This is a genomic window from Croceitalea sp. W27, from assembly GCF_055693185.1.
The window spans coordinates 2,284,727-2,342,397 of the sequence record NZ_CM146327.1 but is presented as its reverse complement, the minus strand read 5'-3'; the positions used below and the strand labels follow the sequence as shown (position 1 = coordinate 2,342,397).

At 36.2% G+C, this 57,671-nt stretch carries 54 protein-coding genes and 1 pseudogene (2 of these 55 running past the window's edge); 19 read left to right on the top strand and 36 right to left on the bottom strand.

Annotated elements, in window-relative coordinates; translation table 11 throughout:
- Window positions 1-84: the end of a hypothetical protein gene (locus ACZ1GR_RS10525; protein WP_472608939.1), read on the top strand. 1,455 nt of this gene lie to the left of the window's left edge; 84 of the gene's 1,539 nt are visible here — the last part of the coding sequence; its start codon lies off the left edge, out of view; the stop codon is at window positions 82-84.
- Between the two features lie 94 nt (window positions 85-178).
- Here ACZ1GR_RS10525 and ACZ1GR_RS10520 read toward each other — a convergent pair whose 3' ends face one another.
- Entirely contained in the window at window positions 179-919 is a 741-nt protein-coding gene (locus ACZ1GR_RS10520; RefSeq protein WP_472608938.1) for a lysophospholipid acyltransferase family protein, read from the bottom strand.
- 56 nt (window positions 920-975) lie between these two features.
- On the opposite strand from ACZ1GR_RS10520, the gene ACZ1GR_RS10515 reads away from it, so the two are divergent.
- Window positions 976-1,218 carry a GlsB/YeaQ/YmgE family stress response membrane protein gene (locus tag ACZ1GR_RS10515; protein ID WP_472608937.1) on the top strand — a complete coding sequence of 81 codons (243 nt, stop codon included), beginning with the start codon at window positions 976-978 and terminating at the stop codon, window positions 1,216-1,218.
- Window positions 1,219-1,305: 87 nt separating this feature from the next.
- Window positions 1,306-2,274: a tryptophan--tRNA ligase gene (gene trpS / locus ACZ1GR_RS10510; protein WP_472608936.1), complete on the top strand. Its 969-nt coding sequence runs from the start codon at window positions 1,306-1,308 to the stop codon at window positions 2,272-2,274.
- Between the two features lie 37 nt (window positions 2,275-2,311).
- Here the strand turns inward: trpS and ACZ1GR_RS10505 are convergent, their stop codons facing one another.
- The 3 genes from ACZ1GR_RS10505 to dprA all read right to left on the bottom strand — a co-directional run bounded on the left by ACZ1GR_RS10505 (window position 2,312) and on the right by dprA (window position 4,959).
- Window positions 2,312-3,073, bottom strand: a complete 762-nt coding sequence (locus ACZ1GR_RS10505) for an FKBP-type peptidyl-prolyl cis-trans isomerase (RefSeq protein ID WP_472608935.1) — start codon at window positions 3,071-3,073, stop codon at window positions 2,312-2,314.
- Between the two features lie 66 nt (window positions 3,074-3,139).
- Window positions 3,140-3,478 carry a GIY-YIG nuclease family protein gene (locus ACZ1GR_RS10500; protein ID WP_472608934.1) on the bottom strand — a complete coding sequence of 113 codons (339 nt, stop codon included), beginning with the start codon at window positions 3,476-3,478 and terminating at the stop codon, window positions 3,140-3,142.
- A gap of 377 nt (window positions 3,479-3,855) precedes the next feature.
- Entirely contained in the window at window positions 3,856-4,959 is a 1,104-nt protein-coding gene (gene dprA, locus ACZ1GR_RS10495) for a DNA-processing protein DprA (protein ID WP_472608933.1), read from the bottom strand.
- 104 nt (window positions 4,960-5,063) lie between these two features.
- Here dprA and ACZ1GR_RS10490 point away from each other — a divergent pair, with 104 nt between their 5' ends.
- Together ACZ1GR_RS10490 and ACZ1GR_RS10485 are read left to right on the top strand one after the other, a co-directional pair.
- A complete protein-coding gene (locus ACZ1GR_RS10490; protein WP_472608932.1) occupies window positions 5,064-6,017 on the top strand; it encodes an HU domain-containing protein in 954 nt (317 codons plus the stop codon).
- 57 nt (window positions 6,018-6,074) lie between these two features.
- Window positions 6,075-6,587: an acyl-CoA thioesterase gene (locus ACZ1GR_RS10485; protein ID WP_472608931.1), complete on the top strand. Its 513-nt coding sequence runs from the start codon at window positions 6,075-6,077 to the stop codon at window positions 6,585-6,587.
- Here ACZ1GR_RS10485 and ACZ1GR_RS10480 read toward each other — a convergent pair.
- From ACZ1GR_RS10480 to ACZ1GR_RS10445, 8 genes are all read right to left on the bottom strand, one after another.
- Window positions 6,584-7,807: a murein hydrolase activator EnvC family protein gene (locus ACZ1GR_RS10480; RefSeq protein WP_472608930.1), complete on the bottom strand. Its 1,224-nt coding sequence runs from the start codon at window positions 7,805-7,807 to the stop codon at window positions 6,584-6,586. The genes ACZ1GR_RS10485 and ACZ1GR_RS10480 overlap by 4 nt on opposite strands.
- Window position 7,808: 1 nt before the next feature.
- Window positions 7,809-8,591 carry a lipoprotein insertase outer membrane protein LolB1 gene (gene lolB1, locus ACZ1GR_RS10475; protein WP_472608929.1) on the bottom strand — a complete coding sequence of 261 codons (783 nt, stop codon included), beginning with the start codon at window positions 8,589-8,591 and terminating at the stop codon, window positions 7,809-7,811.
- A gap of 1 nt (window position 8,592) precedes the next feature.
- A complete protein-coding gene (locus ACZ1GR_RS10470; RefSeq protein ID WP_472608928.1) occupies window positions 8,593-9,534 on the bottom strand; it encodes a tetratricopeptide repeat protein in 942 nt (313 codons plus the stop codon).
- Between the two features lie 258 nt (window positions 9,535-9,792).
- Entirely contained in the window at window positions 9,793-10,809 is a 1,017-nt protein-coding gene (locus ACZ1GR_RS10465) for a sugar nucleotidyltransferase (protein ID WP_472608927.1), read from the bottom strand.
- Between the two features lie 101 nt (window positions 10,810-10,910).
- Window positions 10,911-11,345, bottom strand: coding sequence for a dUTP diphosphatase (gene dut / locus ACZ1GR_RS10460; RefSeq protein WP_472611813.1), 435 nt, complete (start codon window positions 11,343-11,345; stop codon window positions 10,911-10,913).
- A 93-nt stretch (window positions 11,346-11,438) separates the two neighbouring features.
- Window positions 11,439-12,131 (bottom strand): DUF6090 family protein, encoded by a 693-nt coding sequence (locus ACZ1GR_RS10455; protein ID WP_472608926.1) that lies wholly within the window; start codon window positions 12,129-12,131, stop codon window positions 11,439-11,441.
- A gap of 145 nt (window positions 12,132-12,276) precedes the next feature.
- The gene (locus ACZ1GR_RS10450) at window positions 12,277-13,743 is read right to left on the bottom strand and encodes a lipopolysaccharide biosynthesis protein (RefSeq protein WP_472608925.1); all 1,467 of its coding nucleotides are present in this window, start codon (window positions 13,741-13,743) and stop codon (window positions 12,277-12,279) included.
- A 103-nt stretch (window positions 13,744-13,846) separates the two neighbouring features.
- Window positions 13,847-14,332 (bottom strand): hypothetical protein, encoded by a 486-nt coding sequence (locus tag ACZ1GR_RS10445; RefSeq protein ID WP_472608924.1) that lies wholly within the window; start codon window positions 14,330-14,332, stop codon window positions 13,847-13,849.
- Between the two features lie 130 nt (window positions 14,333-14,462).
- On the opposite strand from ACZ1GR_RS10445, the gene ACZ1GR_RS10440 reads away from it, so the two are divergent.
- On the top strand, window positions 14,463-16,109 hold the full coding sequence (locus tag ACZ1GR_RS10440; protein WP_472608923.1) for a sulfatase family protein: 1,647 nt from the start codon (window positions 14,463-14,465) through the stop codon (window positions 16,107-16,109).
- A gap of 21 nt (window positions 16,110-16,130) precedes the next feature.
- Here ACZ1GR_RS10440 and ACZ1GR_RS10435 read toward each other — a convergent pair whose 3' ends face one another.
- From ACZ1GR_RS10435 to porW, 13 genes are all read right to left on the bottom strand, one after another.
- Window positions 16,131-16,691, bottom strand: coding sequence for a hypothetical protein (locus ACZ1GR_RS10435; RefSeq protein WP_472608922.1), 561 nt, complete (start codon window positions 16,689-16,691; stop codon window positions 16,131-16,133).
- Complete coding sequence (locus tag ACZ1GR_RS10430; RefSeq protein WP_472608921.1) at window positions 16,684-17,178, bottom strand: RNA polymerase sigma factor; 495 nt, start codon at window positions 17,176-17,178, stop codon at window positions 16,684-16,686. The genes ACZ1GR_RS10435 and ACZ1GR_RS10430 overlap by 8 nt, the downstream gene beginning before the upstream one ends.
- Window positions 17,179-17,197: 19 nt before the next feature.
- The gene (locus tag ACZ1GR_RS10425) at window positions 17,198-18,022 is read right to left on the bottom strand and encodes an alpha/beta fold hydrolase (RefSeq protein ID WP_472608920.1); all 825 of its coding nucleotides are present in this window, start codon (window positions 18,020-18,022) and stop codon (window positions 17,198-17,200) included.
- A 118-nt stretch (window positions 18,023-18,140) separates the two neighbouring features.
- Window positions 18,141-18,998 (bottom strand): ATP synthase F1 subunit gamma, encoded by an 858-nt coding sequence (gene atpG, locus ACZ1GR_RS10420; RefSeq protein ID WP_472608919.1) that lies wholly within the window; start codon window positions 18,996-18,998, stop codon window positions 18,141-18,143.
- A gap of 64 nt (window positions 18,999-19,062) precedes the next feature.
- Entirely contained in the window at window positions 19,063-20,643 is a 1,581-nt protein-coding gene (atpA, locus tag ACZ1GR_RS10415) for a F0F1 ATP synthase subunit alpha (RefSeq protein ID WP_472608918.1), read from the bottom strand.
- 2 nt (window positions 20,644-20,645) lie between these two features.
- A complete protein-coding gene (gene atpH, locus ACZ1GR_RS10410) occupies window positions 20,646-21,185 on the bottom strand; it encodes an ATP synthase F1 subunit delta (RefSeq protein WP_377767533.1) in 540 nt (179 codons plus the stop codon).
- 90 nt (window positions 21,186-21,275) lie between these two features.
- A complete protein-coding gene (locus ACZ1GR_RS10405; RefSeq protein WP_472608917.1) occupies window positions 21,276-21,770 on the bottom strand; it encodes a F0F1 ATP synthase subunit B in 495 nt (164 codons plus the stop codon).
- A gap of 81 nt (window positions 21,771-21,851) precedes the next feature.
- The gene (atpE, locus tag ACZ1GR_RS10400; protein WP_377767535.1) at window positions 21,852-22,061 is read right to left on the bottom strand and encodes an ATP synthase F0 subunit C; all 210 of its coding nucleotides are present in this window, start codon (window positions 22,059-22,061) and stop codon (window positions 21,852-21,854) included.
- A gap of 21 nt (window positions 22,062-22,082) precedes the next feature.
- The gene (atpB, locus tag ACZ1GR_RS10395) at window positions 22,083-23,174 is read right to left on the bottom strand and encodes a F0F1 ATP synthase subunit A (RefSeq protein WP_472608916.1); all 1,092 of its coding nucleotides are present in this window, start codon (window positions 23,172-23,174) and stop codon (window positions 22,083-22,085) included.
- 85 nt (window positions 23,175-23,259) lie between these two features.
- A complete protein-coding gene (locus ACZ1GR_RS10390) occupies window positions 23,260-23,658 on the bottom strand; it encodes a hypothetical protein (protein ID WP_472608915.1) in 399 nt (132 codons plus the stop codon).
- Between the two features lie 4 nt (window positions 23,659-23,662).
- Entirely contained in the window at window positions 23,663-23,899 is a 237-nt protein-coding gene (locus tag ACZ1GR_RS10385) for an AtpZ/AtpI family protein (protein ID WP_472608914.1), read from the bottom strand.
- Window positions 23,877-24,308: a bactofilin family protein gene (locus ACZ1GR_RS10380; protein WP_472608913.1), complete on the bottom strand. Its 432-nt coding sequence runs from the start codon at window positions 24,306-24,308 to the stop codon at window positions 23,877-23,879. The genes ACZ1GR_RS10385 and ACZ1GR_RS10380 overlap by 23 nt, the downstream gene beginning before the upstream one ends.
- A 5-nt stretch (window positions 24,309-24,313) precedes the next feature.
- Window positions 24,314-26,830 carry a type IX secretion system periplasmic lipoprotein PorW/SprE gene (porW, locus tag ACZ1GR_RS10375; protein ID WP_472611812.1) on the bottom strand — a complete coding sequence of 839 codons (2,517 nt, stop codon included), beginning with the start codon at window positions 26,828-26,830 and terminating at the stop codon, window positions 24,314-24,316.
- Between the two features lie 272 nt (window positions 26,831-27,102).
- On the opposite strand from porW, the gene ACZ1GR_RS10370 reads away from it, so the two are divergent.
- From ACZ1GR_RS10370 to ACZ1GR_RS10355, 4 genes are all read left to right on the top strand, one after another.
- Window positions 27,103-29,448 carry a TonB-dependent receptor gene (locus tag ACZ1GR_RS10370; protein ID WP_472608912.1) on the top strand — a complete coding sequence of 782 codons (2,346 nt, stop codon included), beginning with the start codon at window positions 27,103-27,105 and terminating at the stop codon, window positions 29,446-29,448.
- Window positions 29,449-29,821: 373 nt separating this feature from the next.
- Window positions 29,822-31,243, top strand: coding sequence for a hypothetical protein (locus ACZ1GR_RS10365; RefSeq protein WP_472608911.1), 1,422 nt, complete (start codon window positions 29,822-29,824; stop codon window positions 31,241-31,243).
- Window positions 31,244-31,393: 150 nt separating this feature from the next.
- Window positions 31,394-32,158 carry a Plug domain-containing protein gene (locus ACZ1GR_RS10360; protein WP_472608910.1) on the top strand — a complete coding sequence of 255 codons (765 nt, stop codon included), beginning with the start codon at window positions 31,394-31,396 and terminating at the stop codon, window positions 32,156-32,158.
- 112 nt (window positions 32,159-32,270) lie between these two features.
- The gene (locus tag ACZ1GR_RS10355) at window positions 32,271-34,361 is read left to right on the top strand and encodes a TonB-dependent receptor (RefSeq protein ID WP_472608909.1); all 2,091 of its coding nucleotides are present in this window, start codon (window positions 32,271-32,273) and stop codon (window positions 34,359-34,361) included.
- A 113-nt stretch (window positions 34,362-34,474) separates the two neighbouring features.
- Here ACZ1GR_RS10355 and ACZ1GR_RS10350 read toward each other — a convergent pair whose 3' ends face one another.
- Window positions 34,475-35,170, bottom strand: coding sequence for an ABC transporter ATP-binding protein (locus ACZ1GR_RS10350; protein ID WP_472608908.1), 696 nt, complete (start codon window positions 35,168-35,170; stop codon window positions 34,475-34,477).
- A 6-nt stretch (window positions 35,171-35,176) separates the two neighbouring features.
- Window positions 35,177-36,649, bottom strand: a complete 1,473-nt coding sequence (locus ACZ1GR_RS10345; protein ID WP_472608907.1) for a DUF5687 family protein — start codon at window positions 36,647-36,649, stop codon at window positions 35,177-35,179.
- 126 nt (window positions 36,650-36,775) lie between these two features.
- On the opposite strand from ACZ1GR_RS10345, the gene ACZ1GR_RS10340 reads away from it, so the two are divergent.
- The gene (locus tag ACZ1GR_RS10340; RefSeq protein WP_472608906.1) at window positions 36,776-37,825 is read left to right on the top strand and encodes a 2Fe-2S iron-sulfur cluster-binding protein; all 1,050 of its coding nucleotides are present in this window, start codon (window positions 36,776-36,778) and stop codon (window positions 37,823-37,825) included.
- Window positions 37,826-38,002: 177 nt separating this feature from the next.
- On the opposite strand, the gene ACZ1GR_RS10335 is transcribed toward ACZ1GR_RS10340, so the two are convergent.
- Window positions 38,003-39,880, bottom strand: coding sequence for an ATP-binding protein (locus ACZ1GR_RS10335; RefSeq protein WP_472608905.1), 1,878 nt, complete (start codon window positions 39,878-39,880; stop codon window positions 38,003-38,005).
- Between the two features lie 125 nt (window positions 39,881-40,005).
- On the bottom strand, window positions 40,006-40,785 hold the full coding sequence (locus ACZ1GR_RS10330; RefSeq protein ID WP_472608904.1) for a patatin-like phospholipase family protein: 780 nt from the start codon (window positions 40,783-40,785) through the stop codon (window positions 40,006-40,008).
- Window positions 40,786-40,918: 133 nt separating this feature from the next.
- Here ACZ1GR_RS10330 and ACZ1GR_RS10325 point away from each other — a divergent pair, with 133 nt between their 5' ends.
- The 7 genes and pseudogenes from ACZ1GR_RS10325 (at window position 40,919) to arsS (ending at window position 50,337) form a co-directional block, all read left to right on the top strand.
- Entirely contained in the window at window positions 40,919-41,617 is a 699-nt protein-coding gene (locus ACZ1GR_RS10325; RefSeq protein ID WP_472608903.1) for a TIGR04282 family arsenosugar biosynthesis glycosyltransferase, read from the top strand.
- Between the two features lie 48 nt (window positions 41,618-41,665).
- On the top strand, window positions 41,666-44,869 hold the full coding sequence (locus tag ACZ1GR_RS10320; RefSeq protein ID WP_472608902.1) for a SusC/RagA family TonB-linked outer membrane protein: 3,204 nt from the start codon (window positions 41,666-41,668) through the stop codon (window positions 44,867-44,869).
- Window positions 44,870-45,029: 160 nt separating this feature from the next.
- A complete protein-coding gene (locus ACZ1GR_RS10315; RefSeq protein WP_472608901.1) occupies window positions 45,030-46,460 on the top strand; it encodes a SusD/RagB family nutrient-binding outer membrane lipoprotein in 1,431 nt (476 codons plus the stop codon).
- Between the two features lie 137 nt (window positions 46,461-46,597).
- Window positions 46,598-47,977: a sodium:solute symporter gene (locus tag ACZ1GR_RS10310; protein ID WP_472608900.1), complete on the top strand. Its 1,380-nt coding sequence runs from the start codon at window positions 46,598-46,600 to the stop codon at window positions 47,975-47,977.
- Window positions 47,962-48,588, top strand: a pseudogene (locus ACZ1GR_RS10305) (metallophosphoesterase family protein); the annotation flags it as partial. The gene ACZ1GR_RS10310 and the pseudogene ACZ1GR_RS10305, both read left to right, overlap by 16 nt.
- Before the next feature lie 240 nt (window positions 48,589-48,828).
- Window positions 48,829-49,164, top strand: a complete 336-nt coding sequence (locus tag ACZ1GR_RS10300) for an arsenosugar biosynthesis-associated peroxidase-like protein (RefSeq protein ID WP_099573502.1) — start codon at window positions 48,829-48,831, stop codon at window positions 49,162-49,164.
- Window positions 49,165-49,281: 117 nt separating this feature from the next.
- Window positions 49,282-50,337 carry an arsenosugar biosynthesis radical SAM (seleno)protein ArsS gene (gene arsS, locus ACZ1GR_RS10295; protein ID WP_472608899.1) on the top strand — a complete coding sequence of 352 codons (1,056 nt, stop codon included), beginning with the start codon at window positions 49,282-49,284 and terminating at the stop codon, window positions 50,335-50,337.
- 76 nt (window positions 50,338-50,413) lie between these two features.
- Here the strand turns inward: arsS and ACZ1GR_RS10290 are convergent, their stop codons facing one another.
- From ACZ1GR_RS10290 to ACZ1GR_RS10280, 3 genes are read right to left on the bottom strand one after another with little or no spacing between them, the layout of a single operon-like run.
- The gene (locus ACZ1GR_RS10290; RefSeq protein WP_472608898.1) at window positions 50,414-51,457 is read right to left on the bottom strand and encodes a glycosyltransferase family 9 protein; all 1,044 of its coding nucleotides are present in this window, start codon (window positions 51,455-51,457) and stop codon (window positions 50,414-50,416) included.
- On the bottom strand, window positions 51,444-52,046 hold the full coding sequence (locus ACZ1GR_RS10285) for a DUF4254 domain-containing protein (protein ID WP_472608897.1): 603 nt from the start codon (window positions 52,044-52,046) through the stop codon (window positions 51,444-51,446). Before ACZ1GR_RS10285 ends, ACZ1GR_RS10290 begins: the two co-directional genes overlap by 14 nt.
- Before the next feature lie 32 nt (window positions 52,047-52,078).
- A complete protein-coding gene (locus tag ACZ1GR_RS10280; RefSeq protein ID WP_472608896.1) occupies window positions 52,079-53,014 on the bottom strand; it encodes a DUF6427 family protein in 936 nt (311 codons plus the stop codon).
- A 39-nt stretch (window positions 53,015-53,053) separates the two neighbouring features.
- On the opposite strand from ACZ1GR_RS10280, the gene ACZ1GR_RS10275 reads away from it, so the two are divergent.
- A complete protein-coding gene (locus ACZ1GR_RS10275; RefSeq protein ID WP_472608895.1) occupies window positions 53,054-53,275 on the top strand; it encodes a DUF6341 family protein in 222 nt (73 codons plus the stop codon).
- A 37-nt stretch (window positions 53,276-53,312) separates the two neighbouring features.
- Here ACZ1GR_RS10275 and purD read toward each other — a convergent pair whose 3' ends face one another.
- The 4 genes in view from purD to ACZ1GR_RS10255 are tightly spaced (at most 42 nt apart) and all read right to left on the bottom strand, a layout consistent with a single transcriptional unit that may run on beyond the window.
- Window positions 53,313-54,584, bottom strand: coding sequence for a phosphoribosylamine--glycine ligase (gene purD, locus ACZ1GR_RS10270; RefSeq protein ID WP_472608894.1), 1,272 nt, complete (start codon window positions 54,582-54,584; stop codon window positions 53,313-53,315).
- Window positions 54,585-54,626: 42 nt separating this feature from the next.
- Window positions 54,627-55,607: a UDP-glucuronic acid decarboxylase family protein gene (locus tag ACZ1GR_RS10265; protein WP_472608893.1), complete on the bottom strand. Its 981-nt coding sequence runs from the start codon at window positions 55,605-55,607 to the stop codon at window positions 54,627-54,629.
- 8 nt (window positions 55,608-55,615) lie between these two features.
- Window positions 55,616-56,968 (bottom strand): undecaprenyl-phosphate glucose phosphotransferase, encoded by a 1,353-nt coding sequence (locus tag ACZ1GR_RS10260; protein ID WP_472608892.1) that lies wholly within the window; start codon window positions 56,966-56,968, stop codon window positions 55,616-55,618.
- A gap of 26 nt (window positions 56,969-56,994) precedes the next feature.
- Window positions 56,995-57,671, bottom strand: the 3' portion of a protein-coding gene (locus ACZ1GR_RS10255) for a WecB/TagA/CpsF family glycosyltransferase (RefSeq protein WP_472608891.1). It continues 61 nt past the right edge of the window; the window shows 677 of its 738 coding nt (coding positions 62-738); its start codon lies beyond the right edge, outside the window; the stop codon is at window positions 56,995-56,997.

Below are 57,671 nucleotides of genomic sequence, written 5' to 3'. Positions count from 1 at the left end.
CAGTTGAACACCTTCTCGCAAACAGCAGGTAGTTTTAATCCTTATTCCGTTGGTATTTATAGTGGTGTTAGGTTTAACTTTTAATGTTATGATAAGGCATTAAAGTTTAAAAAGTTGGTTAGGAAGTGTCGCGCTAGCGGCATCCGAAAACACCTCGCAATTGCTACGAGGTGTTTTTTTATGCGTTTTTAATCAGTTCATCCAGTATTGTTTCCCTGACCTCTTCCCTAATTGTCGATGTGTCTTCCGTACCCAAAATCTGGGTATCCACAAATTTGTGTACCTTAACCCTAAGTCGCCCAGGGCCACCGCTAAAAAAGGTCCAAGAAAAGCGCTTCTTACAATCTAAAAAAGTAATTGGAACAATTGGTATATTATGTTTTATTGCCATACGGAATGCGCCATCCTTAAAACTATCGAGTGCCACATTTTCATCGGGCACCCCACCTTCGGGAAAAATACATATGCTTAAGCCCTGGTTCAGCCTGTGTTGTACGCGGCGATAAACAGCAGTTCTACTTTTAGGGTCATGACGGTTCACCAAAATACAGACCCGTTTATAAAAAAACCCGAATAAAGGAATCTTCGCCAGCTCCTCTTTGCCGACAAAAACAAAAGGATTTTTACTGACATAAAGCATCAACATAATGTCTAGCATACTAGTATGGTTAGCTGTAAGCATATAGCTTTTCTTCTTGTTAATTTCTTCTTCTAGTTTTACTTTCGGAAAACAAAACATACCGAAGAGTATCGTTTTTGCCCAAATGTTTCGAGCCAACCAAAAGAACTGTGGGTAGGTCTTTTCAGAAATCGTTGTAACCAATAAAAAAGGAAAGCATATGACTATTGGTAGGGCTACTAAGATGTAGAACCATATTCGGTATAGGGTATATCCTATATTTCTAATGAATTTAGACACAGGCAAAAATAGAATTTTTGACTATCTTTCTGATACTAACCTTAAAAAACAAAAAAATGGGTCTTTTATATGCTTTGTTAATCGGTGCTTTAGCAGGATGGCTGGCCGGAAAAATTATGAAAGGTGGTGGTTTTGGCGCGCTGATTAATATTATTTTAGGAATAGTTGGCGGGGTGGTAGGAAATTGGCTTTTCGGCATACTCGGAATATACATAGGCTCAGGTATTATCGGTGACCTGGTTACAGGGGTCATTGGTGCTGTTGTAGTTTTGTTCGTTGCCGGACTCTTTAAAAAATAAGTCACATCTATTAATTACTACAAAGCGGCTAAAAGCCGCTTTTTTTATATCCTTCGGATTGTTACTTTTACCACTTCAAAATACTACATGGCACGAATCTTAACAGGAATTCAGAGCACCGGTGTTCCACATCTAGGAAATATTTTAGGTGCAATAATGCCTGCCATTGCTATGGCAGAAAACCCAGCCAATGAATCTTTTCTTTTTATTGCGGATATGCATTCGCTTACACAGATAAAAAATGGCGAAGAACTACGAAAAAACACCTATGCTACCGCTGCGACCTGGCTTGCCTTTGGTTTAGATGTTGAAAAAACCGTATTCTACCGCCAAAGCGACGTTCCTCAGGTTACGGAGCTATCTTGGTATTTAAGTTGTTTTTTTCCATACCAGCGTTTGACTCTTGCACATTCCTTTAAGGATAAAGCAGACCGTTTAGAAGATGTAAATTCTGGATTGTTCGGTTACCCTATGCTTATGGCAGCCGACATTTTGTTGTATGATGCCAATATTGTACCTGTTGGTAAAGATCAGTCGCAACATTTAGAGATGACCCGTGATGTGGCTTCAAGATTCCACAATCTTTTTGGTGAAACCTTTGTAATGCCCGAGACGAAACTTCAAGAAAGCACCATGTATGTTCCTGGAACGGACGGTGCAAAAATGAGTAAGAGCAAGGGTAATACCATCAATCTTTTTCAACCGGATAAAAAGTTACGCAAACAGTTAATGGGCATTCAAACGGATAGCACACCTATGGAAGACCCCAAGGATCCTACGAACGATAATGTATTTGCCTTATACAAGTTACTCGCCTCACAAGAACAGATTGAAGAGATGAGTGCCAACTACCTAGCCGGAAATTATGGCTATGGTCATGCCAAACAGGCCTTATACGAGGTTATTCTTCAAAAATTTGAAGAACCCCGTGAAAAGTTCGACTATTACATGAACAACCTGAACGAAGTTGATGAGGCTTTGGCCATTGGTGCCGATAAAGCCAAAAAAGTAGCGAATGGAGTTCTAGAAAGAGTGAGGAGTAAGATTGGGTATTAAGCCTCCCCTAACCCCTCCAAAGGAGGGGGATTAATTGTTATTTATCTTCTATAGCCAATAATTCCATTTCAAAAATAAGAGCAGAATATGGGGGAATTAAGCCATTAGCTATGTTTCGTTCTCCGTATGCCAAATCTTGAGGTATAAAAACTCTCCATTTAGACCCTACTGGCATAATCTGAAGTGCTTCTTGCCATCCTTTAATAACTTGAGTAACGCCAAAAACAGCTGGTTCACCATCTTCTAAAGAACTATCAAACACTTTTCCATCAATCAACATTCCTGTATAATGAACTTTTACCTTATCAGAAGCAATTGGGATAGTACCATCGCCGTTAGTCAAAATCTCATATTGCAATCCACTTTCTGTTGTAATTATATTAGATTTTTTGCTGTTCTCTGCCAAAAAAATAATGCCTTTTTGATTTCTAATTTTATTTTCTTGTTCTTTAATAAGCTTAACTGTACTGCTAACAGTTTTGTTAACGACACTGTCTTCCATCTTTTCGGAATTATTGATTGCGTCTTTCAAACCTTTAGCAAATAAATCATAAGAAATAGTATCGATACCGATAGACCTTACTTTTTGTCCAATTTTGATACCATAGGCATAACTAAAACTTTGCAAACTATCCTTCTTATCTAAGATTTTGGCATTTTTAATATTCGCTAGTTCTGCGTTGACACCAGACAATTGAAGCTTTAGCCCATCAATTTCTTTGATCAAATCTTTCTTTTTTTGACTAAACCCTATAAAACCAAAAAAGAATATTGAAATAGCTAGAATAACTTTATTCATCTGAATTGTCTTGATTAATATGTGATGATAAAACTACGATTTATTGTGGAAAAGGTCTTGATTTTGTCATTCTGAGCGTAGCGAAGAATCTTTATAGGGAAAAATCTCTTCTAAAAAATTCATTTCTGGATTAATTGTTTTAATCAGGTCGATTTTTTTATTTCTAACCCAACCTTTTATCTCTTTTTCCCTTTTAATAGCCTCTTGTACCCATGTAAATTTTTCATAATACAATAAATATCTGCATTTGTATTTTGCCGCAAAAGTTTTTGTTCCTTCGTCAATATTTAACTGATGTTGGTGTAATCTTTTAGCTAAATGATTGGTCATGCCAGTGTATAATACTGTCTTATTTTTGTTTGTTATAATGTATACGTGATATACGTGCCATCCTTCATTATTCATAAGCTTAAATTAAAAAAAGATTCTTCGCTACGCTCAGAATGACAAATTAAACAGTTTAGCAACAAATCCCTTCCTAAATTTTCACAACCAATAATTTGCTAGTTAAACCTTGAATCTTGCATTTTCTCGATTCTTACGCTTAAAGGCATAATTCCTTAAAATTCATGTATTTCAAACTGGTAATGGCATTAAGGTATTTCATCTAAATACAACCCTTTTTTCAAATCCAGAGTCTACTTGATTTAAGCTTCAAATAAATGGTTTTCAGATAAATAATAGTTAAAAGGTCATAGAATAGAGCTGAAAAGTCGTCTAAAATAGAATGCCTTTTCTGTCTACAAACTATCGATAAAAGGGAAATCAAGGTTGGTTCTGAATTATATCGCTTCGAACAATTTACCGGGCAACGGACGAATCGCTCCTTTCATCTCCATATTCAATAACATGGCCGAAACTTTAAAAATTGGCAACTTACACTCCAAAGCAACGGTATCCAGTAGTTGTTTGCCGTTCATTTGCAAGTACGAGTAGATTGACTGTTCTGTTTCATCAAGCTCAACAAACAATTGTTTTTGAACAGGCCCTTTTTGCTGCTCATCGACCTGCCAGCCCATTAAATAGACCAATTCTGCCGCTGAGGTCAGCATTTGGGCCTTTTGCTGTTTGATCAAATTATTGCAGCCCACGCTATACTTATCGGTAGTTCTTCCGGGTACTGCAAAAACATCTCTATTATAGCTATTGGCAATATCCGCTGTAACCAAACTGCCTCCTTTTTCGGCAGATTCTACGACTATGGTAGCTTCGCTCATACCAGCAATAATACGGTTTCGTTTTAAAAAATTCTCTCGATCAGGGCTACTTGTGCTCCAAAACTCCGTTAAAAAACCACCGTTCTTCTCAATTTGAGCGACATATTTCTTATGTACCTTGGGGTAAATTTGGTTTAACCCATGTGCCAAACAACCAATAGTTTGTAGGTTGTGTTCCATTGCGGCACGTTGAACCGTAATATCTACACCATAGGCAAAACCACTAACGATTATTGGGTCTAAGGGCGCAATCGCCGAAATAAACTCTTCGCAAAATGCCTGCCCGTAGCTGGTAATTTTTCGTGTACCTACCACACTAACAATTTTTCGGTCTTTTAAATCAATATTGCCCGATTTAAAAAGTAAAATAGGGCCGTCGATACAATGCTTTAAGTGTTTGGGGTAGTCTGGTTCAAGAAAATAAGCATAAGCAATATTATTTTCTTGAATGAATTTTAACTCTGCCTCGGCCGCTTCTAAATGCTCCGTATCATATAAACTCCGAATAGTATAAGTGCCTATACCGTCTATTTTAAGTAACGTTCCCCCTTTTTCCTTGAAAATTGCCTGGGCGTTACCACATCTATCCAACAATTTTTTGGCATTTACATCTCCTATATTAGGTATTCGCTGTAATCGAAGTAGGGCAATTAGTTCATTCTCAGACATCAATTCTGCAACTTGAGTTTTCCACAAAATACACAAAATAGAATGTTAATAAAAAGTTATCTAGGCTATTTTCTACTCCTTCAAATTTTCTAATATTTGCTCCAATGCGAACCGAACACTATATAAAGGAATTACTTTACAGATATAACTGTGTGGTTGTGCCAGAGTTTGGAGCCTTTTTGGCCCATACAGCTTCTGCACGTATTGATTCGGTATCCAACACTTTACATCCACCAACAAAAGTGATTTCATTCAATCAACAGCTTTCTAAAAACGATGGTTTGTTGGTCTCGCATATATCAAAGGCAAAAAAGCTTTCGTACGAAGACCTTCTTGAAGAAGTAATCACAACTTCAAAAAGTTGGAAAGAACGTTTACAAAATGGCGAAAGTATTGACTTGCACGGTGTGGGAAAATTATCGATGAACACCGAGCAAAAGATTCAATTTGAGCCTGAAGAGAAAATAAATTATTTGGCTTCCTCATTCGGACTTTCTGCTTTCTCTGCCGCACCTGTTCTTAGAGAAACATTAAAAGAAGAGGTTGAAATATTGGAAGAAAAGGTTCCCTTTATAATTACGCCAGAAAAACGTAAAGAATCCTCCTTTAGGCCTTTACTAAAATACGCAGCGGTATTTTTACTGCTTTGTGCCACGGGTGTTACGGGATATCAATTTTACAACCAGAATTTAGAGAAGCAAGAACTGGTTGAAAAAGAAGCCCAAAGAGAGGTCTCAAGACATATTCAAGAAGCAACTTTTTTTGATACTACACCTTTGGAACTTCCAGCATTGAGTATCAAAATTGATAAAAAAGAAGTTGTTACAGGTCCGCAACATCACATTATCGCAGGAGCTTTTCGTGTTAGGGAAAATGCCGACAAAAAAGTAAAACAACTTGAAAAATTGGGCTACAGCGCCCAATACATTGGGGCGAATAAATTTGGTCTGCATCAAGTAGCTTATTCTAGTTTTAGTGATTCACGTGAAGCGCTTCGTTTTCTTCGAAAAATTAAACGTACCGTATCAAAAGATGCGTGGATGCTTTCAGAGAAATAGTAATTCTTTCTTTATTCCCGAAGTACACTTCAATATCTTTGTTCAAAATTTACTTTCATGCGTCCTAAAAACCCTAGTGAATCGCGAACTATAATGACGGATATGGTTTTGCCCAGTGAAACTAATCCCTTAAATAATCTTTTTGGAGGAGAACTGCTTGCTAGAATGGATAGGGCTGCGAGTATCGCAGCAAGACGCCATAGTCGAAGAATTACGGTTACCGCATCGGTGAACCACGTAGCTTTTAACCGTTCTGTACCCTTAGGGAGTGTAGTTACTGTGGAGGCCGCCGTTTCAAGAGCTTTTAAGACCTCAATGGAAATCTATATTGATGTTTGGATGGAAGATCGCTTTACGGGTGAGAAGACCAAGGCCAATGAAGCTATTTACACTTTTGTTGCCGTTGACGATACGGGTATCCCTACCGAAGTACCCTCTTTAGAACCTGTTACGGAACAAGAAAAAGAACGTTTTGATGCCGCCCTTAGAAGAAAACAGTTGAGTTTGGTATTAGCAGGCAAAATGAAGCCCAACGAAGCAACAGAATTACGCGCGCTTTTTATGGATTAAAGCTGATAGATCCAGTTTTCAGGATTTAGTCTTTTGGTATCTTGGTACAAATAGAACTTTAAACTTGTCGCGCCACTGAACCGATTGGTATAAATTTCACCCAAAGCTTCTTTCGCAGCTACTTTATCCCCTTTTTGCACATAAATTTTAGAGAGGTTGTAATACATGCTTATGTAATTACCGTGTCTTAGATACACTCCCTTTACTCCCATTTTATTCGTGAAAATGGTAATAACCTCACCTTCAAAAATAGCCCTTGCCTGTCCTCCCTTATCCGTAGTAATTGTAACGCCATTGTTTTGGTGTTTTATCCCTGGGTAAATTTTATCGGCATACACCCCAAAGCCTTGACTTTTAATTCCTTTTTCGACTGGCCATATCAACTTGCCTTTATTGGAAGAGAAATTATTGGCAATGAGCTTCGCCTCTGGAGTTAAGGCAAAGGTGGTTGTATTGTTACTTCCTGATTTCTTATTTGATGATGCAATGGCCGAACGAATCAATTTTTCTATTTCCCTATCGATTCTTCGCGATTCTTTTTTCTTTTTATCTATAGCCTGGGTGTATTTAGACTCGTTCTGCTTGATTGTTTTGAGCAAAGCTTGTTGAGCGCCTATTTCTTTTGATAAATCGTTTTTAGCCCTTCTATTTTCGGCGAGTAACTGGTCTTTTATTTTTCGTTGTTCGACCAAATCTTTGTTTAAGGTCGATAATTCTTCCGTCTTGGCCTCGATACTCTCACCTTGTTGCTTGCGATGCTTCGTATATTGCTTCATATACTGTAATCGCTTAAATGCTTGAAAAAAGTTGTCTGCGGAAAGCAAAAACATCAGCCGGTTATTCTGTGTTTTATTTTGATATGATTTCCGAATCAGCTGTGCGTAGTCATCTTTTAACAGCTCTAAATCTTCACGAAGCTTACCGATACTTCGCACATTGGCATTAATCTGTCTATTTAAAAGATTTGATTGCTGATTGGTTACCCTAATAAGCTCTTGGCGCACATTTATCTTTCTATCTAGGGCATCCATCTGTTCAAGAACATTGCCTTTCTCCTGTTTCTCCTCGGAAAGCAGCCTATTCATTTCACGAATTTCCTTTTGAAGTTTGGCACGTTTGGCTTCTAAAGCTTTTTGCTGGCTGGTCTGCGCATTTAGTCCCACAGAAAAGAGTAAGGCAACTACTAAAAATACGATATGGCAGCCAAGTAGTTTTCTCATATCACTCTAAAACTATCTCTTCAAAACCTTTCGGTATTTTATATGGAAAATTCAATTGTTTGCCAAACTCAATGCCCCTATAAGATAGGTCTATCTTGGTTGTATCGTCCTTATTTATTGCTTCAATAGCTATGGTGGTAGGAAGCACTTTTGTGTCTACATCTTGGTATTGATAGTTCATTTTCAAAATCCTATTTTCCCAAGGCTGTGATAATTCTTGCGCGGCTACTTTAAAGTTCTTGGGTTCTAAAAAGAAAACGATCTTGAATAGATCATTCAGCTTTTTTGGTTCAAGGCGATATTTGGCATCAACTATTTCAGAAGCGTATTTTTCAGTTCTTAAATCTAAAACTGCATTGCCAAGCAATAGATTCTGAACCTTTGAAAAGTCCAGATCGGTACCCAATAAATTACTGAGATAAGAAAAGTCGCCATCAAAATATTCATTTTGCAATTTGTTGTAGAAAGAGACCCTGTTATTTGTAATTATTGCTTTTACAACAGGAATTGGAGAACTACTGATCCAAATTATACTGTCTTTTTGCATTCTAAGATTAACCGTAAAACCTTGAGAAGATTTTCCATCATCATAGTCAATCTTTATTCTACCACTTAGGGTCTGAAAGTCCAATTCATTCTGATAATGATTCGAGATAACCCTTTTAGTAGTCAACGACTCATCAACCTCGCCTGCAGCTATTGTTTTGGTCGATTTACACGAAGCAATAAAAACCAAAAGCGATACCAAACCTATTCTTTGTAGTATTTTAAAGGTGATGTTCATTCTAAAATCCTGGTTTTATCTTACTAAGGTACAGATTTGCCTTTGAAAAATTACTCATCTTGGTGCAGGCATCCGCTAGGGTTTGATATATTTTGTTTGCCAACGGGATATCGTCGAAAAGGTAGTCTAAAGCACTTTCTAAAACCTCTATGGCCTGACTGTTTTTATTATTCTTATGAAGTGATAACCCATATGCATAGTAAAAATAGGGCTGTAATGGATACGCTTCTACCGCATCTCTAGCGTTATTCTCAACTATTCGGTATTGCTCTAACTTCAGTTGGTTCTTAATGTTCATTTCCAGACCTTTTGAAGTGGGTTCACTCGCAACAATAAAGGCACTTGTGGATTTTACTTGGGCATTTTGCTTGTTTTTATTATTGGCATCATCTATTCTAGCCAATAAATTATCTTTAAAAGTAGATTTTTTTATACCTTTCAGTATATCAATGGCGTTTTGATATTGTTTCTTTCTGAAATAGATTAAAGCGAGGTTTTTTTGAAGGTCAACGTTGTCAAAAGGCAATGTAAATTTAACCTCATCCATCGTGCTGGATTGTTTTTCCAATAAGGTGAAAAGTGTGTCTAAATACCAATAATTTTCTGGTTCTGAGATGATGCTTTCAACAGCATATTGTTGCCCCAAAATATATTTTTTATCTAAAAGATAGGCTTTTGCCAACTCATGGTTTATGACATTATTCTCGGGTTGCAGCCTTTTACATTCTAGAAAAAGGTTAATGGAGCGGTCATAGTTTTGAATTCCCTTTTGTTTTAGCGCCTCAAAGAATTTTTCTTGAAACTCATCGGTATATTCCTCTAGAAAAACTTCGGCACTTTCCTCTTCTTCAATGATTTTAGAAGGTTCTTCTTGGGCGCAGGCAATTTGTAACGCGCAAATGCACATTAAAATAAATCCTATACAAAAGATTATGTTTTTCATAAGTGTTATTACCCTTCGGCTGCGCTCAGGGCGACAAATCATTATAAATTTTTTTCATTTTATACACCCTTAAAGTCCCCTCAAGGGGACAATCTTGATTATCACCTATGCAAAAGGAGACCATCTAAAAAGTTATCGAAATCCATTTTGTCAAGTTGAGCTTGTCGAAACTGAAATAGATTATCAGTAAGTTAAAATATTTCGACAGGCTCAATATGACAATGAACTCAATTTTTAGACAACTTCTTAAGGAGAGACTTACTCTAACACCGAATAATCACCAATACTAATGGTTTCAAAATTACCATTGTATTTTACATGATTCCCAATCATAGCATTGTCCAAATTAGCATTTTTGATAGTAGTATGACTTTGGATTATACTATTTTTAACGGTTGAGTCTTCAATTACTGATTCTGCGCCAATCGATACAAAAGGACCAATAGTAGTGTTTTTTAAGACTACATTTTCGCCAATAAAACAAGGTTCTATAATATTTGCATTCTCCTTTTTAACGGAAGTCGAAATCATGTTTTCTCCATCTTTCTCTAAAAAGCCTAACATGCGTTGATTGGTTTCGACAGTTACCTTTTTATTTCCGCAATCCATCCACTCATCTACTTGCCCTGTAACGAATCTTTTTCCATCTGCCATCATGCGCTTAATACCATCGTTTATTTGATATTCGCCACCGTTGATTACATTGTTATCTAAAACATATTGCAACTCCGTTTTAAGTGCTCCAACATCTTTAAAATAGTAGATTCCGATAACCGCTAAATCTGATACAAATTCTTCTGGTTTTTCTACCAGTTCCACAATCTCATTAGCATCATTCAGTTTAACAACGCCAAAAGCTTCCGGTTGGTCAACTTGTTTTACCCAAATAACGCTGTCCGCATCTTTATCTAGATTAAACTCCGCTCGTATTAGAGTATCTGCATAAGCAATTACCGCTGGCCCACTTAATGAAGGTTTAGCGCTCATTATAGCGTGCCCAGTGCCCAAGGGTTGGTCTTGCCTATAAATAGAAGCCTTTGCGCCTAATTCTTCGGCTAAAGCCGTTAAACTTGCTACAACATCATCTCCAAAAAAGGCAGGGTCACCAAGAATAAAAGCTACTTCTTCTATTGGTTCGCCAAGCACCTTTGCAATATCGCTCACTAATCGGTGCACAATAGGTTTACCTGCTACTGGAATTAATGGTTTTGGAACCGTTAAACTATGTGGTCGTAATCTTGAGCCTCTGCCGGCCATTGGTACTATTATTTTCATAAAACTGCCTGCAAAACAGGTATCTTTTAGTTAGTATTTATTTTCAATTTAGGTTTCGCATCTCGACTCCGCTCGATATGACAGCGTAACCTGACATTCCATCACTTAGTGCCTGTCGAACCAAAACCACCTTCACCACGAGAGGTCTCGGACAATTCTGTTACCTCATTCCAATCTGCGCGTTCGTGTTTGGCAATCACCAATTGTGCAACACGCTCGCCATCTTCAATAATAAAATCTTCATTTGATAGGTTTACCAAAATAACGCCTATCTCACCGCGATAATCCGCATCCACTGTTCCCGGGGCGTTAAGCACCGTAATGCCTTTTTTAGCCGCCAAACCGCTTCTAGGTCTAACCTGAGCTTCAAAGCCAACTGGCAACTCAATAAAAAGCCCTGTTTTTACAATGGTTCTTTCTAAAGGTTTTAACGTTATTGCTTCAGAAATATTGGCTCTTAAATCCATGCCCGCAGAAGCATTGGTTTCGTAATGCGGTAATGGGTGTTTTGATTTGTTGATGATGTTTATTTTCATATTCATTTCTGTCTGTTCAAGCGGAGTCCATAACGATTTTTATGTTCTATAATTCAAATTGACCTCTCGACTCCGCTCGAGGGGACAACTTTATTAATCTTGCTTTTCTATTTCTTCTTCTAATACATTAATGATTGACACCATTTCTTCTCTTAAAACTGGGCCTTCGTCAAAAATAGATTGCATCCAGCCTCTAAGTTGTTGCATGAGTTTATCAAATTCAAAAGATTTAAATAACCTAATATATTTGTCTTTCACTTTTTCCGATTCTAAAATATCTTTTGAATCAAAATTAAAATCTTTTAATGGCTGTTTTAATAGAAAAGGATATAATAGTTGTTTAGAAAACTCTCTCGCTTGATGCTCTTCTTCCTGATAATCTTTTATAAGGTCTTGAATAGTAGCTAATTTGGTTTTCAAACTATCATTAGAGATTAATTCTATTTTGCCTGAGCCGATTACAGAATTATAAATACCTTGAAAGGGGTCAAATGTCCAATTAGCATTTATTGTATTCACTAATGTTACTGAACTATCTGCTGATAGTGTTTGTAATTCTGTAGACATTACATTTTCTATAGCCTTTTTGCGTTTTAATTGACTACTGTAAATAACATCGAATTTTTTTAAGTTTTTACTAAACTCCTGATGAAGGCTTTTCATCACTTTAAGCTCTTCTTTTTTAAGCTCGCGATTGTTATTCCAAGTATTTACTTGTAGTGCCAACAAAATACCTATCATAACTAGAACAATCTCGCCAATGGCATATTTTAAATACTTGCCCAACTTATTCTCATTGAGCGCGCGGTTTCTTATTTTATTGAAGAGTTTTATCATATGTATTTCCCGCAAAAGTGGGAATCTTTAATGTTATTTAACTAATATGCTTCATTTGCACTTCGACTCCGCTCAGTGTGACACTCAGCATATTTTATATTTTTTTATTTAAAAATATCACCTTTAACTTATCACCTTCCAGTTTATAAATGAGAGCCAAAAATACTAAAAGCAGGATGCTGCCCGCAATTAAGTTTCGGTTAAAAACATAAAAGGAAAGTGCAGAAAATACTATTGACAATCCTCCATAAAAGAAAATTTTACGCATGTTATATGGGATGGGGTAATGCTTTCTCCCAAAATAATAAGACAGACTCATCATAGTGCCATAAGCAACTAATGTTGCCATCGCAGAAGCCATATATCCAATCTTAGGAATAAAGATAAAATTGATAAGTAAAGTCAAAATAGCACCTATGGAAGAGATGTATGCGCCATACTTTGTTCTATCCGTTATTTTGTACCATACTGATAGGTTATGGTAAATGCCTAAACAGAAACTGGCTAAAATTATTATCGGCACAATATCCATAGCATCCCAATACGATTCATCACGAACAAATAGTACCTTTAAAATATCGGCAAAAACTACAACTGCAAGTAAAATAAAACTTCCTAAAATGACAAAGTAATTTGTAATCTGTGCGTAGGTTTTCTGAGGGTTTTCTGTTTTCGCGTGACTAAAGAAAAAAGGTTCAATCCCCATTCTAAAAGCTGTGCCAAATAATGTCATAAACAGTGCAAGTTTTAAGCAGGCGGAGTATTTTCCAACTTCACTTCTGGCAATTTGCTCTGGCAATAATTCATCTAATAGAATTCTATTGGAAACTTCATTAATTGTAAAAGCTATCCCAGCAATTAAAACTGGCAAAGAATATTTCATCATCCTAAGCCATAAATCTTTATCGAAATTATAATTAGAACTTACGTAAAGCTTGAGCATTAAAACTAATGTTATGGCACTAGAAATAAGCATTGCAATAAATATGTATGTAATTTCAAAGTCCGGTTTATATAGGGCGCTTAATATCCCTTCTGGATTATTAGCTGCTAATTTTGGCAAAAGCAAAAGGAAGAAAAGATTCAATCCTAAATTGATTGCTACGTTTAGGATTTTAATTATTGCATAATTCATTGGTTTCTCATTGGCCCTTAACCATGCAAAAGGTATAATTACTAATGCATCTAAGGCCAGAATAACAATTGAATATTGAACAAATTTTAAAGGTATTTCTATTACGGTTGATATTCCATGTTGGAATAAAAATGAAACCAATACAAATAAAATGGTGGTCACTAAAATGGAAACTAGAGATGTAGAGACCACTATTTGCTTATTGTCTTTACCGTTATAAAATCTGAAGAAGGCTGTTTCCATTCCATAAGCCAGTAGCACATTGAAAATTGCAAACCATGCGAATATTATTGAAATTTCTCCATAGCCAGCCGTCGCAAGAACACCAGTATATAGTGGAAGCAACAAAAAAGACATCATCCTTGGCAACACCGTTGCCAAACCATAAATTGCTGTTTGCTTAAATAGCTTTTTGAGCGGATTCAATAGAAAACGTGCGTTTAAAAGAAACCCCGAAGTTAAACTTCAGGGCTATATGTTTTCATAAAAGTAGTCATAAACCTTCTTTGTTCAAAAGTAGTGGCTTTAACTATTGATAAAGCAATGGTTTTTTCTCTTTTACACCTTCTATTTTGAAATATTTTATTTGATCACCATCAATATAGCTAACAACACACTCATCCCCTGAAATTTCAAAAGGGAATTTCTCTTGTAATTTTGGGGGCTGATTACCAACTTCTTGTTTAGCGTCTTCGTGCATAATGATATCTTGTTTGTCAGAATTCACCTTCATGAAATTTGCTGTTGCAATCCGGTTACCTTCCCTTGTTTCCATGTTGATATCAGCAATTTTACCTCTAAAAAAAGCTTGTTGCATTTTGATGTTGTCCATTTTATCTGAAAGCACAGGTATTTCCAGTTTTATTCCAGACCCACTTTCAGGCCTACCTCCAGTCCATGATTGACAGGTAGCTTGGCCCATTTCAAAGGGTGCGTTTTTAACCAGTTTTTTTTGTGATGAACATCCTGATAAGGAAAAGACCATTGCTAAGATTGTATAGGTAAAGATTCTCATATGTCTCATTTAACGATTATAAAGATACTAAACCAAAAGTAGTGCCAAAATTCGGTTTTACTCTTTCTCCATTACGATTAATATATTTTATATCTTGTTGTTCTCATATGAACTTCCTTTATCCTCTAAAATGAAAACATCAATTCTAAAAATAGCCTTTTTAGTTATTATTACTGCCCAATTTTCCTGTAAGGAAAAAGTGAAGGAGGTTGCTGTAAAATCTCGCCCCAATATTATTTTCATAATGTCAGATGATCATGCCTACCAAGCCATTAGCGCATATAATAGTCATTTAATTCAAACTCCGAACATCGATAGAATTGCAAAAGAAGGTATAACCTTTACAAACGCCTGTGTTACGAACTCAATCTGTGCCCCTTCTAGGGCGACTATTCTTACCGGCAAGCATACCCATATCAATGGGAAGACAGACAATCGACGGCCTTTTGATACAACACAGGTTACTTTTCCAGAGATATTTCAAAAAGCGGGTTACCAAACTGCTATGTATGGAAAATTACATTTTGGCAATAATCCAAAAGGGGTTGATGATTATATGATTCTACCTGGACAAGGAAACTATATAAATCCCGATTTCATTACAAAAACAGGTGATACTATAAGAAAAGAAGGTTATGTGACCGATGTTATTACAGACTTAACGCTCGAATGGCTAGAAAAGAAACGAGATACTGCAAAGCCATTTATGTTAATGTATCTACATAAAGCACCACACAGACCATGGTGGCCAAGACCGGATAAATTTGAAGAGTATCTGTCTAAAAAATTTCCTGAGCCAACCTCTCTTTTTGATAGCTACGAAAATCGAGGTACTGCAGCAAGAACAGCAGAAATGAACTTGCTCACAGACATGATGTATAACCATGATAGTAAAATTCGCCCAGAACTGACAAAAAAAATGAACCCACTTCCGCTGGTTCCTGAATATGAAGGAGGTTTTGACAAGCCTTATACTGACAGAATCAATGCAGAACAAAAAGTAGCGTACGACCCTATTTTGGATAAAATCAACAAAGATTTTGAAGAAAACTGGCCCAAAATGACCAAAAAAGAGAAAATGAGCTGGAAGTATCAACGCTATATGCAAGATTATTTGGCTTGTGTTTCTTCTGTTGATGATAATGTTGGTCGAGTTCTGGATTATTTAGATGAGAACAAAATGACTGACAATACTATAGTAATTTACACCTCAGATCAAGGGTTTTACTTAGGAGAACATGGTTGGTTTGACAAAAGGTTTATTTATAATGAATCATTTAAGACTCCTCTTTTAATTCGTTGGCCAAATGAAATTAAAGCAGGAATATCTAATGAAGAAATGGTGCAAAACTTGGATTTTGCTCAAACAATGCTAGAAGCTGCACAAATTCAAGCTCCAAATGATATGCAAGGGGAAAGTCTAATGCCCTTATTGACATCTAACTACACAGATTGGACCCGTAATGCGGTATATTACCATTATTACGAATATCCCGCGGTACACCAAGTGAAAAGGCATTACGGCATTGTAACTATTGATTATAAATTGTCCCACTTTTACTATGATATTGATGAATGGGAACTTTATGACCGAAAAAAAGACCCCAATGAAATGAACAATGTCTATAATGACCCAGCTTATACTGAAATAGTTACTGAGCTTAAATTAAAGCTGGATGATTTAAGAGAAAAATATGGTGATTCTGATGAGTTGAACCAAAAATATATCGATATTCATAATGCTAGTAATATTGATTCTCCCTTAAATAAGAAATAGCTTAAAATACATTTTCAAATTTTATTCAGAATCCCTTAAAACTCTCAAATCTTCTAGTTCTTTCTTAATTTGTTTTGTTATAAATAACCCTAATACCAGTAATATCACAATTGAGGATACTACAATATAGTTATAGAAGCCAGTGCTAAGACTAGCTTTAAATAAGGGTAAGAGAATAACGAAACCAATACCATACAGTGTAACTATTAATGGTGTTACAACAAAGTGCACAATTCTTCTTTCCGAATAGTACCTCAACAATTCTTCCTTAAATATTCTGCTATCTCTACCACTATTTATTTTCTTAATATTTTGAATGCTTAAAATCTCAATGATAATACGAACAACCAAACTCCCTATCATAAGCGCCAGACCCAATATAATCCGTTTGTTGTTGTATCCTGAGATATAGAAGAAAAAGCCCACTAAAACCAAACAAGTCGAAAAAAGAACGTAATTAGTTATCTTTTGTTTGTTCTTGATTTTCTCTATTTCTTGCATTAGTATTTGAAACCCATCTTTAGGTGGCCTAATCTCATCCTGCTTATTCCATTTAGATTGTATTTCGTCAAAACTATTCATGATGTACACATTTAGTAAGTTCATTTTTTATACGGTGTATTCTTGTTCTAATAGCCTCATGCTTTATACCGATAACTTCTGCAATTTCCTTTTGTGGAAGCCCTTCTAACACTAGTAAGATAATCGCCTTATTTGTTTCAGAAAGTTTATTGATACAACTATACAAGCTCTCAAACATTTTTTCTCTATCAGCTGTAGGAACTTCTTCCCGTGTTTCAGGAATTGTATCTGCCGCATAAATTTTCACTTTCTTTTTGATTCGTCGTAACTCCGAAAGACATGTGTTTACCGTTATTCTGTAAATCCATGTAGACACTTTGCTGTCATTTCTAAAATCATTTAAATTATCCCAAACCCTTATAAATACCTCTTGAGCAAGATCATTGGCTTCGTCTTGATTACCTGCCAAATATCCAAGACAAAGTCGCATGACTTTATCGTAGTTTGAATGATAAATCTCTTGAAATGTCTTCTGTTTTTCTTTCATTCTTATTTTAAAGCTGCCACTACTTTATCAAAAACCATTCTGGTTTGTCGTACATAATAAAATGTGCAGAATCTTCGGCATACTCAATATTATAGTTTTTTAGCTTCTTATATTGGTTCTCAAACGTCGTTTTTACCATATCTAATCCGTAAGGTTGTGCGGCCCCCAGAATTGTAACAGGAATAGCTATTTTAGCAATATCCTCCCTTAAATCTAGCTTTAACAAGTCTGTATAGCCATAAACATAGGTTTCTCTGTCTGCCTGTAGTATCCAACCTGTTATTTGTTGTTGTTTTTGAATATTTAAGGTCATTCCCAAAGCCATTTGAGCAGCCATGCTTTGAAAGGACACTTTATCCATCTCTAACAATTGTTTGTTCCATGGGCTCTCATAGGCTATCTTTTCGCTGTCAAAGTTAGGAATCATTAGAGCTCCTGTTGATGGTAGTGCATCAACAATGATTAATTTGGAATATGGGTGTTTATAATCGGTTGCCAACCACAATCCTAAGGCACCTCCCAAACTATGCCCAATAATTATGGGGTTTTCAAGCTCGTGTTCTTTAACATATTTGTTGACAGCATCTTTAATTTTGGGCAGCCATGGCTTTTCAATTGGTGTGACATTACCAAAACCGGCAAAGGTAAAAACATGGCACTCGTAATTTTTTGAAAGTTCAACGACTACATCTTCCCATACCGATCCGGTACACGTAAAGCCTGGAAATAATAGAATTGATTCTCCTGTTCCGACTACGTCGACTTCAAATTCTTTGTATTGCCCTTTTACAGAAACTACAATAAATAGTAGGAATAGCATAATTGCTTTTTTAGCTGTCTTCATTTTTTTGAAATTTAGATTGAATTTCCCTTTAGATTCAATTCTCAAAAAATGTTACATCTAAAAACAAAAAAACCTCACATTACTGTGAGGTTCCTAATTTATTTGAAGTAAAAATTATCTAATTATTCAAAGCCTCGGCTCCACCAACAATTTCTAAAATCTCATTTGTAATCGCTGCTTGTCTTGCTTTGTTATAGGTCAACTTCAACTGATCTCTTAACTCAGTGGCATTATCCGTTGCCTTGTGCATTGCTGTCATACGAGCACCGTGTTCACTAGCAAACGAATCACGGATAGCTTTGTACAACTGCGTCTTTAATGATTTCGGAATCAGTTGTTCTACAATCTCTGGCTTTGATGGCTCAAAAATATAATCCGCCGCTCCAGAAGTATCGCCCTCAACCGGGACAATTGGTAAAAACTGTTCCGACATGATGATTTGGGTTGCGGCATTTTTGAACTTATTATACACCAATTCAATTTTATCATACTCCCCTTCTGTAAAACGCTGCATTAGGTTTTCAGCAATAACGGCAACATTATCAAAAGTTAAATCATCATAAACATTACTATGATTAGAAAGTATGTTATTGTTTTTCCCTAGAGCATCGTTAGCTTTCTTCCCAACAGTAATAAAATCTAATTGCTTACCATTGTAAGTTTCTAACAAAACTGAACATTGCTTTATAATATTGGTATTAAAAGCACCACAAAGTCCACGATTTGAAGTTATTGCCACTACCAATACTTTATTGACCTCACGGTTATCAGCATATTTGCTTCCTGCATCCCCATCTAAGCTAGCACTTAAACTCTGTAAAAGTTCAGTTAGTTTATCCGAATATGGTCGCATTGCAGTAATAGCATCTTGAGCTTTTTTCAATTTTGCAGCAGATACCATTTTCATGGCACTAGTAATCTGCATCGTTGAAGAAACGGATGCTATTCTATTTCGTATTTCCTTTAAGTTTGCCATTCTTTAAATTTATTAATTCCTGCTTCTCCTTTGACTGCGCTCAGGATGACAACAGAAATGACAACTAGCTTCTGTACTTTCCTGATAAATCTTTACAAACGGCAGTTAATGTATCTGTAACCTCATCGGTTAATTTACCTGCCTTTAAGGTATCTAAAACACCTCTATGCTTAGCATTTAAGAACTCGATGAAATCTCTTTCAAACTCCTTTACTTTATCAACCGGTACATCGCGCAACAAGTTTTTAGAGCCTGCAAAAATGATCGCTACTTGGTCTTCTACAGTAAAAGGATCATTTTGTGCTTGCTTTAATATTTCAACATTTCTACGTCCTTTTTCAATAACGTTTAATGTAGCTGCATCTAAATCTGAACCGAACTTAGCAAATGCTTCCAATTCACGGAATTGAGCTTGATCTAACTTCAAAGTACCTGCTACTTTCTTCATAGACTTAATCTGAGCAGAACCACCCACACGAGATACTGAGATACCTACGTTAATCGCTGGACGAACACCTTGGTTGAATAAATCTTGCTCTAAGAAAATCTGACCATCCGTAATCGAAATTACGTTTGTTGGTATATATGCAGAAACGTCACCCGCTTGTGTTTCAATAATTGGTAATGCAGTTAAAGAACCGCCACCTTTTACGATTGGCTTTAATGAATCTGGAAGGTCATTCATGTTCTTCGCAATTTCATCATCAGCAATAACTTTAGCCGAACGCTCTAATAATCTTGAGTGTAAATAGAATACATCACCAGGGTATGCTTCACGTCCTGGAGGTCTTCTTAATAATAAGGATACCTCACGGTAAGCAACCGCTTGTTTAGATAAATCATCATAGATAATTAATGCTGGTCTACCTGTATCTCTAAAATACTCTCCAACAGCAGCACCTGCAAAAGGAGCATATACCTGCATTGGAGCAGGGTCAGATGCGTTTGCTGCAACAATAGTCGTATAAGCTAGCGCACCTTTATCTTCTAACGTTTTAGCAATGGCCGCAACAGTAGATGCTTTTTGTCCAATTGCTACATATATACAATATACTGGCTCACCAGCATCGTAAAATTCTTTTTGATTAAGGATGGTGTCAATACAAACAGTAGTCTTACCAGTCTGACGGTCACCAATCACCAATTCACGTTGTCCTCTACCTACAGGAATCATCGCGTCAATCGCTTTGATACCGGTCTGTAATGGTTCATTTACTGGTTGACGGTAAATTACACCAGGCGCTTTACGCTCTAATGGCATTTCATAAGTTTTACCCGAAATTGGACCCTTTCCATCAATAGGTGCTCCTAAAGTATTAACAACACGGCCAACAATACCTTCACCCACATTTATAGAAGCGATACGTTGTGTTCGTTTTACGGTAGCCCCTTCTGTAATTTCCCTTGACGGACCTAACAATACGACCCCAACATTATCTTCTTCTAAATTCAGTACGATACCTTGCATACCGCCATCAAACTCAACTAGTTCACCATATTGAACATTTGCCAAACCGTACACACGTGCAATACCATCACCTACCTGAAGTACTGTACCCACTTCGTCTAGAGAAGCATTTGCTTCGAAACCTGATAATTGCTGTTTTAATATTGCTGAAACCTCAGCTGCTTTTACTCCTGCCATTTTTATAGACTATTTGTAAATTCTCGTTTTAATCCGTTTAGTTTGCTTGCCACACTGGCATCGTATTGTAAATCGCCCACTCTTAGAATGAATCCGCCAACAATACTTTCATCAACCTTATTTTCTATGGTAACCTTATTACCTGTTAGTTTGGTTACCTGTGCTAAAATCTTTTTTTCTAAATCTGCGGTTAAAGGAACCGCTGACGTTACAAAAGCGACATCTTCACCTTTCAATTTTTCATGAAGGATAATGTACTTATAAGCCACTTCTTGAAGCATTTCGATACGCTTGTTTCCTGTTAGTGTGCCGATTAAACCCAAAGTAATTTCGTTGCTTCCTTTGAAGATTTCGTTTAATGCTTTTTTCTTGACCTCACTCTTAACAACAGGACTAGATAGCACATTCTGTAATTCTGTATTCTCAGAAATTACAGCTGCTATATTGCGCATATCTTTTTCAACTTTATCCGCTGCTTTCTTTTCAACAGCGAAGTCTAAAGTTGCTTTTGCATATCGTATGGCCGCTCTAGCTTCGTTCATTTTTTTACGTTTATAAGGTTAGATGTTTATTGGTTTAGCGCATTTTATAAACTCTTAAACCAAAAGCTTTAAACTTCTAAACTCTTTCTTCTAGTTCAATTTGATGTCGCCCAACATATCATCAACTAACTTCAGTTGTTTCTTTTTATCGGACAATTCTTCTTTGATTACTTTTTCTGCGATTTCAACCGAAAGATTTGCGACTTGAGCCTTAATATCAGCAACAGCTGCTTTCTTTTCGCTTTCGATAGCGGCTTGTGCTTGCTTAAGCATTTTATCACCTTCTAGCTTCGCTTGCTCCTTTGCATCGGAAACAATACCTTCTTTTAGTTCTCTAGCCTCTTTAAGCATAGCGTCACGTTCAGCTCTTGCTTCTTTTAAGATTCTTTCATTATCTGCTTGAAGATTTTGCATCTCCTTTTTAGCTTCTTCAGCAGAATCTAAGGCATTTTTTATAGATTGCTCTCTATCACTTACCGCACCGAGGATCGGGCCCCAAGCAAATTTTCTTAAAATGAACAATAAAATTAAAAAGGTAATTGCTGTCCAAAATACCAATCCAAATTCAGGAGTAATTAAATCCATTTCTTTGTTTTTTTAATTTAAATTTTGAAAACTGCAGAACCAACCAACCGTTGCCCCTGCAGTTATACTTTAGGTCTTGTATTAGCCTTGCAAGAAAGCAACAACAACACCGAATAATGCTACCGCTTCAACGAAAGCCGCAAGAATAAGCGCAGAAGACTGAATCTTTCCATGCATTTCTGGCTGACGAGCCATAGCTTCCATAGCTCTACCTCCGATGTTACCAATACCTACACCAGCTCCGATAGCCGCTAAACCAGCACCAATAGCTGCAATTCCAGTAATAGTCATATTTACAAAATTTAAAATTAATTAATGATGTTCTTCTTCTGTTGCCATCCCAAAATAAAGGGCTGACAATATGGTAAAAATATATGCTTGTATTGCCGTTACAATAACTTCTATTACGGTAATGAATAATGAAAATGCTACAGATACAGGTGCGATATAAATTGATTTAAACACAAATATCAACGACATCAAGGCCAAGATAATTACGTGACCTGCTGTAATATTCGCAAAAAGTCGAATCATTAATGAAATCGGCTTTACGAACATCCCTATAATCTCAATTGGCATTAAAAAAATCTTCATGGGTACTGGTACACCTGGCATCCAAAAAATATGTTTCCAGTAATTTTTATTTCCGCTAAAGGTGGTGATGATAAATGTGAAAACGGCAAGGGTACAAGTAAACGCTATATTTCCACTAAGGTTAGCTCCGTTTAAAATTGGAATCAAACCAAAAATATTATTTATCCAAATAAAGAAAAATATAGTAAGTAGATAAGGCATATACCTTTTATATTTATGTTCCCCTATCATTGGTTTGGCAATTTCATCCCTGACAAAAACCACAAGGGGTTCTACAAAACCTGCAATGCCGGTAGGTACGTTACCGTCCGATTTTCTATACCGTCTTGCCGAAGCAATAAAAATAAATAACAAGACTGCAACGGAAACCCACATCATAAAAACATTTCTGGTTACAGAAAAGTTAAGTGGTTTTTTGGCATTTATAGGATGATGCTCGGCGTCAAATTCAACACTTGTGGCACCAGCGTCTAATTGATAAATTTTTTCGTGGAGTTTAACGAACTTTCCGCCATTCGCTTCAACAATTTCATGCCCAGAATCGTCATGATGAAATGCACTTGACATGAAGGTTGTTAAACCATTCTCTGTCCACAAAATTATTGGAAGTGGTATTGAGACAGGTGAACCCTGCCAGTCAAACAAGTGAAATCCGTGTGCGTCTTTTACGTGATGTAAAATCATCTCCTTTGGATCAAACTCTTCATTTTCCCCGTCAGAATCTACCTCATCTTTATCGTAAGCAAAACCTGCAATAGGCAGTGCAAGAAATAATCCTAAAATAATTGCCTTAAAAGTACTTATTTGCATTCGTCCGTCAGATTAAAATACAGCTCTCAAAATTCGCTGCAAATGTACGGACATTATATTAATTGGCAAACAATAATTAATAGGATTATTTGGCCATTAAAAACTGGGCAATTCCATATACTTCAAATGCCAAATATATGAAATAGGGAACGAAAAAATTTAGGGTATCCCCAATCTTTTCTGTAGTGTCAGAAAGAAATAATGGAAGTAAAAAAACGATACTCAAAATCATCTTTAATATCATCAGTAATATGAAGGGATTAAAGACTTGAGTTTTACCATTGGAAAATCTCAAATTAATAGTGGTATAGACCACTAATACTGATATAATGTGGAAAACATAAATATTCCAAAGTGGAATGATAAACGTTTTAGCAGAAAATAAAGCGTTTATTAAATAAATATGTAGCAGGTAAAGAATTGCCGAGCCAATAAGTAACTGAAGCGAAAAAAGTATTTGCCGCTTTTTAAAAGAGTCCTCCATTTATTTACCGTTTAGACATTTTAATAATTCGCCTTATTACGAAGTAAATCGAAATTAAAACAGAAAATAAAGAACATATAAGTGTATAGATAGAATGCTCGTTTGGATATTTATCATCCAAAAGAACACCTATATAAGTACCACCGGCAATTATAGCTATCATCTGGAAGGCGATTCCAGAAAATCGAGCATAGTTATTTAAAGAAGGCTCTCCTTTTTTAGGAGACTTTTGCTGGTTCATTCGCTTTGTTCGCGCCTATTTTATGAGCAGCTCCATTGGCACTTGGTGAAGCGACTCCCTTGCCCATACTGCAAGAGGCATTAAACGTAGCTCCAGGCTCTACTGATAGTTTAGATACATTTACAGTTCCTTCAATCTTAGCGGAAGACTTTAATGAGAGTAATTCAGAAACAAAAAGTTCTCCATCAAAATTACCTTCAATATCGGCATTTACACATTCTACCTTTCCTTTGATCAATCCGTCTTTGCCAATGACTACTTTGCCAGAGGTCTTTACGTTACCGTCTAATTTGCCGTCGATTCTAAAATCGGCCTGTGAGGTAATATTACCTTTTATTACGGTATTCTTTTCAATTCTGTTTGGCTGTCCGCCAAAGCTCTCCATAGGTTTTTTGTTGTCTGAAAACATTTTGCTCACGGTTTTGGGGTTAAAATTTGTGATTTATACTCGTCTATATTCTTATGTACTTGTATGATTTTATAGTTGGATGATAAAATTACAAAATTCTCATCCTTAATGCGGTAATCCTTATTGTTTTTTAAAAGTTCTGCATAGCCAAGGGCAAAGTCCTTAGATTTAAATCCGTGCACAACCACATATTGGTCTTCTAAAGTGTAAATATCTTTAGATATGTTATTCTTGTATTTTAAATCTTTAATGGACTCTTCTAAACGTTTTTTAAGTTTTAATGCGCTTTCATTATCGCTTATTTTGAATGGAAAAACCACCTTCCAATTACCGGTGCCTTTAGAGCCTGTTTCGGGTGAAAACTCTTTTACTGCCAGTTTGGGTAGTTGTTCTGCTACCATTTGTTCGGCCTTCTTCCCTTCAGGATTGTTCGGGTAGGTCAAGGCAACGTAATTCAATGCCTCTTTAAAAGGTTCAAAACCGCGTAGACGACCTATAGCATTTGCCTTGAGCATTTCAAACTTGGGCACAATTGGGTCGCCAGTAAACCTATTGATATACTCTTGTGACTTTGTGATTACGTTTAGAAATTCTTGGTTTTGAAACAACTTATACAGCTCAGTATACTTTTTATCAGGGCTATCTGAACTATCGGATAATACTGCCTGCGGATTTAAAAGAATTTCTGCGTACCGCGAATCTGAATGGTTTTTTATAATGTCTTGCTTGACCGTAGTTGCCAAGGGACTGCCAGATTCCTCATAAATCTTGTATAGGTTATATTTAGATGGAAGTATTAATCTTTCCTCAGGGTTTGAGGCCAAAACTAACTCTAACTTGTCTGCCGCCAACATATTCTCCTTAAACTTTTCCTTATATATTAATCCTAATTGATAGTTGGCGAAATTTCGTTCTGTACGCAGACTATCGATTACCCCTTCATCTGTGGGTATGGCATCCATATAAAAGTCCAGCGAATATTTTTCTTCCGTTGTTGGTTCTTGCGATGGGTCTACCTCAGCTACCAATTCTCCAGTAGCTTCAGAACGCGTGGCTTTTGCTTTATTGCTCCAACGCCAGTCATCTTCTAACTCTCGCTCTCCCCAACGGGTTTTGAACTCGTTTTTACCGTAACCCAAACTTGTTATGTTATAAAAGTAAAATTTACCTTTGTTCTTCTTACCGGCTTTGGTATCCCCAAAAGCAGCAATGCCCTGAGTAGTTCTTTTTTCTTCTTTTAATGTAGCTTCTTCGGCTTTTCTTTTAAGTTCGGCAATATGGGTTTCGAAATAGGTAACGCGCTCTTCAGGAGACATTTCGTAAAGCACAATCACACTATCGGCCTTAAAGACAATATCCTCGTATTTGATAACATCTTCTAAATTATCGAACTTCTTTTTTATGGCGCGATACTTTTTCGTGTTCTCACTCAAATTGGTGAGTACACTATCGTAATAAGCGCCTGAAGCCTTGTATTTATTTTTATCAAAGTTGTATTCTGCTAGGTTTTCATAATTTTTGGCATTCAACTTTTTATCGGTCTCGGTAGCGCGTAACGATTTGTTATAATAGGCCAAAGCCAAACTATCTGAGCCTAAGGCCAAATGGTATTGGGCAATTTCATGAAATATTTTATCTAAAAATGGTCGATTCTCACGGTCTTCTTCTAAATCGGTCAAGTATTCTAGCAGTTCTTCTTTATTACCGTTTGTAATGACCGTGTTCTGTATCTTTTTAAGATGGGCATTAATCATATACACCCGAGGTGATTGCCGGTTCAATGCAATTACTTTATCATAGGCATAATTGGCACTGTCTTTAAAACCTAATTGATTATAAAGTTGACCTATGATAAACAAGTACCGCCCTTTTTCAGCCTTTTTTTTGGTGTAGCCTTGGGCAATTTTTAATTTTTGAATTGATGTGTCCGCCGCCCCCAGGTTCAGATAAGCTTGTGCAAGTACTGCATTGGCATCAGCGTATTCTTGACCCTTAAGCACATCATATTTAAAAAGATTTTTGAGGTTTTTAATGGCCAACTCCGGATTGTCTAATCGCATGTTTGTTTTCTCACGCCAAATTCTAGCCTCATTTAACTTATCACTTTGGGTATATTTTCTAAGAATGTAATTGAAAGATTCTAGTGCAGGGATGTAGCGTTGGTCGAAATAACGTGCTTTTCCTAAAAGAAGAAACGCTTCATCTGTCTGCGGATTGCGCTCTTCGTCTTTAATATCCATACTGTGCTTCTGTATGGCCTTGGTTGCCTTTTCTTCGGCAATGATAAAATTGGGGTTATTGTCTTCAGAATCAAGTTTTATTTCTTCGGTGACCTCTAAGCGCTCTACAGGAAGTACTTCCCAAAAATCATCGCGGTAACTATTGTTCAGTTCTTCACGACCTTTTTCAAAAGCAATATTGCCATTGTACAAGGTATTGTACTTGGTATTTAAGGCATGCCAATTACGATTTATAAAGGCGTCTTTTTTTGTTGAGCATGCTGCAATTAGCATAATCAACATCACTCCCGAAATGATACGATTAAAATAAAACTTCAATGTAAAAATCTTTCCTACGTATCATAACTAAAAAAAGCCCTATTTAGTATAGGGCTTACCGACAAACTACACCTTTAAAATTCAAGAAATATTTTTTGCGTTCTAAAAAACTGTTAAATCTGCTACTATGACTTTTTTTAGCTCTTCAAATTCAGTATTTTAAATTTTAGCATGAGCCTTAAAATGTTTATTTTATCGCGTACATGCTTTAATCATTTTTCTTAAACATTTATAGTATGATTTCAGGTAAAACTATTGCTTCTTACTTCATTTTCTTGTTAAGCTTTCAACTGCTATTCTCGAATATTGAACCTGAAGAGCAAGCTTTCGTTACAACGGACAAAACTTATTATTTAGCAGGTGAGGCTATTTGGTATAATACCTATATACTTAATAACAAGAATATTAAACCGACAGAAAAAAGTAAAGTGGTTTATATTGATTTGTTTAGGGATAATAAACTTATCAAAACAAAAAGACATTATGTAATTGATTTTTCAGCCCCTGGCGTATTTAATTTTGAAAAAAAGTTGCCTGCCGGAAAATACCATCTTAGGGTTTATACCAAACTAATATTATCTCAAAAAGCCTCTAATTACTATGAAAAAGAAATATTTATTGTCAATAATACAAAAGCTCTCAAACGTGTTAAGAACAACAATGTTTTTTTTGATGAGAATTCCGGTCTTGTTGCCAGTATGAACTTTTATCCAGAAGGTGGAAATTTAATAGAATCAATTCCTGCAAAAGTTGCTATAAAAGTAACCGATAAAAAAGGCATGGGGCTTTCAATAAAAGGAACTATAGTTGATTCTGATGGAAATGCCATCACTAGTTTTGAGACAAATCAGCTGGGGCTTGGTTTTACTGTAATTAACCCGCTGCCGGAGAAGTCTTATTTTGCCCAATTAAATGACAATGAGTCAACAGCAATAAGGTACGCTCTACCAAAAATTAAAAAAGATGGTTTGGGTATTTCGATAAAAGAATCTCCTGAAGATTTCAAGGTTTACTTTCACAAAACGATATCACAAAACGATTTGAAAATTCAGGGCCATCAAAATAACAATCTAATTTTTGAACAACAACTGCCCTTTACCAAGCCTGTCAACTCTCTGAAAATTCTTAAATCTGCGCTTAAATCAGGAGTTCTAATTTTGAAGGTTACCGATGGCAATAATAAGCTATTAGCACACAGACATCTGTATTCATCTCAAGAAAATAAGCCTAGTGAATTAAAAGTTGAAATACGAAAGGGTCCAACCAAAGATTTAGGTGTTCAATTAGGTTTACTCACTCAAGAAACAAATAGCGTTTCAGGAAATTTTTCTGTAAGCATAGCCAAAAAAGAGTTTGTCAATCAAAAAGAATTATACAATCAAGCCGAACTCACGAACTATCTGAATGTTGATAAAAGCGTTATGGATTTGCTAATGTTGACAAAGACCGGTCAACTTCAAAAAAACCCAGATATAAACAAAAACGAGAGTGCATCTGCCAAAGAAGATTTGCCTGAGCAAGGTATTCTTATAACAGGCAAGGTGGTAGATTTAACCAATAGCAAAAGGCATCTACCGGCAACGGTAAAATTAAATATATTGGAGCCTGACTTTTATCATTTTACCTCTACCACCGATAAAAAAGGCAACTTTAGTTTTGGTCCGTTCGAAAGTATTAAAAATATTGAAGGAACTGTAGAAATAGTTACAAATAAAAAAGGTCATGAAAAAGAAGTATTTATAAACATCGATTCAGAAAAAGCTTTGCCCGTTTTGGATTTGACCTTTAAAAAAGCTCTTCTCGCCGTTGAAAATATTGATACAATTACTAGAAAAAGAAAAAAAATAGAAGATTTTAAAATTCTAAGCGCGAACGATAAAAATACTATAGTACTTAAAGAGGTTGTCGTAGAAGACAAAGTAAAGAGCATTATTGAAAAAAGAAATGAGGAAATCAATTCAAGTACGCTGTATGGAAAACCTGATAATCGGGTTTTTATTGATTCCTTACCCTCATACCAATCTTGGAGTGTTCCAGATTTACTAGCGCAAATTCCAGGGGTCTGGGTAAGTGGCGCCTACCCCACGCAAACAATATTGGTTAGGGGTCTAAATTCATACAATGGCGATATCGAACCCATGTTTCTTTTTAACGGTTTTGAAGTAAGCGCCAGTTTTATTAAATCCATGCGTTTGACCGAAGTAGATTTCATAGATGTTCTTAAAGGCCCTAAGGCTGCCATGTATGGCACAAGGGCAGCCGGAGGAGTTATATCTGTGCACTCGAAAGGAACTATTAACAATCCTCTTTATGAAAGTAATAAACGAGTTTACAATACTACCGCCAAAGTTGCTAGAAAAGGGTTTGACCCAACAGTTTCTTACAAAGATTTTAGTACAGATAAAGTAAAATCCGAAACCACTATATACTGGAATCCTTCATTGAAATTATATTCCAATGGAAACAATAAAATTGACTTAAACTTTAAAGATTTACAACCAGGAAGCTACGCTGTGACAGTGAAAGGCATCTCAAATACTGGCAAACTATTGAGTACCACTAAATTTTTTGATATAAATTAAATCAAAAGAAATAAGCTTTTAGCAAAAAACTTTGGAGGAAACTCATAAACATAAAACCTAACATGATATTGTTCAATGGTTTTGCCTAAAAACTTTGATGAAAATTTTCGTCATCCTCCAAATAAGGTTTCTATAGAGGTCTTAGTGACTTTTAAAATTTTTATACGAATTTGTGTATTAGGGTCAATATTTGTTCTAGGCTTATCATGAGTTAATGCCTAGGTGCATGGTATAAAAAGGCAACGACAATTCATATAAAAGAGCATAAAGTTGTCTCCAATAAATTTTTAATTTTGTAAGATTTTACTTATATTTATGTACGTACAAATCTGTACGGCATAATTTTTGTGGTATTTATTTGAAAATAGACATTATGATTTCGAATAGAGTTTTCTTCTTTTATCTCTTTACATTTTTATTAATTCAACTGACCTATTCAAAATCTAGTTCTGGTGAACAGACCTATGTTACAACCGACAAATCATATTATGTTAAAGGAGAACCTATTTGGTACAGCGCCTATATTTTAAAGAACCAAAATACCGTTAAAGACGAAACGAGCAGCGTTGTGCACGTACAACTATATAAGGGCGATAAACTCATTGAAAGTAAAAGACATTATCTTAAAGATTTTTCTGTTTCTGGAGCATTTACCTTTGAAAATAAGCTAACGCCCGGAAAATATGTACTTATCGCATTCACTAAAAAGATGTTGGGCAAAGATTTAGGAAGTTATTTTCAAAACGAAATATATATTATTGCGGACGAAAAAGAACTTTATAGCGTAAACGGAACAAATCTTTATAAGGATAAAAAGACACCTGTAAAAGACGTAGCATTTTATCCAGAAGGTGGTAATTTAATCGAAAACATTCTTACGAAGGTAGCAATTCAAATTTTGGATAAGAATGGACAAGGAATCGCGGCAGAGGGAATTATTACTAATGAACAAGGAAATCGTATAACAAATTTTAAAACCAACGCCTTAGGATTAGGATATGCAGTGATAACCCCTAAACCAGGAGAGTTGTATTATGCGAAAATTTATAGTCATGAGCCCGAAGACAAATTACATCCTCTCCCCTTTGTTAATAAAAATGGTGTAGGTATTACGGTAAAAGAATCGCCAGAGGACTTCATTGTGTATTTTCAAAAAATCGGAGATGACAAAAAACTACAGCTAAAAGCATATCAGAACGACACTCTAATTTTTAAACAAAATATACCATTTAATAGAAACCTGAATACATTAAAATTGAAGAAAGCGGATTTTAATAAAGGTATTTTAAGCTTAAAAATAGTAGACTCCGACAATAAAATTAAAACATATCGCAATCTATACGTAAGCGACGAAAGTAAAAATACAAGTAACTTGAACGTGGGTATTAATGGTGGTTCAAATATTAGTCCTATTCAAATAAGCATGCAGGGTGAAGATAGTATATCAGGCAAGTTTTCGGTAAGCGTCGTAAAGGCAGAATATCTCGGTACTTCTTACGGGCAAAATATGGTCAAAACTAATGATTACAACTACCTAAACAAAAATTGTATTGACCTGATCATGTTAACGAAGCCGAACAACTACATAAAACTTGAAAAAAAGACCGAAATATCAAAAAAGAATATCTCCTTAAATTCTGAAAAAGGCATTTTTATTAGAGGAAAAGTAGTTGACTTAAGTTTGAGAAAAAGACATTTACCCGCCACGGTAAAATTAACTATCCTAGAACCTAATTTCTATCATTTTACTTCTACAACAGATAAGAAAGGACATTTTAGTTTTGGCCCTTTTTAAAGCACAGAAAGTATTGAAGGTACTGTAGAAATTGTTTCTAAAAGGGAAGGGTCTGACGATGAGGTTTTTGTATTTATTGATGAGGATAAAAGTTCGATCGAACTGGATCCCACCAATTTTGATTCTACCCTATCAGCAGATGATAATGAATTGTCAGTTAGAAATACCGATGACCAACAAAATCTAACCGACTTAAATCTTGATTATGAAAATATTATTGAACTGAGAGAGGTCGTTGTAGAAGATGTCGTAAAAAGTATAGTTGAAAGAAGAAAAGCTAAGATCGATGAACTTACTTTATATGGTACCCCAGATAAACGCATATTTATAGATTCTTTACCCTCATACCAATCTTGGAGCGTTCCTGATTTATTGGCACAAACTGCGGGTGTTTGGGTCAGCGGAACCTATCCGAATCAAAGGGTATCAATAAGGGGGTTGCATACAATTAGTGGTGGTGCTGGGCCTATGTATCTTTTTAACGGTTTTCAAGTGAGTCCTTCTTTTATATTATCCATGCGTTTGAGCCAAGTAGATTTCATTGACGTTATTAAGGGGCCAAAATCAAGTATATATGGCGTTAGAGGATCTGGAGGTATTGTTTCTGTATATTCTAAAGGCACTATAAACAATCCTTTTTATGGTGAAAACGATAAACGCATTTACAATACCATTTCCAAGGTGGTACGTAAAGGTTTTGATCAGAGTTTATCTTTTAAAGATTTCATCAACAATAAAGAAAAATCAAATACAACGATTTACTGGGATCCAAATTTAGAGTTATCCATCGGAAAAAATAGTTATGTTGATTTATCCACTTCATCATTAGAACCAGGTAGTTATGCTGTAGTAGTAAAGGGCATTTCAAATACTGGCAAACTACTTAGTAATACTAAATTTTTTAATATTAACTAAACCTTAACAAATTAAGTAAAGAGCTAACCATTATTTTGTAGGATTTAACTTTATTTTATGGGTCTTTCTTCTTTATAGGCTTGCTTTTTGTCGTATATTAAAACTAAATTTTATGATTTCAACTAGACACTTAGTATTCAATCTCCTTACAGTTTTATTGGTTCAACAACTATATTCTAAATCTAGCTTTAGTGAACATACTCACATTACAACTAACAAAGCATATTGTATTGCCGAAGAGTCTAGTTGGTACAGCACCTATATTCTGGAGAACAAAAACCTAGACAAAGCATTACACCATGGAAAAAATACTAGAGTTTACAATGAAAAAAAGACCACTGTAGAAGACGTGGCGTTTTATCCAGAAGGTGGTAAATTGATTGAAAACGTTTTAAGTAGAATAGCAATAAATATTTCGGATAAAAATGGTCTCGGGATTGCAACCAAAGGATTTATTGTCAATGAAAAAGGTGAGCATATAACAAACTTTAAGACAAATCCCCTAGGTCTGGGATATGTAGTGTTGACCCCAAAATCAGGAGAGCTGTATTATGCTAAAATTCATGACCAACAATTTGAGACAAAACTATATCCTCTCCCGAATGTTAGTAAAGACGGTTTGGGCATTACAGTTAGAGAATCCTCGGAAGAATTTGTAGTCTATTTTCAAAAAACCAGCAACGAAAGAAATTTACATTTGAACGCATATCAGAACGGGAATCTAATTTTTAAACAAGAGATACCATTCAATAGAACTCTGAATACGTTAAAACTGAAAAAGTCGAACCTCAATAAAGGTGTTTTAAACTTGAAAGTTGTAGATGCCGAGAATAACCTTAAAGCGTATAGAAACTTATATGTAAGTGATGAAAATGAATCTAATGGTAATCTAAGTATCGCAATTGACAGTAGTTTGAATAAAACCCCTGTTCTTCAAATAAGCATGCATGGTAAAGATAATCTCTACGGAAAATTCTCTGTCAACATTATCAAAACAGAATATCTCGATGCTTCTGATGGACAGAGTGCAATGCAAACTTCTAATTACAGCCATCTAGATAAAAATTTTCTAGACTTGCTCATGCTGACAAAACCTGATAACTACACAAAACTTGAGAATGAGGCTAAAGTATCTAAGCAAAATATTGCTGTAAATTCTGAAAAAGGCATATTCATTAGCGGAAAAGTAGTTGATATAAGTAATGGTAAAAGGCATTTGCCTGCAACGGTTAAACTAAATATCCTAGAACCGAGTTTCTATCACTTTACCTCTACCACCGATGATAAAGGCAACTTTAGTTTTGGGCCTTTTGAAAGTGCCAGCAAAATTGAAGGTACAGTAGAAATTGTATCTAAAAGAAAGAATTATGATGATGAAGCCTTTATTGTTATTGACGAGGAGAAAATTCCTGCCGCTCTTCAGTCTAATGATTTGTATACTAATTCTGTAGCCAATGATGCTAAGTTAGCAACTCGAGATAACTATAACCGGCAAAAAACCTCAAATCTAAACCTTGATGATGAAAATATCATAGCACTAAGAGAGGTTGTTGTGGAAGATGAACTAAAAAGTATTATCGAAAAAAGAAACGCTAGAATCGATAAGCTTACATTGCATGGCAGGCCCGATAATAGAGTTTTTATTGATTCCTTACCTTCACACCAATCTTGGAGTGTTCCAGACTTAATAGCGCAAGTTCCTGGGGTTTGGGTAAGTGGAGTCTATCCAACACAGACAGTATTGATAAGAGGCTTGAACTCGATTAATGGCAATATAGAACCTATGTTTCTTTTTAACGGTTTTGAGGTAAGTGCCAGTTTTATAAAATCTATGCGCTTGACCGAAGTAGACTTTGTCGATGTACTTAAAGGCCCTAAGGCCAGTTTGTATGGAACAAGGGCTGCAAGCGGAGTAGTTGCCGTATATTCAAAAAACACTTTAAACAATCCTTTTTATGATGAGAATAACGAACGTATCTACAGCACAATGGCCAGAGTGGTTCGTAAAGGTATTGAATCGAATAAAGAAAAATCAAACGTTGCAGTGTATTCGAATCCTTCTTTAGAGTTGGCTTCCGGAGAGAACAATTATATAGATTTGACCTCGTCTAACCTAGAGTCAGGTAGCTACGCCGTAGTTGTAAATGGAATCGATAATAATGGTAAGGTCTTGAGAAGAGTTAAATTTTTTAATGTTGAATAAGCATTGAACAAGTATAGTTACAGACTAAATTGAAGGATAAAATCCTTGAATAAGATACCCAATTAGGTACTATTCAAGGATTTTTCAATTCCGCTTTCATTGAGCTACCTTTATTATCCCCCAAAGAAAGTTTCTAGCTCTTTTAATGTCTCTGTTGAAGTCTTAATATCTTTTACGATTTCGCCCTTATTGAGCACCACAATTCGTTCGCAAACTTCAGTCACATGAATTAAATCGTGACTAGAGACCAGCACCGTTACCTCTTCTTTTGCTGCCAGTTCTTTTATAATGCCCTTTAAGCGAATCTGTGTAGTGGGATCTAAATTTGCAAATGGTTCATCAAGAATTACCACTTCAGGATTGCCAATAAAACTTGCAACGATACCCGCCTTTTTTTGGTTTCCTTTAGATAGGTCGCGCAAATATTTCTTTTGCCCTAAAATTTCTCCGTGGAAAAAATCTTCAAATTGAGATAAAAGAGCATCCACATCGGCCTTATTACGACCCCGTAATTCTCCAATAAAGTAGAAGTATTCTTCAGGAGTCAAATAGCCAATCAAGAAGGTCTCATCAATAAAAGCCGACGTAAACGGTTTCCAAGCTTCGCTTTGGTCTACTTGCACATCATTACTGATAATATGCCCAGTGCTAGGCTGTATTAAGTCTAACAACAAACTAAATAAAGTAGTTTTACCGGCTCCGTTATTACCTACCAAACCAAAACTTTGCCCTTTAGGTATTTCTAAAGATTCAATATTTAAAACGGTATTAGCCCCGTATGTTTTTGATAAATTATTTACTGATATCATAGTTGGTTATGCTTTTTGTTTGTACGCCAAAAGCGTTTTATACTTTTCTTTTTTATAGATTTTTTCAATGACTGCGAACATTTTGTTCTTGAAAACGAAGCCTAAAAGACCGAATACCGCAACAAAAATATAGCCAGCGGCCGGGCCAAGCGTAAAATGGCCAATTGTATAAATTATTATTGGTAATAATAGTTTAGGCAGTGTTATTAAAAGGGTCTTCGCATTGAAGGCTTGCTTATCACCAAAAGCCTTTTTATTGGATGTTAAGTCTATAGGAGTTTTTACATACGCTCCGCCCCATAAAACCAGATAAGAGTTGATGCCTACATTGTAAACGGCACCGGCAAGAACCGCGGCATAAGCTTCCCAACCAAAGTAAAGGTAAAAAGATGCCAAAAATGTTGAAATTACCGTTGCAATGATGACCAAATACCATTTTGAAGTCAAATACTCTCGATACTGAATATTCTGGCTCATCATTAGTGGATAGTAACTGCTGTCCCAACTTGGTACATATTGTCCAAAACTGAACAAAAACCCTCCCGTAACAAAAATACCCGCAAAGATCTTCATAAACGGATTATCATAAGATTCTACCGCTCCGGTAAAAAACAAGAGTCCATAAAAAATAAAAAAGAATCCCGCGATTACGGCCGAGCGTGCACGTTTATTTCTTTTAATGAGTTTAATATCATTCTTTAAAAAGGTGCCTAGGTTTCCAAAACGGTTGAGCCAGTCTAAATTTTCGGTTTTGGCCTCGGTCACTTTGGTGGCCAGACCACCGTCTAAAAACATATTCTTTTTAAAATAATTAAAGGATGACCCAAAGAGACCTAATAAAATGGTCCATGGAATGATTGCTGTTATCGGAATATCATAAAGTTTGTCAAATAAGGGTCCCGTATAAGCCGTGACATCAAACCAACCGTAATACTGAGATACACCAAATAAAATGAATACTCCTGCAATAAGATAAAAGACATTGTCTTTATTGTTCACCAAGACATTGATGAAGTTGTTACAGTAAATGAGCGCCATAAAACCCAAATGCCAACCTATCACATTAGCAACGCCATAGTCTTTAGTCAATAATATTATACTGAACGGTACAAAGAAAAAAGCGTGAGACCAGTTGAAAAAGGAAACAATGGTCTTACCAAGCAAATAGTGCACTACCTGGCTCTTCTTAAAGGGCAGATACAAGAGCGGTTTAATATTGGTAACCGGCATTTTTTGCAACATATAGCGAAAAACCAAATCGATAACGAGATAATAAATCAAGAACTTGTTTACTACACGTAATGGGTCGCCTAGTTCCGCTTTTTCAATGATAAAATAAACTCCAAAACCCAGACTTAAGAATACGGCAATAAAATATAAGGCCCCAAGTGCCATTAATATTTTAAACCATATCTCTGTTTTGAAAGAAGCGGACCTAAAAAACGATTTCCACTGAAGGTTGATAAAGTGTTTGAACATTGTCGTTGGTTATTTGTTCTGAAGGTTAGTGACTAAAATAGTTGATTTGTTACAAAATCAAACCATTTTAAAAAAATAGCCCTCAAAATAGTATGAATCCTTAGTTTTGCACCCAAAATTCATCTCATGAGTGATTTTCATAAATTAACTGTTGCGTCCGTTGATTCACTAACCCCAAATTCGGTGGCATTAACTTTCGATATACCTGCCGCTCTGGCAACTACTTTTTCATATGAGGCCGGCCAGTATATTACCATAAAACATCCTATTAATGGTCAGGAAGTTCGCCGTGCTTATTCCATTTCTTCGGCACCTTCTTCGGAGAAACTTACTGTTGGCATAAAAAGAGTTGAAGGTGGTACTTTTTCTGTTTATGCCAATAAAGAAATAAAAGTAGGAGACGTTCTGGAAGTTATGCCTCCGGATGGCCGTTTTACTTTTGAACCTCGTAGAGAAACACAAAATATCGCAGCTTTTGCAGCCGGTAGCGGTATCACTCCTATTATGAGTATTGCACAAACAGTTTTAGAAGCTAATAATGATAATACTTTTGTCTTGATTTACGGCAATAAGAACCCTGAAGAAACCATGTACCACTCTCAAATAGTGGCCTTACAAGAAAAATATGGAGAACGCTTTTATGTGCAATTTGTCTACAGTAAAGTATCGGAACCTAATTGCCTTTTTGGCCGTATTGAAACCTCAACGGTCAACCTTATCCTTAAAAATAAGTTCAAGGGTGTTTCCTTTAATGATTTTTACCTATGTGGGCCCGAGGCGATGATCAATACCGTTTCCGATACCTTAAAAAACAACGGCATTTCTGAGGCTAATATTCATTTTGAACTTTTCACAACTTTAGATACCGAGGATACTGTTGCAGAAAATCTGGATGGGAAAACCAAAATTGAGGTATTGGTAGATGATGAGACTTTCTCCTTTGAAATGGACCAAAAAACGTTGGTTTTAGATGCGGTACTCAAAGAAAATATTGATGCACCCTATTCTTGTCAAGGTGGCGTTTGTAGTAGTTGTATTGCCCGCATTACCGAAGGAAAGGCAGAGATGGTAAAAAATCAGATTCTAACTGATGGTGAAGTTGCCGAAGGTTTGATTCTGACCTGTCAAGCGCATCCGACTACCTCTACCTTGAAAGTTGATTATGATGATGTTTAAATAAAATCTAGTTGTAAATAGTAGTCTTAAAGCTTAAGTCCGCAAGTACCAATAATACTTGAAATTGTTAAAACAGTATAGTCTTCCAACCCGTTTTGTTTGGTTTGAATAACGTATTGGGGGCAAGTAATCAAGATTATACATTATTACTCTTAATTTTATTTTCTAATCTTCTTTTTATGTATTAGTAGAGCGGTAAGCTTGTTTTGGATGTTTTATCATATCTGGAATAGTGTAACATAGTTTACCTGAATTTATTAAGGGTTTGACATATGTTCTACTTATCCAATTTTCATCCCTCTTCAAAAGCATAGCCAATTCTGAAAGGTTAAATCCTTTGTTTTTACAAATGTCAACTATTAACGATTTTATTTTGTCTACGTCAGATTCTCTTTTTCTTAAATCTTTTACCCTTAATCTTACATGTTCAGGAAGTTTAGATAAGAGTTTTTTTACCTCCTCTATGTTTTCCTCTTCTTGCGCATTTAAAATAGCATCTGTGTTAGTTACATTACCTTCTGTGTTAGTTAAATCACCTTCTGTGTTAAGAACAACAACATCTGTGTTTATTTCCTTAATATTCCAATTAAGAGATTCTCCTTCAATATAATAAGTTCCTCTTCCTTTACCTTTTTGAGCCAAAAGATCATTACTTCGCAAATACCTTAGTTCTGTTCCAGATTTGTAACTATCAGAATTTGAAATTTGTCTATAAGTATTATTATCTATTGCCCCAACTTCTCTAACAAAAATCAAAGCTAGCTTTTGGTGATCTGAAAGATCAAGATCATCAAATTGAGTTAGCCACTTTAAATCATCATTATTTAAAAAGTGATGTAATAAAAGGCGTGTAGTAAATTTATTATTATCCCTATCAGATTCAAACGTTGGCGGAGCTAATTTAGCTTCTGCTAAAAGTGCTCTCATTGCTCTAATGCCTGAGCCTTTTGTTTCTGCCAAATTTGTTTCGTGAAAAACAGATGCTATAAAAGGATTTCGGCTTTCAGAACCCGGGTTACCTAATTGTTCTTCAGATTTCAAAGAAAAGCCAGGATTGATAATTTCTAATCGGTTGTCATATCTAATAATTTGAGTAGGAGAATTAACCCTATAGGATCTATGCATTAAGGCATTTGTTACAGCTTCTCTCAAAACCTTAATCGGAAGTCCAAGTGAGTCTGCCTGAATATTCTTGTTATCAAGTTTAAACCCTTTTGGTAAATCTGAATAAATGGCATCAACTATTCTAAAAATCATTAACAAGAGAGGACCCCTCATATCAATGGTGATAAATCGTTCATCAGGATTTTCAACCCATTTATTACCAGGAACCCTTATATAGTCAACACGCATTAATGGGAAAATTCTTCTTAACGAAGAAGATTTTCCAAATAATAGAATACCAGCTACTGTTAGTTTAGAGCTGCTATAATCCATACATCCCAAGGACTGTAAAAGTTCAATATCCGTGAAGGTTAGTTCTTCTGCCGCTGAATTAATTCTACTTCTTAAATCTCTATATCTCTTTAAAGCAGTTTCATCAATATCTTCAAAATCTGTTTGTTCTAGAACTACTTTATCATATGTGTCCGTATTTGAGTAAAAAACCCTCAAATCATCTTCTGTACATCTATGATCAGTCGGTCCGATTCTTCTATATGCCCCTCTTGGCAAACCATCAGACTTGAAATATAAGGGTTTTTGACCATCAGGTAATTCATCAACCTTTATAATCGCAACAGGTTTATCATTTATCAATTCAATCTTGATAGATGGTCTAACAGGTATGTTAAATATGTTTGCGCATTGAGTGGCAAAATCCGACTGTATTCGATCAGGTTCTAAAAGTTCTTCTACCACATATTGAGGAAACAAACTCTCATCATCTATTCTTGCGCCAAGAAGCAAATAGCCTCCGCCTAACCCTGGTTCATTACTAAAAGCACAAACCGTTTCCATTATAGATTTTGAAATTGAACTTCCAGATTTGGCTTCAATTTCTGTAAGCTCATCTATTTCATTAAGTTGTTCAAATATTTCTACCGCACTTTTCATGCATCAAATTTAGCTAAAACAGTAAGTACTTTTTTGTGAGAGTTTATTTTAAAAATACTGCACAAAACTCTACATTTAAAATGAATTAAACCTTAAAAATAGAACCCATCGGTCTAATCCAAATCTTATCTATCAAATTTATCTAAGGCCCAACAAGCACGGTCATAGCCAATTGTATATGCCTTATCTATGTCTTTCTTATCAAGCATCCCAATATGTTCCAATTCTTGCGGTTCTATAAGTACATCGCATTCCCCAATTTTTTCTCTGCATGAGGCATAAATCATAAGGCCGGTGATTCTTCCAGTTAATTGAAAGGAATTACGGAGATGTTTTTTTTCAAGCGTACCGTTAATAGATACATTACTACCAATGATAAGTTCGCAATTTTTTTCTAGATATTCTTTAGGAAAGTTGTTCATTATCCCGCCATCGGCGTATAGTGTGCCATTCACTTCAACAGGGCTAAAAACAGGAGACAATGCGGCTGAAGCAAGCAATGGTAAAATAAGCTCACCCTTAGTAAAGACTTTTTCTTTCCCGTTCATCAAATCCGTAGCAACCACATATAACGGTTTAGTTAAAGACTCGAATGAATTAACAGAAAAATGTTTTTGAAAAACACTTGCAAATTTTGTAGTATCGATTAGGCCTGGTTTTCCAATAGCAAAGTAATTGTATTGAAACAGCGGCGTGTCTCTAAAGAACTGAAGCATTTCATCAGTGCTGTTTCCGTTGGCGTAAAGCGCTCCTATTAAAGCTCCAACGCTTGCCCCCGCAATTTCATGTGCCTCAATATCCCTTTCTTGCATTGCCTTTAACAGGCCAATATGGGCCATGCCGCGGATACCGCCTCCTGATAAAACAAGTCCGATTTTCTTATTTGAAGTTGTTAAACTTTGCACCGTTTTGTCTTTTGTGTTAAAGTTAATTCCATTCCCTGAATTTTAACAATCTTGCCTGTAATCTTTTTATTAGAGCTTCGACCAAAACTGCTATTAAGTTTTTATCGTAAGTTTACATAACAATTGCTATGCCTTGCTAAAAGCCGTTCAACATACTACTGCAATCCTCGTTTTTGCCAATTCTGCGTCACAAGAATTTGAGCAAAAACCATTTGTTAAAAGTGCTGTAGTATTTGAAGCGCTTAACAAAGAGACCTTGAACAAGGTTAAAAAAACAAAGCTTCCATATTTCCATTTTACAGAAAAAGAACAGTTCGGAAACTCTTTTGGAGAACGTTTTGTAAATGCCATTCAAAAAGTTTATCAAAAAGGGTATAAAAACATTATTACCATAGGTAACGATAGCCCTCAATTAAAAACATCGCATTTACTTGAGGCCTACAAGCAACTTCAATTAGGAAAAACGGTTTTAGGTCCAACATTCGATGGTGGTTTCTACCTGATGGGGCTTCACAAATCAAACTTTGACGCCTCTCTTTTCTTAAGACTTCCGTGGCAACGTTTCGGTTTATTCAATAGAATTTCACAATTATTTGAAAACAGCAATTCGCATCTCCATAGGTTGCCAGTTTTTGAGGATATCGATACTGCAGTAGATGTCGTTAAATTACTTGGTTTTTCAAGATCGATTGCAATTACCATTCTAAAAATACTTCGCGCTATTGAAGAAAAGGTTTTAAAAGTTTTTAGCGCGAGAGCATTTAACTATTCCGATTCATATTCTTCTCCTTTGTTCAACAAGGGCTCACCTGTTTTGCTTCATCTTCTATAAACATTTTTCTCGGCCAATTGGCCACAAGACTAACTTTTATACAAATAAATGAAGTATTATTTACTGAGCGTATTACTGCTTTTTGTGGTGGCATTAAATGCTCAACAAACCATATCAGGTCGCGTTAGCGATATCAACAATTTGGGGATACCTTATGCAAATATTTTAGCCGTAGGTACACAAACTGGAAGCACAACAGATGAAAATGGAAACTATGAAATTACGGTTCCAGAAGGTGTTTCTCTTCTAGAATTCTCTGTTCTCGGATACAAAACACAGACTGTTTCCATTCAAAATCAAAACATAATCAATGTACAATTAAAGGAATCTTCAGAACAGCTAAATGAAGTGGTGCTAACGGCACTAGGACTTAAACGAGAGACTAAAGAATTGGGCTATGTAGTACAAAGTTTAGATGCTAAAGGTGTTACTGAAGTAAAATCTGTCAACTTTTTGGATAATCTTGCAGGTAAACTAGCAGGAGTGACCATTAACCGAGGTGCAACTGGTGTCGGTTCTTCCTCAAAAATTACCATTCGTGGTGAAGCTTCATTCTCTAATAACAATCCTTTATTTATAGTTGACGGAGTTCCCATCAATAACAACTCGGTCTTCAACTTCACCAATGAAGCTGCAGCCGGATTCCAAGAAGTTGATTTTGGTAATGGTGCTATGGAGGTGAATCCGGATGATATTGCCGAAGTTTCGGTATTAAAAGGACCAAGTGCAGCTGCGTTATACGGTACACGTGCGGCAAACGGGGTTATTGTTATCGAGACCAAAGATGGTTCTAAAAGTAAAGGTCTTGGCATAAGTTACAATACCAGTTTCTTTGTCGACTCAGCGTTTAGATTGCCTGATTTCCAAAATGAATATGGTCAAGGACAAGCAGGAGTTTTTGAGTTTGTAGATGGCCTCGGCGGTGGTACCAGTGATAATATCACCTATAGTTGGGGGCCTCGTTTAGATGTCGGTAATTTAATTCCGCAATTTGATAGCCCGGTGACCTTACCTGATGGAACTATAGTTCGCGGTGGAGATACTTCGGTATATAATGGACTTCCTATCACCCTAACAGAATTTCGTTCCAATCCTGATAACCTTAAAAACTTCTACGAAACAGGAACTACCTTTATCAATAACCTAGCGATTTCTTCTGGCTTTGATAAGGGTAATTTTAGGCTTTCATTTACTGATTTACGCAGTGAAAGTATCATTCCCGGAGTGAATTTAGATAGACAGACCATATCGTCTCGTTTAAACTTCCGTCCAACGGATAAATTACGTATTAGGTCGAGCATTAGCTATATAAACTCTCAAAGTGATAACAGACCGTCCAATGGATACGGCTCTGAGAACGTAAATTATTCTCTAGTTGCATGGGGTCCACGGTCGCTTAATATCGATAACCTACGCAACTATTGGCAACCAGGTTTAGAAGGTTTACAGCAGTATTCTTTCAACTATACCTTCTTTGATAATCCGTTTTTTATACTACAAGAAAACCGAAACTCTTTTAACAGAGATCGTGTTTTTGGTACTATTTCCGCGTCTTATGATATCACCGACAATTTATCGGCTACGGTACGCACTGGAATGGACTATTCTAGCGAATTACGCCAGTTTCGAAGAGCGTTTAGCACCAACCGATTTAGAAATGGGGGCTATGCTGAACATGACGTGTTTTATAGGGAAATAAACACCGATTTTCTTTTAAATTACAACAACTCCTTTGGTGATTTTAAGGTTGATGTTTCTCTTGGTGGTAACCGTTTGGACCAAAAGGCATTTACCTCACAGTCGCAAACGACGAGTTTGGCACAGCCGGGGATATTCCGCTTGAGCAATGCTGCATCACCAATCGAGGTTTTTGAGTTTGAATCCAATAAACGTATCAACAGTTTTTATGGTTTGGCCAAATTTGGTTACAAAGATTATCTGTATTTGGATATTACGGGTCGAAACGATTGGTCAAGTGCTTTAGCGACGCCTTTTTCTGTAGATAATGTATCGTTTTTCTATCCATCGGTATCTACAAGTTTTATATTATCCAATGTAACAGAATTACCCCAAGCGATTTCATTTGCAAAACTTCGTGCGAGTTACGCGCAGGTTGGCAATGATACCAATCCATACCAGACCACAGGGGCATTTATCGCGCAAACACCATTTAATGGGCAGCCTACGTTTAGTGACCAGAACCTTATTGCTAATCCTAATTTAAGACCGGAACAGACCGCGGCTATTGAAGTTGGTGCTGACATCCGTTTCTTTGGGGATAAGCTGAATTTAGATGTTTCGTACTATAACGCAGTAACCAAAGACCAGATTATATCCTTACCTATTGGTATTTCCTCCGGATTCACGCAACAAGTGGTCAATGGTGGTAAAGTGCGTTCCAAAGGTTTAGAAGTAATATTAGTAGCAACGCCTATAGTAACTCAAAACTTTAAATGGAATAGTACCGTGAATTTTAGTACAAATCGTTCTACGGTAGAAGACTTACCACAAGATGATGGCCGTTTAACACTAGCCTTCTCTAGAATCTACGATAGTCAAAACCAAACCGTTTTTGTACAGGTAGAAGAAGGTGGTCGTATTGGAGATTTGTATGGAACAGGATATTTGAAAAACGAAAATGGTGATTTTATTCTAACGGATGAAGGACGCTACATTCCTGATAATACCTTGCAAAAATTAGGAAATTCAAATCCAGATTTTATGGTAGGTTTCAATAACCAATTTAATTATAAGAATTGGGATTTAGGCTTTCTTTTAGACTGGCGCCAAGGCGGAATTATAGTTTCCCGTACGCGAGCTTTAGGGAATGTTGGTGGTCAATTGGCTGAAACCGCTTTTAGACCAGAAGAAGGTATTGTGCCACAAGGTGTTGTAAACACAGGTACCGATGAAAATCCGGTTTATGTTCAAAATACTACAGCAGTTACCGCTGAAAGTTTCTACCGCCAGTTTTATGATAGAAACCATGAAGAGAATAATACCTATGATGCCTCTTTCTTGAAACTACGACAGTTTTCCGTGGGTTACACCTTTGAAAATCTTAAGTTTTTGCAGCAAGATGCGAGTTTACGATTATCACTTATTGGTAGAAATCTATTTGCCATTACTGAAAATCCACATTTTGATCCAGAACAATTAGCCGTTCAAGGGCAAGGATTTGTGAGTGGTGTAGAAGACATGTCGTATGCCACCACAAGAAGTATTGGATTTAAAGCTGGGTTTAATTTTTAATTAGAAGATGATGAAATTTATATACACACTAATAACGAAATGGCTGTCTCCTCGAGCGGAGTCGAGAGGTAAAACTATCCTGGTCCCTGTTGTTCTCGACTCCGCTCGAACTGACAGAGATACTCTTTTCAAAAAAATTAAGGTAAATTCAAAATTGCCTTTGAACTTGATTCTTGTATTTGCACTTGTATTTGCAAGCTCATGTACCAAAGACTTTGAAGAAATCAACACAAACCCTAATCAGCCTGTTGCTGTGCAGCCTAGTTTGTTGCTAAGACAGGTGATTTATGATTATGGAGAACAAATGTCCTACGAAGGTTTTACCGCAGGTGATTTGTTAGGGCAATACCGAACTGCACTAGATTTTAATTTGTTTGACCGACATGATTTAAAATCACCGCAATTGGGTGGTAATCCTTGGCCTATTCTATATACAAACCTTAGGGATAATGAGGAGATTTTACGCTTGTCATTAGAAAATCCAACTTTTGAAGTATATGAAGGTCCAGCCCGAATTTTAAAAGCCTATATGGCCGGAGCCTTAACGGATATGTTTGGTGATGTGCCTTACTCAGAAGGTTTTCAAGGAAAGACAGAAACCGTTACGCCTGTTTATGATAATCAAGAGCTAATCTATAATGGTGAAGAAGGAATCTTTGATAATCTCGAAAAAGGGATTAACGCTATAGAAAATTATGCAGGTACTATTCCGCTTGAGGGTGATATTCTTTTTGAGGGTGATTTACAGGCCTGGGTGCGTTTTGCAAAGTCGCTCCAAATCAAATTTTTAATGCGTACCTCAAACGTTCAAGATAATGCAGCAGCATTGCAAAGTCTAGTAGATGAAGGTGGCTTCATAACTGCTAACAGCCAAAATGCAGCGTTTGATTTTAATGATGGAGAACCCAACAACTTCCGCTTAGCGCGATTACGAATTGGAGACTTCAACAACTTTGTGCTTTCAGAAACGATGGATGAAATTCTAACGGATTTAAATGATCCAAGAATTTCAACACTCTTCCGTCCTTTTTCAAATAGTACATCTGGCGAATACAATGGTTTGCTTAATGGTGTTGATGCCACACAGAATGCGGTTGTCTTGGCCGATTTCTCTTTAGCAGGAACAAGTTTTAGAGAAGCGACCAGTGCTTTGGATGCTAACTTTATGACCAGTTGGGAAACACATTTTCTATTGGCGGAGGCCGCAGAACGTGGCTTTATCACTGCCAATGCACAAACGTTATACGAAACTGGGGTAACACAAGCTTTTGAATATTGGAATACTGCATTACCAGCAACTTATCTAAGTGCAGAAGGGGCTTTTACCAATGGTGATGCTCTAAAAAATATTATAACCCAAAAATGGATAGCAAATATCATTAATGGATATGAAGGGTGGATAGAATACCGAAGAACAGGCTTTCCGCAATTAAAAACAATTTCAGCTAGTTTAAATAATGATTTGCTCCCTGTTCGCATGCCCTATCCTGCAGAGGAGCAAGCATTGAACGCTGTAAACTATGAAGTGGCAGCGGCCAGAACGGATGGCAATAGTATTAATTCCCCAGTTTGGTGGGATGAGGCCCCCTAAGATTTACCTACTCTGGTGTTATTGCTCGAATAGGTTGATGGTTGATAAAAATATGTTTTCTGTCAGGTCGAGCCTGCCTAGTCGGCAGACAGGCGGAGTCGAGACCTAAAAAGAATAAAAGAGTTATTAAATTATAAATGAATTATAACAGTATCATAACGCTTGCAGAAGTTTCCTCTTTCGGAGTAGAAGGGTTACAGTGGGCACTTGTAATAACATCAAGTTTGGTGCTGTTCTTCCTTTCTCCTTTGGCAAAAAATACCAATCAGTTTTTTAAAGCTGTTCAAAAAAAGAAAGCACCCAACACCTTTATGTTGATGGGTAGTTTGGTGATTTCGTGGATATTCGCCAAAAGCATCACCAATGCCGCAAATTTAGGGTTAGATTATGGTATTGTAGGCGGTGTGGCTTACGCTGCCTATTATCTATCATTTGCAGTAGCTGGTATCGTAATCTATAAAATGAGGCTTCATGGAAAATATACTAGTATCCATCATTTTTTGACATCCAAGTTTGGTAAAGGAGCAGTTGCCGTATTCTCTATATTAATTGCCATTCGGCTCTTTAACGAAGTTTGGAGCAACACCATGGTCATTGGCACCTATTTTGGCGATATGGGTTCCAGTTCGTATTACTGGTCCATTTTAGTTTTTACAGCATTAACATTAGCGTATGTTTTAAAAGGTGGTATGAGTAGTTCCATTTTTACAGATGTACTTCAAATGGGCTTATTTGGTATTTTACTCTTGGTGATTCTTGGTGCTATTTTTACTTCAAAAGAAACATTTACACCTACCCAAGTTATTAGCTCTGGTGTTTGGTCTTTTGATATGGGATTAAATCTACTTTTTGCAGCGGTATTACAATCCTTTAGTTATCCATTTCACGACCCTGTACTTACTGACAGAGGTTTTTTAAGTAGTCCTAGGGTCACACTAAAAAGTTTTTTATGGGCTAGTATAATTGGAGGCATCTGTATTGTACTGTTCAGTATAATTGGTGTGTATGCGCAATCGCAAAATATGACAGGGCAAGCAGCTGTAGAGGTTGGCAAAGCCTTTGGTGTTGTTATTTTATTAGTTATTAATTTTATTATGATTACCTCAGCTGCATCTACTTTAGACTCTACCTTTTCATCTTTTTCAAAGTTATTAGCTGTTGATTTAAACATGGGTAACTCTTTGAAATTTGGACGATGGTCTATGGTTGTTATTGCCGTTTTAGGTACTATTCCTGTTTTCTTGAATGCAGAAATACTCTCGGCAACCACAATAAGCGGTACCATGATTATTGGATTAACTCCCATATTTCTATTTTGGAAAGACAAAGCCTCAAAAATCAGTTTTCATTTAAGTGTTTTTTGTGGAATACTATTCGGATTTCTATTGATTTTTAGTTGGTTTCCACAGTCATTAATATTTACCACGGGAAAGTATGCCGATTTACTTTGGATTAATTTCTGGGGAATTTTAAGCTGTATACTACTCTATTTTATGCCCAAATGGATAAGGATATAAAACATATCGGAACTAAAACCGGAAAGCTTTTGCTTTTTGGCGGTGTCTATAGCAACTTACAGGCTATAGAGCAACTAATGGCTATTGCCAAAGATGAAGGGATTGCTCCTGAAAATTGTATTTGTACAGGAGATATCACTGGCTATTGCGCCCAACCTGAAGAAACTGTTCAGGCATTTAAAGCTTGGGGGGCTTTGAGTATTGCAGGCAATGTAGAATTACAATTAGCAAATGACAGTGAAGATTGCGGTTGCGATTTTAAAGCTGGTGGTCGCTGTGATAGTTTTTCTAAACTTTGGTTTCCGTATACCAAAGGACATTTATCTAAAGAATCTTTAGATTGGATTGCTACCATTCCCGAATACATAAGTTTTGACTATGGAGGAAAAAAAGTAACTGTAGTACATGGTAATTATGGTAATACGTCGGAATTTATATTTCAATCGAATGCTGACACCAGTAAACAAAACTGTTTTAAAAAGACTAAAAGTGATGTAATTATCGCAGGGCATTGTGGACTACCATTTCATCAATCCATAAAAGAAAAACTATGGCTAAACCCTGGTGTTATTGGTATGCCGGCAAATGATGGCACCACAAGAGTGTGGTATATGCTCTTAGAAATAGGAGGAGGTGAATTAAAATATACTCATCGGTCTTTTGAATATGATTACAACACTACGCAACAATTAATGTATAAAAACCACCTACCCGAAGAATATGCAGATACGCTTTCTTCCGGCATTTGGGATAATATGGAAATCCTCCCTGAAGTTGAAAAAATGGGGCAGGGCATTCCGATTTACCTAGACAATACAAAACAAAATATAGTACCTAAAACACAAAAAAAGATGGCAGATACGTATTACAATCCGAAAGATTTACGAAAATTTGGAAAAATTACCGAATGGAGCGAAGAGCTTGGTACCAAGTTTTTTGATTATTATGGTAAGGTTTTCGAAGAAGGCGCACTAAGTGCTAGAGAGAAATCTTTAATTGCTCTTGCGGTTTCGCACGTTGTCAAATGTCCGTATTGCATAGATGCGTATACCAAAGATGGTTTACAAAAAGGAATTACGAAAGAAGAAATGATGGAAGCAGTGCATGTTGGCGCCGCAATTGAGAGTGGAGCAACCTTGGTACACGGCGTGCAGATGATGAACAAATATGATAAGTTGTCGATGTAATCGACAGAACGCTACGCTCTTAGATTTAAGACCGCTGCGCTTTTAGAAAATAGATAATTAATAGCATTTAATTGGTGGTTTCTTAATACTCACCACTAAGTACTCAATACTAATAATATGGCTACAAAATCATTAAAAGCAAAAGGAAACGAGCTTGCACAAAGCAACAGACAGCTTGATATTCTTAACGGAGGCATCTTCGCAGACGGGGGACTACCTTATTTCAAGGATAAAATCGGCGAAATAGGGCATTTTCCACTGCGTCCTAAAAAGTTGGAAATCCTTCAAATCAATGTAGGGTATATGTGCAACCAAGTGTGCGAACACTGCCATGTAGATGCTGGCCCCGATCGAAAGGAAATCATGACCCGTGAAACCATGAAACAATGCTTGGAAGTGATTAAAAATACGGGGGCACACACGTTAGATTTAACTGGCGGTGCACCAGAAATGAATCCTGATTTTGAATGGTTCGTCGAAGAAGCTGCAAAAGCCGGAATCAAAGATTTTATTGTACGTTCTAACCTTACCATTATTAGAGCGAATAAAAAATACTACCACTTGCCAGATTTCTTTAAAAAACACAATGTGCATGTAATTTCCTCTATGCCACATTATACCCGTGGCAAAACTGATAAACAACGTGGCGATGGAGTTTTTGATAAGTCGATAAAAGCCCTGCAAGAACTCAACTCACGGGGTTACGGAATGCCGGGTAGTGATTTACGTTTAGATTTGGTCTACAACCCATCTGGGGCATATTTGCCAGGAGACCAAATGGCTATGGAAAAAGACTTTAAAAAGGCTTTAGATGAGGATTTTGGTATTCAATTTCATAACCTCTTTGCCATTACCAACTTACCTATAGCGCGCTTCTTAGATTACCTCATCGCTTCAGAAAATTATGAGGACTATATGTATGCCTTAGTGGAAGCTTATAACCCTGCAGCAGTGGCAAATGTAATGTGTACCAATACGATTTCCATTAGTTGGGATGGTTGGCTCTACGATTGTGATTTTAACCAGATGCTCGACCTTAAAGTGGCTAGCAAGGTAAAACACATTAAAGATTATAATGAAGATTTACTGAACGATAGAAACATCATTATTTCACAGCATTGCTATGGCTGTACAGCAGGTGCAGGAAGTAGTTGCCAGGGGACGGTGGCTTAGATTTTATAAATAGCTTGATTTCTTCGCAAACTAGTCGTTGAATTTCCTTTAATTATTAAAATTGGATAGAAATATATTAGTGGATTACTTCTAGGACTTTTTGAATTACATCATCTGGCGAAATAGTTTTCATGACATCATTATATCCATCAGGAGCTTTATTCCCATAAATAGAAGTAGGTATTAACGGAAACTTTTCTCTGTCAGCCAATAAAGCATTATCCGCTGGCTGACCGAAAGGTGCAAAACCGGCATATGGATGGGTTACGCCCCATAACGTTACCACCGAAACCCCATAATTCGCTGCTAAATGGGCGTTACCACTATCCATGGAAAGCATTATATTTAAATTTGAAATTATGGAGAGTTCTTGCGTAAAGGACATTTTTCCTACTATGCTAATGCAATTTACGAACTTTTCTTCCCATGCTTCCAAGAGTTGTTTTTCATGATTTCCACCTCCAAAAAGTAGTATTTGATAGTTTCCTGAAGCATTTAGTTTATCAACAACTTCCTGCATTAATTTATATGGATACGTTTTTCCTGAAAAGGCTGCAAACGGTGCAATACCTATCCATTTTTGTGTTTTGGGACATGATAAATCCGGAAGCCTAACGGCGATCTCTTGTTTAGGTAATGTAAAATTCTCCTGCAAACGTATAGGGAAATTTAGTGCTTTGAACACTTCTGCATATCGCTGGTGTGTTGTTTTTAAAGGTCGGAAAAAATTTGGTTCTCCTGAGGTCAGCGCTTTCTTCTCTTTCCTTCCTTTATCAATTTTCTGAAAAGGGGTTCCTGAAAACCAAAAGAAAAATTTTAAAATATTACTTCGTAGCACATTGTGTAAATCTGCTACTGCATCAATATGCAATAATTTCAGTTCTCTGTACAATTTCCAAAGTCCGAAAATTCCCTTGTGCTTTTCTTTTACATCAACGCCATAGACCGATATATTAGGGATTTCCGAAAAAATAGGTTTAAAAAAGTCTTTGGTAAGAACAGTGATTTTAAGTTCTGGATAAGTATTTGTGAGGTGTAAAAGCACAGGAACAGTCATCGCAATATCGCCCATGGCAGATAGGCGAATAATAAGGAGATGGTACGTTTTATTTTTGTCCACGAAGGATGGGGTTTAATTCCTCATCATTATACATCTTCATTTGTTTGTAGACTTTCATGTACTTTTTCCCCGTTTCAATGTCGGCCAACAATTGGTCAATTGCTGTTGATAGGTCTTTCTTTTGCTCTAAAAGTACTTGAAGTTTAGCACTACATTTTTCAATGTGTGATGGTGAAGCGTCCGTTCTATTGGCCTCCTCTTGCATATGGTATATCTTCAGTGCTAGAATAGACAATCTATCTATCGCCCAAGCAGGACTTTCCGTATTTATAGTGGCATCTTCTTTTATTTCAACCGATTGGTATTTTTTTAGAAAATAACTATCTATAAATTCTACCAAATCTGTTCTGTCTTGATTACTGGCGTCAATTTTACGTTTTAAAACAAGGGCTGCCGAAGGCTCAATTTCTGGATCTCTAATAATATCTTCATAATGCCATTGTACGGTATCAATCCAGTTTTTACGATATAATAAATGCTCTATACTGTCTTTGTCATATGGGTTTGAAAAAGACTGGCTTACATCATCAAGCACATGGTACTTATCAATGCTTTCTTCAAATATCTTAAAAGCGGAATTACTGAACATGATAGAAATTTTAGCAAATATACCCTATCTGTTTATTTTTTTACCAGATCAATAAGAAGTAAGGTAAACGGAAAGAATATGCATACCAGCAATACTGCTTCTTTCAATCGCTTCTTTTTAAAGGTTTCCAAAAAATTTGTGGCGAAAATCGCCGCAGGAAAAAACGAATAAAGCAGTATGGTATAGTTCTTATTTTCAAGATTTTGAACACTAAAAACCACAATAGCCACTAGAAAGTAGACCAGTAACAAGCGTAAATGTATAATTCTTCCAACGCCTTGGTATCCTTGTTTAACAAGCACGAAGCTTGCAACCATTAAAATTACAATGATATATAGAAAAGGTTTTATGCTAAAATTGGCCATAAAACTTTCCAATAAATTAGTGTCAACATCTATTACATAATGATTCTCAAGGAAATTAATATTCTTGGTCAAGACCAGAAATGCACTTATTAACAAAACAAAAAAGACAATAGCGATAATCGGCACCAGCCAATTCTTAAATTCTTTCGTGCCGTAGATATAGACTGCCAAAAAAACCACTACTAAAAACAGCAACACCCAAGGATCAAAAACACTCGCGACACATATCCAAAGTGTAGCATCAAAAATCTTCTGTTTTACCTGTTTTAGACTTTTTAAAGCTAGCAAACGATTTAATGACAACATTAAAAAAAGGTTGCAAAATACAATCTCCTTATACTGCAAAGTCTTTGGCACTGCCATACATAACAGTACAAAGAACAGCATGGCAAAAGAAGTGGTATTGGTTGTTTTTCTTGTTCTAACGGTCTCTTGCACCCCAATTACCTGAAGCGAAATTGCAATTAATATAAGCAGAAGAAATACAACACTATCGAAGTTGATTTTTAAGATAAAATAGTTGGCAACATAAAAAAGAACGAGTATAATCAGTAGAACCAAATAGTTGATCGGCTTAGTTTTGCTAAAAAAACTTGATATCATATTATGTTTTACTATTTTTGCCTAGTAAATATAGCTAAGATGAGTGCATTTTTTTATTGGATAGAAGACTTATTTGTAAACGTACTTTTTGCCCCTTATGATTTTTTCCGTTTTATGGAAAACTGGTGGGGTGCAAACACCATCAACTGGTTGTTTATGATTATTGGTTTTTTAGCTATGATTTACTGGATGGGACAGTTAAAAATCTTTAATGACAACGGCGAAGAAGACAAAAGTAGCACTTCGCATTCTTATTTATAGTTTCATTTCAACCCGAAAGTTAGCTTCGCTATTCCATTTAAAGGTCGAAGCCTAAATCTTTTCGGTAGTACATTCCATCAAAACTAATTGTTTTCAGGCTTTTATAGGATGTTTTCAGGGCATCCTTAAAATCAACACCATAGGATGTTACTGCCAATACACGCCCCCCATTGGTCTCGATTTTTTTGTTATCCGATTTTGTGCCCGCATGAAATACAATAGATTCGTTAGCTAGTTCTATGCCCTCGATTTCTTTACCTTTCTCATAGGCTTGCGGATACCCTCCTGAAACTGCCATTACCGTAACTGCAGCCCTATTATCGATATCTAAATCGATACTTGCTAAGTTCTGGTTTGCTACAGCTTGTAAAATTTCAACAAAGTCATTTTTAATTCTTGGGATGACTACTTCCGTTTCCGGGTCGCCCATACGTACGTTGTATTCTATAACCTTCGGGTCGTCACCGACTTTTATCAAGCCGATAAAAATAAACCCTTTGTAAGGATAGTTATCCTTCTTTAATCCTTCAACCGTAGGTTTTACAATTCGTTCTTCTATTTTTTGGATAAATGCCGAATCAACGAACGGAACCGGTGAAATAGCCCCCATACCACCTGTATTGAGTCCGGTATCTCCTTCTCCGATACGTTTATAGTCTTTAGCCATTGGCAATACTTTGTAATTTTCACCATCGGTAAGTACAAAGCAACTTAATTCGATACCGTCTAAAAACTCCTCGATAACGACCGTTGTACTTGCAGCACCAAACTTGGCGTCTAAAAGCATCGATTTAAGCTCATTCTTTGCTTCTTCAATGTCATTGAGTATCAAAACCCCTTTCCCTGCCGCTAAGCCGTCCGCTTTAAGCACAAATGGCGGATTTAAACTTTCTAAAAACGTATACCCTTCTTCTAGGTTGTTTGAAGTAAAACTTTGATACGCAGCGGTAGGAATGTTGTGCCGCATCATAAACTCCTTTGCAAATTCTTTTGAGCCTTCTAAAGTCGCTGCCAATTTTTCCGGACCTATTACCGATACGTTTTTTAGTTGTTCATCTCTCAAAAAGAAATCATGGATTCCGTTTACCAAAGGGTCCTCAGGACCAACGAGAACTAGGCTAATACTCTCTTTTAAAACTAGTATTTTAATCGCTTCAAAATCATTGACCCCAATAGCAACATTCTCGGCTAGCTCTTTGGTTCCTGCATTGCCCGGTGCTACAAAAAGCTTAGTCAGTTTGCTGCTCTGCGCTATCTTCCAAGCTAAAGTATGTTCGCGTCCTCCAGAGCCAAGAATAAGAATGTTCATTTGTCTAATTTTTGGCTAAAATACTATTTGAAAAAAGTCTAGCTAAGAATTGTTAGAAAAATCTCTATGTTCTTTTTTTTGAAGTTCTTCAGGGGACAAAGATTTAAAGTAGTCATATACTTTCTTCAATCCTTCAGAACGATGCACTTTAGGTTCCCATCCTAATACTTCTTTAGCCCTTGAAATATCTGGTTGCCGTTGCAGAGGATCATCTTTAGGCAATTCTTTATAAATAATTTTCTGATCAGTGCCTGTGAGTTTTATGATTTCTTGGGCAAATTCAAGAATGGTTGTCTCATCTGGATTTCCGATGTTGACGGGCTCCACATAATCGCTCATTAACAAACGATATATTCCTTCTACTTGATCATCTATGTATGTAAAAGATCTTGTTTGGGAACCGTCTCCAAAAACCGTTAAATCTTCACCTCGCAAAGCCTGACCCATGAATGCTGGAACTACACGGCCATCATTTAATCGCATACGAGAACCATAGGTATTAAAGATTCGAACGATACGAGTATCTAGTCCATGATGCCGGTGGTATGCCATGGTAATTGATTCCATAAACCGTTTAGCTTCGTCATAAACTCCTCTAGGTCCAATGGGGCTTACGTTTCCAAAATATTCTTCGTTTTGGGGGTGTACTAATGGGTCTCCGTATACTTCCGAAGTAGATGCAACCAAAATTCTTGCATTTTTCTGCTTGGCCAATCCTAGAAGATTTAAAGTCCCCAGTGATCCTACTTTAAGCGTTTCAATCGGAATCTTTAAATAATCAATAGGGCTTGCTGGAGATGCAAAATGCAGGATATAATCCAGTTCCCCTTCTAGATGAACAAAAGTGGAAACATCATGATGGTGAAACTCAAAGTTTTCTAAAGGAAATAAATGCGCTATGTTTTTTAAATCTCCTGTAATCAGATTATCCATTCCAATTACATAATGACCTTCTGCAATAAATCTATCGCAAAGGTGCGAACCTAAAAATCCTGCAGCTCCTGTGATTAGGGTTTTTTTCATCTATAAAATCAATACGCTTTTTCTTCTCCAGCAATACCATTAAGTATGGTCTGAAAAATAATTTTCAAATCTAATAGAAAAGACCAGTTTTCTACATAGAAAATATCAAACTTAATCCTGTTTTGAATATCACTATCCTGCTCTATTTCTCCTCGATACCCTCTAACTTGAGCTAGCCCTGTTATGCCTGGCTTCACAAAATGGCGCAGCATGTATTTATCTACTTTATTTGCATATTCATCTGTATGCTTTAGCATATGTGGTCTCGGCCCTACAACAGACATATTTCCAAACAATACATTATAAAATTGCGGTAACTCATCAATACTAGTTCTTCTTATAAACCTGCCAATCTTAGTTACTCGCATATCGTTTTTACCTGCTTGTTTGGCATCCGCATCTTCGTTAACTGCCATGGACCTGAACTTAAAACATTGGAATTCTCTATTGTCAAAACCAGTCCTTTTCTGTATAAAGAATATTGGGCCTTTAGACTCCAATCTTATTAATAAGGCCAATATTGGAGCAAACCATATTAAGATTCCGAAAATAACAAACACCGAAAATATAACGTCAAAGGCTCTCTTTGTGAACGCGTTAATAGGATTATGTAAAGGTATATTCCTTAACGAAAGTATCGGAAGGTAATCATAGTACTCAAACTTTAATTTTTTAGAAAATATGTTTTTATTATCAGGAAGAAATTTTAGTGTTTTAAGATTATTATCTGCAAAGTTGATAAAAGCACTTATTTGGGTGTTCGTAAGTTCAGATACCGAACAATAGATTTCGTCTACATTATTCTTTACTATAAAGCGAAAACAATCCATTATATTGAATTCGTCTTTTTTAGGAGAAAACTGTTTTTTAAAATCATACCCATATTCTGTTCTTTCTGTAAAGACATTGATGAGTTGTTGGGTTTTTTTATTGTCGCCTATGACTACCACATTTCTAATATTACCCTTAATCTTTTCTCTATACTTCATTAAGAGGTAATAGAAGACAAATTTTAAAATAAACACAGCTATAAAAACAAAAGCAACATATTTGGCAAGAGCCAGTCTGCTCATGTTGGGTTGTTTAAAAAACCCAATAAATGCATATACAATTAAACCATAGAAAAAAAATTGTCTAAAAAGCAGTTTTAAAATATGGGTGACCTTAGTATACCTATAAATAATATAAAACTCTACCGAAAATGCGATGACTATCCATGCAATGGAAATATAGGTGTGGAATAAAACTACCTCAATTATGTTTATTGGAAGTAAATAAGCTAGATAGTTAATAACAACTAAATCTATTCCGTAAGAAATGGGATTGATAAAACCTGAATATCTGCCCTGTTTGAAAAACATTTTATATCTACTAATAACTAAAGGTATTAAAAACCAAACTTCTCCTTGATAACTAATACTATGAATTTGCTGTTTCCAACCAAATAACGTTTCCACATGCGTTTAGGCTCTTGAATCAATCTAAATAACCATTCCAACCCAAATTTTTGCATCCAAACAGGTGCTCTTTTTACTTTACCAGCAATTACATCAAAACTTCCCCCTACACCCATAATAAAATTCACTTTTGAAAGTATTTGTTTGTTCTCATAAAGAAAATTTTCTTTTATAGGGGAACTTATTGCAACAAATAACATGTTAGCACCACAATTGGAAATATACATGGCAATATCTTTTTCTTCCTCCTTCTCAAAATATCCATTTCTAAAACCAGCAACTAAATTGGGAGAATATTTTTTGGAATATATATCTACAACTTTTTTTAGGACTTTTTCTTCTGCTCCAAAAAAGAAAATTTTATGCTTGTTCCTATATGCAAGCTCCACCAAATTGGACATAAGATCAATGCCCGCAACACGCTCTTTTAATGGTTTCCGCAATATTTTGGAGGCCCATACTACTGCCTGGCCATCAGCATTGATTAAATCACTTTGGTTTACACTTTGACGCAGTTTTAGGTCTGTTTGCATGGCAACAATTTTTCCAGCATTTACAACTACATGATGGATTTGCTCCTTTAGGTTTATAGCTTTGGAAATCTTAT

Excerpts from the sequence above, each read along its gene's own strand:
- ACZ1GR_RS10515 (WP_472608937.1), top strand. The coding sequence starts at position 976 with ATGGGTCTTTTATATGCTTTGTTAATCGGTGCTTTAGCAGGATGGCTG.
- atpA (WP_472608918.1), bottom strand. The coding sequence starts at position 20,643 with ATGGCAGGAGTAAAAGCAGCTGAGGTTTCAGCAATATTAAAACAGCAA.
- ACZ1GR_RS10465 (WP_472608927.1), bottom strand. The coding sequence starts at position 10,809 with ATGAAAATAATAGTACCAATGGCCGGCAGAGGCTCAAGATTACGACCA.
- ACZ1GR_RS10500 (WP_472608934.1), bottom strand. The coding sequence starts at position 3,478 with ATGAATAATGAAGGATGGCACGTATATCACGTATACATTATAACAAAC.
- ACZ1GR_RS10350 (WP_472608908.1), bottom strand. The coding sequence starts at position 35,170 with ATGATATCAGTAAATAATTTATCAAAAACATACGGGGCTAATACCGTT.
- ACZ1GR_RS10365 (WP_472608911.1), top strand. The coding sequence starts at position 29,822 with ATGATTTCGAATAGAGTTTTCTTCTTTTATCTCTTTACATTTTTATTA.
- ACZ1GR_RS10380 (WP_472608913.1), bottom strand. The coding sequence starts at position 24,308 with ATGTTTTCAGACAACAAAAAACCTATGGAGAGCTTTGGCGGACAGCCA.
- ACZ1GR_RS10440 (WP_472608923.1), top strand. The coding sequence starts at position 14,463 with ATGAAAACATCAATTCTAAAAATAGCCTTTTTAGTTATTATTACTGCC.
- lolB1 (WP_472608929.1), bottom strand. The coding sequence starts at position 8,591 with ATGAACATCACCTTTAAAATACTACAAAGAATAGGTTTGGTATCGCTT.
- ACZ1GR_RS10310 (WP_472608900.1), top strand. The coding sequence starts at position 46,598 with ATGAATTATAACAGTATCATAACGCTTGCAGAAGTTTCCTCTTTCGGA.
- dprA (WP_472608933.1), bottom strand. The coding sequence starts at position 4,959 with ATGTCTGAGAATGAACTAATTGCCCTACTTCGATTACAGCGAATACCT.
- ACZ1GR_RS10370 (WP_472608912.1), top strand. The coding sequence starts at position 27,103 with ATGATTTCAGGTAAAACTATTGCTTCTTACTTCATTTTCTTGTTAAGC.
- ACZ1GR_RS10385 (WP_472608914.1), bottom strand. The coding sequence starts at position 23,899 with ATGAACCAGCAAAAGTCTCCTAAAAAAGGAGAGCCTTCTTTAAATAAC.
- ACZ1GR_RS10280 (WP_472608896.1), bottom strand. The coding sequence starts at position 53,014 with ATGATATCAAGTTTTTTTAGCAAAACTAAGCCGATCAACTATTTGGTT.
- purD (WP_472608894.1), bottom strand. The coding sequence starts at position 54,584 with ATGAACATTCTTATTCTTGGCTCTGGAGGACGCGAACATACTTTAGCT.
- ACZ1GR_RS10480 (WP_472608930.1), bottom strand. The coding sequence starts at position 7,807 with ATGAGAAAACTACTTGGCTGCCATATCGTATTTTTAGTAGTTGCCTTA.
- ACZ1GR_RS10470 (WP_472608928.1), bottom strand. The coding sequence starts at position 9,534 with ATGAAAAACATAATCTTTTGTATAGGATTTATTTTAATGTGCATTTGC.
- ACZ1GR_RS10260 (WP_472608892.1), bottom strand. The coding sequence starts at position 56,968 with ATGTTTTTCAAACAGGGCAGATATTCAGGTTTTATCAATCCCATTTCT.
- ACZ1GR_RS10285 (WP_472608897.1), bottom strand. The coding sequence starts at position 52,046 with ATGTTCAGTAATTCCGCTTTTAAGATATTTGAAGAAAGCATTGATAAG.
- ACZ1GR_RS10445 (WP_472608924.1), bottom strand. The coding sequence starts at position 14,332 with ATGAGAATCTTTACCTATACAATCTTAGCAATGGTCTTTTCCTTATCA.
- ACZ1GR_RS10335 (WP_472608905.1), bottom strand. The coding sequence starts at position 39,880 with ATGAAAAGTGCGGTAGAAATATTTGAACAACTTAATGAAATAGATGAG.
- ACZ1GR_RS10390 (WP_472608915.1), bottom strand. The coding sequence starts at position 23,658 with ATGGAGGACTCTTTTAAAAAGCGGCAAATACTTTTTTCGCTTCAGTTA.
- ACZ1GR_RS10265 (WP_472608893.1), bottom strand. The coding sequence starts at position 55,607 with ATGAAAAAAACCCTAATCACAGGAGCTGCAGGATTTTTAGGTTCGCAC.
- arsS (WP_472608899.1), top strand. The coding sequence starts at position 49,282 with ATGGCTACAAAATCATTAAAAGCAAAAGGAAACGAGCTTGCACAAAGC.
- ACZ1GR_RS10485 (WP_472608931.1), top strand. The coding sequence starts at position 6,075 with ATGCGTCCTAAAAACCCTAGTGAATCGCGAACTATAATGACGGATATG.
- ACZ1GR_RS10425 (WP_472608920.1), bottom strand. The coding sequence starts at position 18,022 with ATGAAGACAGCTAAAAAAGCAATTATGCTATTCCTACTATTTATTGTA.
- atpE (WP_377767535.1), bottom strand. The coding sequence starts at position 22,061 with ATGACTATTACTGGAATTGCAGCTATTGGTGCTGGTTTAGCGGCTATC.
- porW (WP_472611812.1), bottom strand. The coding sequence starts at position 26,830 with ATGTTGATTATGCTAATTGCAGCATGCTCAACAAAAAAAGACGCCTTT.
- ACZ1GR_RS10320 (WP_472608902.1), top strand. The coding sequence starts at position 41,666 with ATGAAGTATTATTTACTGAGCGTATTACTGCTTTTTGTGGTGGCATTA.
- ACZ1GR_RS10405 (WP_472608917.1), bottom strand. The coding sequence starts at position 21,770 with ATGGATTTAATTACTCCTGAATTTGGATTGGTATTTTGGACAGCAATT.
- dut (WP_472611813.1), bottom strand. The coding sequence starts at position 11,345 with ATGAAAATAAACATCATCAACAAATCAAAACACCCATTACCGCATTAC.
- ACZ1GR_RS10355 (WP_472608909.1), top strand. The coding sequence starts at position 32,271 with ATGATTTCAACTAGACACTTAGTATTCAATCTCCTTACAGTTTTATTG.
- atpB (WP_472608916.1), bottom strand. The coding sequence starts at position 23,174 with ATGCAAATAAGTACTTTTAAGGCAATTATTTTAGGATTATTTCTTGCA.
- trpS (WP_472608936.1), top strand. The coding sequence starts at position 1,306 with ATGGCACGAATCTTAACAGGAATTCAGAGCACCGGTGTTCCACATCTA.
- ACZ1GR_RS10490 (WP_472608932.1), top strand. The coding sequence starts at position 5,064 with ATGCGAACCGAACACTATATAAAGGAATTACTTTACAGATATAACTGT.
- ACZ1GR_RS10300 (WP_099573502.1), top strand. The coding sequence starts at position 48,829 with ATGGCAGATACGTATTACAATCCGAAAGATTTACGAAAATTTGGAAAA.
- ACZ1GR_RS10275 (WP_472608895.1), top strand. The coding sequence starts at position 53,054 with ATGAGTGCATTTTTTTATTGGATAGAAGACTTATTTGTAAACGTACTT.
- ACZ1GR_RS10340 (WP_472608906.1), top strand. The coding sequence starts at position 36,776 with ATGAGTGATTTTCATAAATTAACTGTTGCGTCCGTTGATTCACTAACC.
- ACZ1GR_RS10345 (WP_472608907.1), bottom strand. The coding sequence starts at position 36,649 with ATGTTCAAACACTTTATCAACCTTCAGTGGAAATCGTTTTTTAGGTCC.
- atpG (WP_472608919.1), bottom strand. The coding sequence starts at position 18,998 with ATGGCAAACTTAAAGGAAATACGAAATAGAATAGCATCCGTTTCTTCA.
- ACZ1GR_RS10505 (WP_472608935.1), bottom strand. The coding sequence starts at position 3,073 with ATGAATAAAGTTATTCTAGCTATTTCAATATTCTTTTTTGGTTTTATA.
- ACZ1GR_RS10435 (WP_472608922.1), bottom strand. The coding sequence starts at position 16,691 with ATGAATAGTTTTGACGAAATACAATCTAAATGGAATAAGCAGGATGAG.
- ACZ1GR_RS10430 (WP_472608921.1), bottom strand. The coding sequence starts at position 17,178 with ATGAAAGAAAAACAGAAGACATTTCAAGAGATTTATCATTCAAACTAC.
- atpH (WP_377767533.1), bottom strand. The coding sequence starts at position 21,185 with ATGAACGAAGCTAGAGCGGCCATACGATATGCAAAAGCAACTTTAGAC.